The organism is Streptomyces sp. NPDC030840, from assembly GCF_055572015.1.
In genome coordinates, this window is sequence record NZ_JBVIEE010000018.1 from 1 (window position 1) to 57444 (window position 57444).

Consider the following 57444-nt stretch of genomic DNA (forward strand, 5'->3'; position numbering starts at 1 on the left):
ACCCCCCAGGTCATCGGTTCGACAGGGGGGACCAGCCATGCCGGGCCCGGAGGCCAGCGGTCCTCTTGCAGGACCGCGGAAAACATAACGGGGGGGGGACGGTGCGGGGGCGGGGGACCGTGCGCATCGGTGGGGCCCAGGGGTTTTCGCCCCCGCCGCCCCTACCCGTCCCATCCCCAGGGGCTCTGCCCCTTCGGCTCCGCCAAGGGGGCTGCGCCCCCTGGACCCCCATCCTTTCGGGGCTCCGCCCCGGACCCGGTTGCTGGGCCGCCCCCGGGCCCCCGTCCTTTCGGGGCTCCGCCCCGGACCCTGATTCGGGGGCCGGGCCCGCGGGCCTCGTTTTCGGCGTCCCCCCAGACCCGGTTCGGGGGCCGGCTCCCGGACCCCGTTCTCGGGGCCACCCCCAGACCCGATTCGGAGGCCACCCCCCGGACCCCGTTCTCGGGGCCACCCCCAGACCCGATTCGGGGGCCACCCCCCCGGACCCCGTTCTCGGGGCCACCCCCACACCCGATTCGGGGGCCACCCCCCGGACCCCGTTCTCGGGGCCACCCCCACACCCCCGCTCTCAAACGCCGGAGGGGCTGAATCGTTCAGCCCCTCCGGCACCGGATCAGCCCTTGATGATCTCGTCGATGCGGGAAAGGTCCTCCGGCGTGAAGTCCAGGTTCCGGATGGCCACCACGCTGTCCTCCAGTTGCTGGGGGCTGCTCGCGCCGATGAGGGCGGAGGTGACGCGGCCGCCGCGCAGGACCCAGGCGAGGGCCATCTGGGCGAGGGACTGGCCGCGGGAGGCGGCCACGTCGTTCAGGGCCCGGAGCCGGCCCATGAGGTCCTCGGTGACCTTGTCGGCGTTCAGGAACGGGCTGTCGCTCGCGGCCCGGGAGCCCTGCGGGATGCCGTTGAGGTAGCGGCCGGTCAGGAGGCCCTGTTCGAGGGGCGAGTACGCGATGGAGCCGACCTGGAGCTCGTCGAGGGCGTCGAGCAGACCCTCCTCGGGTCGGCGGTCCAGCATCGAGTAGCGCGGCTGGTGGATGAGCAGCGGCGTGCCCAGCTCACCCAGGATGCGGGCGGCCTCACGGGTCTGCTCGGGCGAGTAGTTGGACACGCCGACGTACAGGGCCTTGCCCTGCTGGACCGCCGAGTGCAGGGCACCCATCGTCTCCTCGAGCGGAGTGTCCGGGTCGGGACGGTGCGAGTAGAAGATGTCGACGTAGTCGAGGCCCATGCGGGCGAGGCTCTGGTCGAGCGAGGACAGCAGGTACTTGCGCGAACCCCATTCACCGTACGGGCCGGGCCACATCAGGTAGCCGGCCTTGGTGGAGATGACGAGTTCGTCCCGGTACCGCGCGAAGTCGTCCTTCAGCGCCTCGCCGAAGGCGCTCTCCGCGGCGCCGGGCGGCGGCCCGTAGTTGTTCGCGAGGTCGAAGTGGGTGACGCCCAGGTCGAACGCGCGGCGCAGGATCGCACGCTGCGTCTGCACCGGCCGGTCGGGCCCGAAGTTGTGCCACAGGCCGAGCGAGAGGGCGGGCAGCCGCAGGCCGCTGCGTCCGGTGCGCCGGTAGGGCATGTCCGCGTAACGGTCGGGGTGTGCGGTGTACAACGCGTACTCCTGGAGAGCGGGGAGCGAGGGAAGGACCTGGAAAGCCTCAACAACAGGTCTCCACTCTCACCCGCGCACGCGGTGCCGGTCCAACAGGGGAATCGGATGGCATTCAGCGTCTAGGCTTCTCAATCATGGAACTGCGTCACCTCCAGCATTTCGTCGCGGTCGCCGAGGAGCAGCATTTCACCCGGGCGGCCGAGCGGCTGCTGGTGTCGCAGTCGGGGCTTTCGGCGTCGATCCGCGCGCTGGAGCGGGAGCTGCAGGCACCGTTGTTCGTGCGCACCACGCGCCGGGTCACGCTCACGGAGGCCGGGAAAGCGCTGCTCGGCGAGGCCGAGCGCATCCTCGCTCAGGTCCGTGCGGCCCACGATGCCGTGGCGGCGGTGCGGGGCGTGGTGCGCGGCACGCTGTCACTGGGCACCGAGCAGTGCATCGCCGGGGTGTGCGTGGCCAGACTGCTCGCCGCGTTCCGCCGTCGCCATCCGGACGTGGAGATCCGGCTGCGGCAGGCCGGCTCGGGCGCCCTGGCGGAGGAGGTGGCCGCCGGGCGCCTGGATCTGGCGTTCGCCGTCACGACCCGCGCGGACACCGCGCAACTGCGCTGCGTCCCGCTGGCCAGTGAGCCGATGACCGTGCTGTGCCACCCCACGCACCGGCTGGCGGGCGAGGGCGCGGTCACGCCGGAGGACCTCGGTGGCGAGGCCTTCGTCGACTTCCACCCCGACTGGGGGCCGCGCCGCACCACCGACGCGGCCTTCGCGGTGGCGGACGTCCGGCGGACGGTCACCCTGGAGGTCAATGACGTGCACAGCCTCCTCGACCTCGTCCAGGAGAACCTCGGCATCGCCGTCGTCCCGCGGCACTTCAGCCACAAACGTCAAGCCTCGTCCCTCGCCGCGCTTCCGCTGAAGGGCACCGGGGAGACGTCGTACGACACCGTCGCGATGCTTCCGCCCCCGGAGGCGACCAGCCCGGCGGCCAGGGCACTGATGCGGCTGCTGGACGACCCCGCGGTGGACTGCGGCTAACGGGCGCTCGGCGCCACGTAGAAGTCGAGGTGGCCGAACCGGTGGGCGGGCCACGTCCGGGCGTACCCGGGCGGGGCGGACCCCGGCGGGGTGAGCACGGCGAACGGGATCCGCCGTGCGGTGCGCACGAGCTCCGCCTGGGTGGTGTTGGTGTTGTTGCCGGTGGTGTGCGCCGAGGAGCACCGGGCGTAGAAGCCGATCGGGATCGCCAGGTGACCGGTCAGCAGGCAGGGTGGCCGTACGCCGAGGCGGTGCAGTTCCGCGGCGGTGCGCGACCAGTCGTGGCGGGCCGCGTGCGTGCGGTTCACCGTGCGCGTCAGCACCGCGAACTGCGCCACCAGGTGCCCGGTCAGCGCGAGTGCCACCAGCGTCACGGCGACCGGCCGCCACCTCCCGCTGGGTGCCGTCACCAGGCGCACCAGCGCGTCGGCCACCGGGATGGCGAGCAGGGCGTAGGCCGGGAGCAGGAAGCGCGGGGCCGCGTATCCGATCATGAACAGGTACGGGACGGCCGCCGTGGTGGCGCAGGCCACCAGGACCAGTGTGGGTGCCGGGCGCCGCGCCCTGATCGCGACCAGTGTCCCGAGGGCGGCCAACAGCGGGAGGGCGTACCACCAGGCGGCCACCCCGATGTGGGCCAGTGGTCCGGTGCAGGGGCGGCACAGGGTGCGGCCGTTCAGGCTGCGCAGTTGGTCGTCGACCGCGATGTTCCAGCCCAACCCGCCCTGGGCTCGGGAGCCCTCGGCCAACCGCTGCTCCAGGCCGCCGAAGGCGGCGTACGCCTCGATCACCCAGGGCGCCACACCCACGACGAGCCCCGCCACCAGGGCCGCCAGGAGCCGGGGGCGTCGCATCCACACCGAGAGGGCCAGCAGCGGGAGGGCCACCCACACCGCGTCGGTGGGCCGCATCCACGCCATCAGGGCCGCACTCGCGCCCATGCCCCACAGCGCCCACCGGTCGGCGCGGTCGGCCCGGGCGCGCAGGAAACAGCCGGCGCACGCGAGAGCACCGATCGCCACCCAGTAGTTCGGCATGGCCTGCGGGCCGTAGTAGAGCGTCACCCACAGCGTGGCGAAGAGCGCGCCCCCGAGGGCCACCACCCGGACGGGGAACACCCCGCGCCAGGCACGCAGCGCCAGGAACAGGCCCAGTCCCGACAGCAGCGCGAGGTAGACGCGCAGGAGCGCGGTGGACGACGACCATGTGGCGACCGGCGCGACGAGCCAGGAGACGCCGCGCGCACGCGGTGCGCTGAAGAACGCCGGCGGAGCATGGGAGCTGACCTGGCTCACGTACACCGTCTCGTCCCAGCCGAGACCCATTCCGGGGCGTACGAGGGTGAGTTGGGCCAGCGTGTACGCCCCCGCGACGGCCAGGAGCCAGCCGTCGCCGCGTACGTGCCAGGGCCTCCGGGCGAGCGTGGGCGACCCTGGCTGCGGCGCACCGACCAGCGTGGCGTTCGAGCCGTTGACCATTGCCCACCTTTCATCCCTCATAGGAATAAGAGGAGATACATGGACAAATTAGCCAGATCGGCTCGTGCGTGTGCTCCTGAGGTGGTCCATACGGTGCAGTGGCCCCGTGACACAGCGCGCCGCGCGGCGCCCGGGACTGTGCCCGGCCGCCGCGCGGCGCAAGTGGGACGCGGTCCGGCCTACCGCCGGCGGTCACCCACGGTGACTCCCTTCGTCGTCGCGCCGGTGCGGTTGTCGTAGACGACCTGGCCGGTGGACTTCTTCCAGATCTCGATGCGGAACGTGTCCGGGCGGCCGTCGGTGGCGGTGATCCTGAAGCCGTACCCGCTGGTGCCGTTGACCTTTCCTGAGCCCTGGTACACGGCCTTCGAACCGGTGACCACGAGCCAGTCCGAGCCGCTGGAGCGGAACTTCAGCTTGGCCTTCAGGAAGTCGAAGGTGGCGTGGCCGGACGGCACCGACGCCCCCTTCTTGTAGCGGGCGTCGAAGGAGAACGCCGCGGTCCAGGTCAGCGCCGGCTTGGCGGGGAAGGCACCGGCGGGCGAGGAGAGGAAACCGGCACCGAGCGCGGGACCCGCCGAGCGGTCGTACACGATCACCTCGGGGAGGGTCGTGCGGTCCGAGGCACCGTCGTCGTCGGTGACGGTGATCACCGGACGCCGGATGCCCGCCGTGGTGTAGGTGTGCGCGGCCTCGCAGACGGAACCCTTGACGCTTCCGGTCGTCGGCCCGGTGCCGTCCTTCCAGTCGACGCTGCAGGTGTGCGTGTCGCCGGTGCCCGGGTCGTCGAACTCGGCGGTGACCACCGTGCGCCCGCCGACGGGCGCCGGGGACTTGGGGCCGGTCGCCGTGCCGATGACCGGTGCCGCGTTGCCGACGGTGACCTTGAGCGTGTCGCTGCTGCGGCCGCCGGTGAGGGTGACCGTGTACGTGCCGTCGTCGGCGCAGGTGATCGTGGTCGGGACGGCCCTGGGATCGGAGAAGGCGCAGGGGGCTCCGTCCTCGACCGTCCACTTCGGCCCGCCGGCCCCGGAGACGGTGCCGGTGAGGGTGATCGCGCCGCCCTCCTTGCCGTCGGCGTCCGGACCCGCGTGGACGATGGTGACCGGGTCGATGCTGGTGAGGGTCGGCTCCACGTCCCTGATCAGGCCGTCGGAGCCGAACTCCATCTTGTCTATGGTGGTTTCGCGGTGCGTGCCGTCACCGCCGGGGATGGCGAAGCGGTGGTAGGCGATGTACCAGTCGTCGGTGTTCGGCACGTGGACGACGGAGTGGTGGCCGGGGCCCTTGATACCGAGGCCGAGGCGCTTGCTGAGGATCACTCCGCGCTTGGTCCACGGGCCGGTGGGCGAGGGGCCGGTGGCGTAGGCCACGCGGTAGTTCTCGTCCCGGGTGTCGTTCTCCGACCACATGAAGTAGTAGGTGCCCTTGCGCTTGATGACGAAGGAGCCCTCGTTGTAGCCGCTCGGTGTGATGTCGGTGATCTTCGACGCGTCGAAGGAGATCATGTCGTCGTTGAGCGGGACGACGTAGCCGCGGCCGTTGCCGAAGTACAGGTAGGAGGTGCCGTCGTCGTCGGTGAAGACGGCGGGGTCGATCATCTGGCCGGTCAGCTGTCCGGCCTTCAGCAGCGGCTTGCCCAGGGGGTCCTTGAACGGGCCGGTGGGCGAGTCGGAGACCGCGACGCCGATGTTCGCGTCGGCCGAGAAGTAGAAGTAGTACTTCCCGTCCTTCTCCGCCATCGTCGGCGCCCAGGCCCGGCTGTCCGCCCAGGAGATGTCGGGCCCGAGGTCGAGGATGACTCCGTGGTCCTTCCAGTGGACGAGGTCCTTGGAGGAGTACGCCTTGAACCGGGTGCCGCTCCAGCCCTCGAAGCCGTCGGTGGTCGGGTACAGGTAGAAGGTGTCGCCGAACCGCACGATGTTCGGGTCGGCGTTCAGGCCCGGCAGGACCGGGCTGCGCATCCGCTGTGCCTCGACCGTCCAGGTGCGCTTCTTGCCGTCCGAGCCGGTGACCTCGTAACGGACCGGCTCGGTGAAGTCGTGTACCGACCCGGAGGCGGGGCTGATGGCCGCGCCGTGGGCGAGGGTGAACTCGGGGGCGAGGGAGGTGATGTCGGCGTCCTCGTTCAGCGGCAGGACGATCCTGCTGTCCTTGTCGTCGACGAGCGCGTCGACCTTGAGGTCGGGGTGCGTGGCCGAGGCGATGCCGGTGGTGTTGCCGCTGAGCTCCAGGACCTCGGCGGGCGTGAGGGCCCGGTTGTAGATCCGGAAGTCGTCCACCTCACCGCCGAAGTACGGGTCGGCGGAGTACAGGGACCGCCCGATGTAGCCGGAGTATCCCTTCGAGGAGTCGTACAGCTCGGACGGCTTGGTGGTCACCCCGGTCGCCCGGGCCACCTGGATGCCGTCCACGTAGAGAACCGCGGTCTCGGTGGGGCCGTTGAGGGTGACGGTGACGTGCTTCCACTCACCGACAGGCAACTGAGGTCCCGTCAGCTTCGACTCCGCCGACCAACTGGCCTTGGTGATGGCCGAGTAGAGGCTGGAACCACCGTTGGAGGGGGTGGCGAACAGGTACTTGTCACTGTCGGGTCCGAGTCCGAACAGCCACTGGAAGTGGTCGCCGCCCTTCCACTTGGCGTACGTGGAGACGGTGACGCTGTCGGCGCCCTTCAGCACGCCGTTCGGGATTCTGACGTACGGCGACGTGGTGGAACTGCTCGACCCGCCGGACATCTTGAACGAGCCGTCCTTCACACCGGTGCCGAACTCGGGTGTGCGGACGTAGGTGCCGTGGTAGCCGTGGCCGCTGGAGTCGCGGGCGATGCTGCCGCCGGTCTCGTCGAAGCCGTAGCGCAGGAGAAGGTCGGCCGGTACGTCCGGGCCCTCCTCTGAGACCGTGACCTCCGCGCGGGCCTCGAGCGCCGCGCCGTCCGGCAGGCTGCCCTGCACCGTGAAGGTGCCGGCCTGCGCGTACGCGGACGCCGGTACGTCGTCCCAGGTGACGGAGACGGGGCGCTTCACACCGTCGGTGTACTCGGCGATGACGGTGGCGGGCAGGACCGGCGCGTCACCGATTCCCGTCTTGACCTTGATGTCCTCGACGCTCTCCACCAGTTGGTCCGGCTGGTAGGCGCGCAGCAGGCGGTCGTACTCGGCCTGCGTCACCGGGAGCACGGTGCCGTGGCGGGGCTTGGCGGGGAGGTCGTAGTCGGGGGACGGAGTCCAGTTGCCGGAGGCGAGGTCGGTCGTCTCGAAGGGGATGTAGCCGCGTCCGCCGAACTCGTCGAGGAACGCGTACCACTTGTCCTCGGTGTTGGACTTGAAGACCAGCGGCCCCTCCGCGGCGTTCATCGCGCCCTTGCCGATGCCCTCGGCGACCGCGGTCCAGGAGGTGTCGAGCAGCGAGTCGCTCTTCTCCTCGAAGATGAACTTGCTGTTGGGGGTGGAGGAGGTGTTGTTCCGCTCGTCCTTCGACAGGCGGTAGTACGTCCCGTCGTGCTGGATCACCGTGGAGTCGATGACCGAGTAGCCGCGGTCGATCCAGACCTTGGGCTCGCTGAACGTGTGGAAGTCGCGGGTGGTCGCGTACATCATGCGGTTGTACGTGTCGCCGGAGTGCTCCGGGTTGTCGTACAGCTTCGACGCCCAGAAGACGACGTACTCGCCGCGCTGCTCATCGTAGAACGCCTCCGGCGCCCAGGTGTTGCCGGCGCTGTCGGGCGAGACCCTGACCAGGCGCTGGTCGGTCCAGTGGACGAGGTCGGTGGACTCCCAGACCATGATGGACTTGCTGCCGGTGCGCTGGGAGGCGTCCCAGTTGCCGTTGCCGTAGATCCTGAGGTCGGTGGCGATCTGGTAGAACTTGTCGCCCTCCGGGGAGCGGATGATGAACGGGTCGCGCAGGCCCTTCTCACCGAGCGTGGAGGTCAGGACGGGCTTGCCGTCGTTCAGCTCGCGCCACTTCAGCGGGTCGTCGCCCTTGCTGAGGGCCGCGTAGAGCTGTTCGCCGTCCGCGGTGCCCTCGCCGGTGAAGTAGCTGAACATGTAGCCCTTGAGGGCTTCCTTCTTCGGCAGTTGGGGTACTTCGGCGGTGAACTCGCGGGTCGCCTTCGCCTCGCCCTTGCTGACGGTGGCGGTCAGCTTCGCGGTGGTGTCGCCGTCGCCGTGCGCGGGGCGGTGGACGATGCCGTCGGCGGAGACGATGTCCGGCTCGGCGGAGGACCAGTCGACCTTCGTGCCGTAGGCGCCGCTCGTGGGCAGAGTGAGGTTGCCGCGTGCGTCGTCGAGGTTGTGGACGGTGAGTTCCTCGGCGGCCTTCTCGGTGGCGGTGGCGTCGTCGAAGTCGGGCAGGACCGTGACGTCGAAGGTCTTGGTTGCGGTCACGGTGCCCTTCTTCAGGGTCGCCGTGAGCGTGGCGTGACCGTTCGGTTCGCCGGCCGCGGGGCGGGTGACCTTTCCGGTGGCGGAGACGACGCCGGAGTTGTCCGAGGCCCAGCTGATCTTCGAGCCTCCCGCCGTGCCGGTGGCCGGCAGGGTCAGGTCGTCGGTGACGGCGCTGGTGTCGCCGAGGGTGAGGGCGGCCCTGTCGTCGGCGACGCCCTGGGTGTCGACGGGGAGGGCGAGTTGCTCGACCTCGGAGGAGGCGAGGGCACGGTCGTACACCCGGAAGTCGCGGATGTTGCCCTTGAAGAGCTTGTCCCCGGGGTAGACGGACTTACCGATGTAGTTGGCGGTGGTCGTGCCGGAGCCGATGCCGCCGGGGGTGATGGAGAGCGCCGTGTTGCGGGCGACCTCGACGCCGTCCTCGTACAGCACACCGGTGGTGCCGGTCTGGGTGTAGGCGATGTGCTTCCACACCGAGCGCGTGAGGTTCGGCGAGGTGGACGGCCTGGTGGTCTGTTCCGTCGACCAGTTGCCGGTGGCGATGGAGGTGCGGAAGCCGTCGCCGGTGGTGAAGAGATAGCCGTTGCCCGCGCTGCCGCTGGTGTTGCCGAACCCGTAGATGAAGTACGGCGTGGCCTGCGTGGAGTCGATTCTCACATCCATCGAGACGGTGATCGAGTCCAGGCCGCTCATGATGTTGTTCGGCACCTTGACGTAGGTGTCGGAGCCGTTGAAGGCGAGCCCTTCGCCGCTGCCCGACCAGCCGGCTGTGCCGTTCACGGTGCCGTCACGGCCGTTGCCCGAGGAGTCGGCGGCCACGCTGCCGGCGGAGGCGTCGAGTTTGTAGCGCAGCACCAGGCCGTCAGCGATGTCCGCGGTGTCCGCCGCCTGCGCCACGGGAACGGCGGGGCCCGCCAGACCGAGGAAGAGCGAGGCGACGGCGAGCCCGGCGAGTTTGCCGGCCCGACGTCTCGCGCGGCGAGGTCGTGCGAAGTTCGTCATGTGGAGTTTTCCCTGCTGAGGCGCGGCTGGAGGAAGGCGGGGGCAGGCACGGCGGACAGCGGGACCCCTGCCGTGGGAGGCCCGCCGTTTCGTCGGTGTGACGTCGTGTTGCGAGAGTGTCAACTGGTGTACACGGGGACGTCAAGAGTTTTCGAACGATGTCCGACCCGCCGAACAACTTGTTCTCGGCACACCAACGCACCGGCCGCCGGGGCGCATCGGCGTGGCAGGCGGGCCTCAGCTTTTGACGGCCTCCGCGATCTGCTGAGCGGCCTGGGCGGGCGTGAGGTGTGTGGTGTCGACGACCTCGGCCTCGTCGTGCAGCCACGTGCGGGCCGCCTCGGCGTAGGGCTCGAGGTACTTGAGACGGAACCAGGAGGGGCCGAGAACGGTGTCCCCCTCGATGCGCCCGCGGAGGGTGGCCTGGTCGGCGTGGAGGACGAAGTGCCGTACGGGGATGGCATGGTGGGCGAGGCCCGCGCTGATCTCACGCCAGTACTGCTCGACCAGGACCGTCATGGGCATCACCAGGGTGCCGCCGGTGTAGTCGAGTACGCGGCGGGCGGTCTCGACGACGAGCTGCCGCCACGGCGGCCAGTGCTGGAAGTTGTCCGTCGGGGGCAGCCCCGGCGTGATGTCCATGAGTGTCTCGCCGACCTTCTCGGCGTCGAACACCCGCGAGTCCGGGATCAGTCGCTGGACGAGCGGGCTGGTCGTCGTCTTGCCCGCGCCGTGGGTGCCATTGATCCATACGATCATGGGGCCCGATGCTAGCGTCGTCCGGGACGACGCGGCCTCCTGGGCGGACTGGGCGCGCGTCCGTCGCAGGTCGTACCGGACGCGCGCCCGGACGGTTCAGCAGATGTCCTGGCCGCTGTTGACGAGCCGGTTGTTGCGGAAGGTCGTGTTCTCGCCGCAGGGGCTCTCGCGGATGGACGAGTTGGTCACCGTCAGGTTCTGGATGGTGATGTCGCGGTTGTTCGGGAACTCCGACCGTGCCGCGAGGCGGATCTCCCCACCGCCCGACACGCTGCCGCTCTGGGCGGCGATGTTCACGTTGTAGCAGTTCTCTATCAGAATGGCGTTGTTGCCCGTGTTGGAGAGGGTCACCCGGTCGATGACGGCGCCGCCGCTCTCGGAGACGCAGAAGACGCCGCGTCCACCGCCGCGCGCGACGACCTCGCCCACACGGACGTTGGTGGGATAGCCGCTGCCCACGCGGCCGTTGCGGTTGGCCATGCGGAAGGCCGCGTATCCGGTGCCCGCGCCCGCGCCGTCGGCGTCGACCTTCGTGACGGTGGCGTTGATGGTCTGGTTGAGCAGGAGGCCGGACTCGCCGACGTTGCGGGCGGTGACGGTGCCGATGGTGATGCCGTCGACGCCGTAGGTCTCGACCGCGTGACTGCTCGCACCGGAGACGTACACGTTGTCGATCCGGACGTTGCGCGTCCACTGGCTGGTGTCGCCGCGGTTGTCGATGCGGACGCCGAGGCCGCGCGACAGACGCATGTCGATCTGACCGAGGACGACGTTCTGGACGTTGCGCAGGAAGACACCGTAGAGCGGGGTGCCGGTGAGGTTCAGGTGCTGGACCTCGATGTCCCGGACGCCGCGTGCGTACACCGGCGCCTGGTCGCCCGAGCCCGAGCCGGTGACGTTGATCGTGCCGCACACGTCGAGCACCGTGTAGCTGGGCAGGGAAACCCGGGAGCCGGCCGCGATGGAGCCCGATCCTCGTACGACGACCCGTTCCTTCGACGTCCGGCCCGACGTCAGGCTGTTGATGGCCGCCTGCATCGCGGCGCGCATGTCGCCGCCGGTGTACACGGTGCTGCCGCCGCGCCGGGCGGTCCAGGTGCTGCCGCTGAGCACGGCCTCCGCCTGGTACGAGCCGTCACCGCACGCGGCGATCGCCTCCCGTGGGGCGGCCGGGGCGGCGGCCGGTTCCGGGTCGGCGAGGGCTGCTTCCGGTGCCGCGTTCGCGGGAGCCGTCATTACGGCGGCGCCGGTGAGCAGGGCGGTGGCGCAGGCGGCGGCGAGTGCCGCGCGCCTCGTGCGGGTACGGCGGACCGGTGCGGCCTCGGCGGTGAGGTGAGCTGCGGCTCTGCGTCCCATCTCGTCTTCTCCTATGGGGGGTTGTGCGCTTGCCGCCTCCCGCGTTCCTCGACGTTGTCGAAACCCGTTCGACTGAATCGATTCACGCGAGTGTCGTCAGTGACCTGCGGCAACGCGGCTCCATGGCACCCCAGGGCGTACCGCGACACGACAGCAAGCGATTTCTGTGGGGGCGGCGAGTGTGGCAACGGCCTTGTCCGGGCGTCAAGTTCCGAGACCTGCTCAAGTCCACGGCGGCTGTCACGCAGTGCGCCGACCGCCCCTCAGCCGCGGCCTCCCCAGTCTCCGCCTCCCCAGCCGCCGCCGCCCTGGCCGTAGCCACCTCCGTAGCTGTAACCATCGCCGTAGCCGTAGCCATCGCCATAGGCGTCGTTGGCATATCCGTAGGGCCAGCAGTAGGAGGGCGGGCACGGGTTCGACCCTGGGTACGGCGCAGGCGGTGCGGAGGGCGTCTGGCTCGGGGCGGGGGACGACGCCGGGGGGCGGGGCTTCGAAGGGGGTGCCGGGGCGGGCGGAGGAGCGGGCCGGGACGGTTCCGGGGCCGCCGTCGAGGCGTCCGTCATCCGGGAGACCGCCTCGATCTGCAGGGACTCGACCGAGTTGTCGATGACCCACTGTTGTGACGCGTCACCACCCCTTCGCTTCTTGAGGACCAGGTCGGCGCCCTCCACGGCGGAGGCGGGCGCCAGCGCGAGCCCCAGGCCGCCGCGTGGCGCCAGGGTGCCGTCGCGGGTGAAGTCGTATTGGACGCGCCCCTGCCGTGCCGGGTCCCCGCAGGGGCCGAGCCGGGCGGAGAGGCCGGGGCGGGAGTCGAGGCACAGTTCGGTGTCCGCCAGGCTGCGCAGCGAGCCACCCGTCTCGTACGACCACTGCTGCCGCACCGACGACGTGCACAGGGTGAGCACGACCTCCGCACCCGCCGTCGCCCCCGTACCGTCGACGCCCGCGCACAGGCCGTTGCCCGCGTTGCGCAGGCGGCCCTCCAGCGGGCCGCTCGCCAGGCCACCCGCCCCGATGCCTGACGCACCCGGTGTCCTCGTGGGGGAACTCGCCCCGGCGGAAGGGGCATGGGAGACCGGGGTGCTCCCGCCTCCCGATGTCAGGGCCAGCGGCACCAGGACGCATCCGCTCACCACCAGGGTGGCGAGGGCCACCCGCCGACGGTGGGCGAGGCGCCAGGATCGGGCCCCGCTCACGGCCCCGGCCACCAGCGAGCGGAGGGCGTCCCGGCGACGGAGACCGGGGCGCACCGCGTGACGGGGGCCGGTCGACGGGGCGGGCCGACCGGCTCGCCCGGCCGGAAGGTACCCGTCTTCCCACCCGGCCTGCCGAGCGGGAGGACGCGGAACACCGCCCCTCGGGGCCGCTGCCCCGGTGGGCCCGCCCGAGACACCACCCGCCACCGGCACTCCGGCTCCTGCCTCGGCTCCGGCTCCGGCTTTGGCTCCGGCTTTGGCTCCGGCCGACCATGACCCCGCGCCCCCTGCCGGCGTCGCGGCTCCTGCCGTGCTCGCAGGTCCCCCCGCCCTCGCGGTTCCCCGCCCTCGCCCCGGCCGCGAGTCGACGTAGGCCCGCGCACCCCATCCCAGCACCGCCTCGGCCAGCAGGACGGCCGGCCGGGACCCGGAGTCCAACTGGTCGGCGGTGCGACGGCAGTGCGGACAGCCCGCCAGGTGCTGCCACAGGTCCGGGTCGAGCCGCAGGTCACCGCGCCGGAGCGACACGTCGAGCAGACGGCTGAAGCGACGGCACTCCTCGTCGGGGGCGGTCTCACGGTGCGCGCGCATGCAGGCGTCGCGCAGCAGTGCCCGTGCCTGGGCCGCCTTCACGGCGGCGTCCTCGGGGGTGATCCCGAGGAGGGCGGCCGGAACGGCGGGGTCCTCCGCCTCGACCTCGGCGTGCCACAGGACGCAGCGGGCGCGTTCCGGAAGCCCGTGGAAGGCACGGGAGACGAGTTTCCTGTCGTCCGCGGGGAGGAGTCGTAACGCGGCGCGGCCCGTGGCCTCGGGACCGGTTCTCAGAGAGGGGTGGAGCATCATCCGTCGGCTGCCCCTGTCCCATTCCCCCGCTATACGGCGGACCGTGACCAGCAGATGCGGCCGCCATGCGGCGGTCGGGCCCGATTGCTGATGCGATTCCCCGAATACACGTGTAAATGCGGCAGTGGCGAGCATTCCCGCGTGCTGGGGGCCGCTGGTGCACAGGGTGGCGTACGAGAAGACGGCCACCCAGTGCCGGGACAGCAGTTCCCCGACGGGCTGGCGCGCGGGCCGCCTGCCGGAACTCCGTTTCAGTTCGGCTGCCAGCTCTTCGTCCGTCACCCCGGACGAACGGGCGAGTTGCGGAGCAGTTCGCGGAACAAGCCGCGGCGAATGCGAAAAGCGGGCGTCATTCACGTCCTATGTCCTCCAGGCCGTGCCGCGTACAGCAGCAGGGCACGACCTGCCTGCACACCGACAGGCGTCACCCTTGCACAGAGCGTGGTCCCGCAACAAGTGATCGCACACCTCTTCCTCCCGAAGTCCCGTATGCGATTTATCTGTTCACGCAGCCCAAGAAGAGGAGAATTCAAGGAGATTCGATGACCACGAAGGCGAGTAACTGGAAGTAAGTACCGGTTTGAAATGGTGAACAGGTGCCCATGGGGCGCGGAATCGACGGTTGGGCCACAAGGGCCGGCTTGAAAAGAAACGCATCCGTGACTTCGCAGGCGCACCCGCCTCTCGTGCGGGAGGCTGGATGTCATGCACTCCAAAGACCTTCTGACCGACGCGTTCGGCCGCATCAGCGAAGAGGTCCACGCCGCCGTGGATGGCCTCTCCCCCGACGAGCTCAACACCCCGCCCCAGGACGGCGCCAATTCCCTGGCCTGGCTGGTCTGGCATCTCACGCGCATCCAGGACGACCACGTGGCGGGCGTGGCCGGCCAGGAGCAGGTGTGGCTGGCGGACGGCTGGGCGGACCGCTTCGGCCTGGGGCTGCCCGCTCACGACACCGGATACGGGCACACACCCAAGAAGGTCGCCCGGGTCCGGGTGGACTCGGGCGACCTGCTGCTCGGCTACTACGACGCGGTGCACGAGCGGACCCTGGCCTTCGTGGACTCGCTCCGCGACAAGGACCTCGACCGGGTCGTGGACGAGAGCTGGACCCCCGCCGTCACACTCGGCGTCCGGCTGGTCAGCGTCCTGGCCGACGACCTCCAGCACGTCGGACAGGCCGCGTTCGTGCGCGGGCTGCTTCAGCGCGCGGACGCGTAGCCGGGCTCGTAGCCGGGAAGCACCACGTCCCGGATGAGGGCGTTCCGCTCGTCGAACGGGATGAAGGCGCTCTTGAGGGCGTTCACGGTGACCGCGCGCAGGTCGTCCAGCGTCCAGCCCGCCTCCTCGACCAGCAGGCTCATCTCACGGGTCATGGTCGTGCCCGACACCAGACGGTTGTCGGTGTTGAGGGTGACGCGGAAGCCCAGGTCCTTCAGAGCGGTGATGGGATGCTCCGCCATGGAGCCGGCGGCGCCCGTCTGCAGGTTGGAGGTGGGGCACATCTCCAGGGCGACACGGCGGTCGCGCACCCAGCCCGCGAGGCGGCCGAGCTTGCCGTCGACGATGTCGTCGGTGATGCGGACACCGTGCCCGACGCGCTGGGCACCGCACACCTGCAGGGCCTGGTGGATGCTCGGCAGCCCGTGGGCCTCACCGGCGTGGATCGTGAACGGCACGTTCTGTCCGCGCAGGTGGGCGAAGGCCTCCAGGTGGTCGGCGGGCGGGAAACCGTCCTCGGCGCCGGCGATGTCGAAGCCGACGACGCCCGCTTCCCGGAACGCCACCACCAGGTCGGCGATCTCCCGGCTGCGGTCGAACATGCGCATCCCGCAGAGCAGAGTGCCCACGCGCACGGGCGTGCCCGCGGCCGCCGCCTTCACCATGCCCGCGGCCAGGCCTTCCTGCACGGTCTCCACGACCTCGGGGAGGGTCAGGCCGCCCTTCAGCATCAGCTCGGGGGCGTAGCGGACCTCGCCGTACACGACACCGTCCTCGGCGAGGTCGAGCACGTACTCCTCGGCGGTGCGCAGCAGGCCCTCACGGGTCTGCATCACGGCGAGTGTGTGTTCGAAGGTGCCGATGTAGCGGACCAGGTCGCCGGAGCCCGCCGCCTCGACGTACCAGGCGGCGAGCGCCTCCGGGTCGGTCGTGGGCAGGGTGTGGCCGACCGCGTCCGCGAGTTCCACGAGGGTGGCAGGGCGCAGGGCTCCGTCGAGGTGGTCGTGCAGAACGGCCTTGGGGAGGCGGCGGATGGTGGCGGTGTCGATGCGGTGCGCGGTCATGCGTGTGGTTCCTCAGCGGGTGGTTCGGGGACCGGTGGGTGGTTCCGGCACGTGGGAGATCGGGCTACCGGGAGGGCTGGAGCAGGTCCCAGCGGTTGCCGTACAGGTCCTGGAAGACGGCCACGGTGCCGTAGGCCTCGTGCCGCGGCTCCTCCAGGAAGTGCACGCCGGCGGCACGCATACGAGCGTGGTCGCGGGCGAAGTCGTCGGTGTGCAGGAAGAAGCCCACGCGTCCGCCCGTCTGGTCACCGACCCGGCCGCGCTGTGCCTCGTCCTTCGCCCGGGCCAGCAGCAGTCCGCTGCCGCGCCCCTCCTCCGGACCCGGCTCGACGACGACCCACCGCGATCCGTCGGGCCGTGGCGCGTCCTCGACGAGCCGGAAGCCGAGCGCCTCGGTGTAGAAGCGGATCGCCTCGTCGTAGTCGTCGACGACAAGGGTGACCAGGGCGATGTGTCTCATGGGCCTCTCGCGTGGGTGTCGGAGTGAGGGGTGACGTTATACGTAACACGAGGGTATGGCAACCGGTCGGCGGTCCGGCTCCGCCCGGTCCGCCGACCTAGGGCTCCGGCCCGAGGTGCGCGGGCGCCGACGCCGGTACCGTCCCCGTCATGGAGATCACTGGGACCGTCCGCACCCCCGAGCAGCGCAAGCACGACGTCCTGGCCCGGCTGGAGCGGGAGACGGACGTCTGGGTGGCCACGGCCGACGCCGACGGAGTGCCGTGTCTGGTGGCGCTGTGGTTCGTCTGGGACGGGGAGTTCCTCTGGCTCTCCACCAGGGAGACCAACCCCACCGGCCGCAACCTGCGCGCCGGAGGACGGACCCGGCTGGCCTTCGGCGACACCCGGGACGTCGTCCTCATCGACGGTGACGTGACCGCCTTCACCTTGCGGAACGTCCCGTCGGCCGCGGCCGACGCCTTCTCGGAGAAGTTCGGCTGGGATCCCCGGGCGAGCGAAGCGCCGTACGCGTATTACCGGGTGCGGCCGCGGGCGGTGCAGGCGTGGCACGAGCAGCGCGAGCTGCCCCGGCGGCATCTGATGCGGGACGGAGTCTGGGCCGTGTGAGCCCCGGCTCGCGCTCTCCACCCGCCGTTCGGCGCAGCCCGTTCAGCCGTGCCGCCTCCTCCTCCGGGAGACGGAGCGCGCCCGCGGCCACGTTCTCCACCAGGTTGTCCGGATCGCCCGTGCCGGGGGTGGCGAGACGATGGACGGCCAGATCGCCGAGTGTCCGGGTGCCGGCGGCCCGCGCGATGATCGTCGCGAGGTCATCCACGAAGGGCGCAGGGCCGCGGGCGCCTTCCCGCCCGCTTCACGGAGACATGGACGCCTCCACGTACGGGCCTTACGGATACGTGTAGGTGTTCAGGGTCGCGACCGCGGACGCCGAGTTGCCCAGGTTGTAGTGGTCGACCGCGAGGAAGTTGGGCTTCTTGCGGGCGGCCGGCCGGCAGAACCGCTGGGCCCGGTCGGCGAGTTTGGTGTTGTCCGTGGCCACCGTGGAGGTGACCGCGACATCACGGAAGTGGTTCATGACGAACAGCGGCCGGAAGCGGGACTCGGTGCGGGTCAGCGGGATGTTGGTGCCCGCGTCGTACCAGCGGCTGTAGCAGGACCAGTCGGAGGAGCCGAGGCCCGAGCCCATGGACCAGTAGTTCTCGACCGTCCACTCGCGCTGGTACATCACGCCGAAGGTGTCCCGGGTGAGTCCGGCGGACTGGTCGGCGGAGCGGCTGTGGTCGGTGAAGATCAGCAGCCGGTCGTTCGCGGCGATCAGGTCGGCCACCTTCGGCCAGCCGTTCTGCCGTACGCCGGTCCGGTCCGGCCGGTAGAGCACGTCCGACAGGCCGCTGACGCGGGCGAGTTCGCCGCGCAGGACGCCCGGATCGACGTAGTCCTCCAAGAAGACCGTCACGACGTCGTTCGGGTTCCGCTTGAGGAAGTCCACCATGCGCTGGATGTCGACCCACAGGGCGACCGGGTTGCTGACGAGGGTGCAACTGTTGTGGCACAGGATGGCGCCGTCGGAGGTCTGGTGGGCGTCCAGCATGAACCCTCGTACACCGTCCGCGAGTTGCTGGTTGATGCCCCGGGACTGGTTCGGCGCCAGGTTCACGAAGGGCGGGGCGAAGCCGCCGTCGACGCCGTTGGCGTAGGCGTTGTGGGAGGTGAGGAACGTGACCTGGTCCAGGGTGCGTTCGTTGGCGGGCGGCATGGGGGTGGTCGTCGGGGTGACCGGGGTGAGGTACCAGGCGGCGAGAGCGCTCGCCGGGCCGACGGTGAGCCGCGCGGGGTAGTTGGAGCCGGACGGCTTGGCACCGACGGTCAGATAGCGCTCCGCGCCCGGGACCTTCAGCCGGTACTGGTCGGAGCCGAGTTCGGTGATCTCCCAGGCGGCGTCGGAGTGCGTGCAGGCGACGGTGCGCGCCTGGTCCCCGGAGCGGCCGAGGCAGCTGCCGGCGCTGTCGGTGCTCTCCAGGACGTACGAGGATCCGCTCGCCCTGAGCGTCCACTGCTGGTGGTCCTCGTTCCCCTTGGGCCTGTGCTGCTCCACCGCTCCCCCGTTGTCCGCGGCGTTCAGTCCGGTGGTGGCGCTCTGCACGTAGTAGGCGCCGGTCGCCGGTACGGCCGCGGAGGCGGTGGGCGAGGGGGCGACGACCGCCGCGGCGAGCGCGGCGGTCGCGGTGAGCAGGGCGGTGCGGGGGGTTGGCATCTCGTGCCCTTCATCGGGTCGGCCGGTCGGTGATCAGGTGCATGACATCATGGGCCACCGAGCGCCGTCAGCAGTAGAGGTTGCCGCCGGGTGAAGTCCCGAGGATCCCTGTGAACCGCTGGTAGTTGTTCACGCGGCTCTGCACCTGCGCGGGGTTCTTGCCGTCGCACTCCAGCGAGCCGTTGATGCTGCGGATCGTCTGGCCGAAGCCCGCGCCGTTGACCATCGCGTTGTGGCCGGTCATCGTGCCGGGTCCGGTCTGGGTGTTCCAGTACCACAGGGCGGTCTTCCAGGCGACGGCCGCGTCGTTCTGCACCAGCCAGGGGTTGTTCAGCAGATCGATGCCGAGGGCGTCGCCCGCGGCCTTGTAGTTGAAGTTCCAGCTGAGCTGGATGGGGCCGCGCCCGTAGTAGGCGGCCTGACCGGCCGGGCAGCCGTACGGCCTGTTCCCGTCACAGTAGGTGGGGTAGTTGGAGGTGTTCTGCTCCACGATGTGCACCAGGCCGCCGGTCTCGTGGCTGACGTTGGCGAGGAAGGCGGCCGCCTCCCGCTTCTTGACGGTGTCGCTGCCGGTGTTGGCGAAGGCCGGGTAGGCGCTCATGGCCGCCCTCAGGCCGCTGTACGTGTAGAAGGAGTTCCTGTTCGGGAACATCTGGTTGAACTGGGCCTCGCTGACGACGAAGCCGGAGGGGTTCGACGGTCCGCTGTCGCACGCGTACGGCTCCCAGTACCAGGTGCTGATCGTGGGGTCGTACCCGGGGTTGTCGTGTTCGGCGATGTACGCCTTGCCGTCGGTGTAGCGGACGATGTCGCCGGTGACGTAGGACCTGCCGGCCACCCAGCTCGGGTAGCTCGAACAGGGCGCGGCGGACGCGCTCTGGGCGGGCAGCAGAACGGGAGCGGCGGTTCCGACGACGAGCGCGGCCAGGACCGCTGAGACGCGGCGTCTTGACACGGGATCAACTCCTTTGCGGAGCACGGCCACACCCGTACGAGGGCAGGCTGGAGCAGGGCCTCGTGCACACGTGCCGGCGGGCCGGTCACGGCGTGGGGGCGGCCGTGGTGGGGGGTTGTGGTCGCACACTCAACCGCCTTGGTCTGGACCAGTCAAGGGTGTAGACCAGTCAATCGGCGGTGCCGTTGCGCGAAGGCTCCAGTGGCCGCCGTCGTACGACACGCCCCGGGATCGGCACCCCGCGCCACCTCACCGGGAGAATCGTCCGCATGACCACCGCACCCCACCCGCTCGTCAGCCGCGCCCGCCACCTCGCGGACGATCTCCTCGCACCGCAGGCGGAGCGGGTCGACCAGGAGGGCCTGCCGCAGAGCCACATCGAGGCCGTGAAACGTTCGGGCCTGCTGGGCATGAGCGCTCCGGTGGAGTACGGCGGGGCGGGCGCGCCCGCCCCGGTGGCCCGGGAGATCGCCGAGATCCTGTCCGGGGCGTGCTGCTCCACGTGGTTCGTGCAGACCCAGCACCACACCCCGGTGAAACTGCTGGCGGACTCCCGGCTCCCGGTGCGCGAACGCCTGTTGCGCCCGCTCGCCACCGGCGAACTGCTCTCCGGTGTCGCCTACGCCCACGTTCGCGCCTTCCCCCGTGTACTTGTGCGCGCGAGCCCCGAGCGCGGCGGCTGGCGCTTCGACGGCACCGTGCCGTGGTACACGGGCTGGGGCCTGAACGACGTGATGCTGCTGGCGGGGCTGACCGACGGGGACGAGGTCGTGTTCGCCGCCGCCGAGGCCCGCGAGCAGCCGGGAATGCGCCCCTCGCCGCCGATGCGGCTCGCGGCCCTCACCGCCGGCCGCACGGTGTCCCTGGAACTGGACGGCCTGTGGCTGCCGGATGACGCCCTGGTGCTGCGGGCCCCGCAGAGGAGCTTCGCCGTGATCGACCGGCCCAGGAACACGAACGTCTCACCCGCCGTCTTCGGCGTGGCGTACGCGGCACTGGGACTGCTCGGGTCAGACCCGGACGCGAAGGCCACCGCGCGTTCCCTGCGCACCCGCCTGGACAGCGTCCGGCAGCAGGCCTACGCCCTGGCCGACCACCCCGTACCGCACGAACGCGTCGACGAGCGACTGGCGCTCAAGACGCGGGCCTACGACCTGCTGCGCGCCGCGACCACCGCCGCGATCGTGGCCGGCGGCGGGCGCTCCATGACCCTGGGCAACCGTGCCCAGCGGCTGGCCCGTGAAGGCATGTTCCTCCTGATCCAGGGGCAGACGGCGGAGGTGCGCCGGGCACATCTCGGGGCGCTCGGGGCCTCGTCCCCGGCCCCGGCGACAGGGTGAGTCACCGGGCCCCCACCACTGAGCTCTCGAACCGCACGTGCGCGTGGGCCGAGGAGGCACTCCGCGCGGAAGGAGTGCTGCCGCAGGCCCCGTGCCCGGCGCATCGACCGGATGTCCTCGCCGAATTCGTGGAGAGCGGCATCGCGCACCTCTGACACCGCGTCAACCGCGGATCACGCGCTTGAAGCCGATGAGGGTCCGGTAGCGGTCGCGCGCGGCGAAGTCGGCCATGCTCCACACCGCCGGGCGCCCTGCCTCCGCGCCGAGGTGGAGCACCCGCCCCTCCCCCACGACCACACCGACATGGGCGCCCCAGGCGTCCTCGGTGGCGCCGAAGAGGGCCAGGTCCAGGGGCTCGGCGTCGGTCACGCGGACGGTGCGCGCGGTGTCGTGCCACAGCTCGCTCGACCGCCACGGGGGAACCTCGACCCCGTACAGCCGGAGTACTTCGTACGCGAAGAACTGGCAGTTGGCGCCCTCGGCGAGCCCGGGGTTCTCCGTGACGGACCGCGAGCCGGGGAAGCGCGCGCCGACGTAGGGGGTCGACCACCAGGTCCGGGGAATGCCCGCCAGGAGCGCCGCCTCGTTCACCCGCGCCCTCCACCCCTCACGGAACCCACCCACCACTACACATAAAGAAAAAATAAGAGCAGAATGAGGATACGCGGCGCTTACCGCATACCCGGCGGTCGGACCCGCTGAGAACGAAGGAGACGAGTCATGGCCAACGTCTCACCCAGGGGTGACATCACCAGCCATCCTGACGTGACCGAAATGCGGGAGAGGTACGCCCGCATGCTCGGTGGTCGCGATGTGGCGCTCGTGGACGGACCGGTGTTCCTGCTCGGTCTGTACTGCGCCGTATCCCCGTGGATACTGCACTTCACGGCCAACCAGCCCGCTCTTGTCCCGCACAACCTGATCATCGGCATCGCCATCGGCCTGCTGGCCCTCGGCTTCACCGCCGCCCCCGCGAGGATGTACGGCCTGAGCTGGGCCACGTCCGCCATCGGCGTCTGGATGATCATCTCGCCGTGGGTCGTCGGCACGGACCCGGACGCCGGCGTCATCGTCAACAACGTCATCATCGGCGGCCTGGCCGTCATGCTGGGGCTGCTGTGCGCGGCCACGGCGGCCAGGGCCACATCGCGGAGCGCGGCTCCTCCGATGTGACAGAAACGCCCGCGAGGGGAACCGGCGGCCGGTCCGCCTCGGCGGCCCGGCCGTCGCCGCTCCTCCGCCGGACGAGACCGGACGAGACCGAGTGAGGCCGACTCCAGGGTGCTGCTCAGCGGGCCGGCATCAGCCACGGCTGCTCGGGCAGCGGACTGCCGGTTTCCAGCAGCGACTTGAGGTTGGACAGCACGGCGGGCCAGCCGGACGACACATCGGCTTGCGCCGCCTCGTCGGCCAGGCCCTCCTCGGTGACCGTGAGGCGAACGATGCCTCGGTGCCGCTGGATCTCGAAGGTGATCCGGGAGTGCTTCTCCTCCCGCCCCTCGTCCTCGGGCGCGACCCCGGTCAGTACCAGACGCGTCGGCCGCTCGCTCTCCACCACGGCGCCGACCGCGTCGGCGATGCCCGATCCGTCCGTCCGGCGGTGTTCCCAACGGGAGCCCGGCCTCCAGTCGGAGACATTGCTGTGCCCCCAGTACACGGCCGTCAGATCCGCGTCGGTGAGCGCGTCCCAGACCTTCTCGGGCGTGCTCTCGATGTAGATGACGTACACGAATGCCGGCTTCTCGGCCATCGCTTCCTCCGCTCGTCGCTTCACGGCGCCGAGCGCGCGCAGCCGCGGGCGCTCGAACTTGTCGATCCACCGCTCCTGGATCTCGTGGAGCGGGACGGGATTGAGGTAGTGCAACTTCTCCCGGCCCCGCCGCACCGTGCTGACCAGGTTGGCGGCCTCCAGGACGGCCAGGTGCTGGGTCACCGACTGCCGCGCCATGTCGATGCGGGCGCACAGCTCACCCAGCGTCTGGCCGTTGTGTTCGTGCAGCCGGTCGAGCAGCCGCCGCCGCGTCGGGTCGGCCAGCGCCTTGAACGCCAGGTCCATGGGGGTGTCGCCCTCTGATCGCACACTCAACGTTATGCAGTTGGTTGCCTGCATGTCAATCGAGAGCACGCGCAGCCCCGCCACGGATCCGTGGCGGGGCTGCCCGCGGCCGATGGAAATTCGCTCGCTCCGGCCCATCGCGACCAGCACACTGACACCGTGAGTCGAACCGTCAGCGCGTGGGTGACATCGGGTGGGGAGGTCCTCGGCTCGATCGGCCCCTTTTCCGTGGACGTCCCGTGGTGGGCCGAGGTCGAGCCGGTCGTGGTCCGGTTACGGGACGCGCTCCGGGTACCCGTGGCCGTTCTGCGGCTCCTGACCGTCGACGGGGGCGAGGGCGGGCGCGACGGCCATGTGACGTACCACGTGGAGGCGTTGGAGCATCCCGGGCCGGGCGTCCTCGAACAACGCCCGCCCCCTCAGGGAGTGCTGGACGGGCACGCGCCGCTCCGCTCGCCCTGGGCACGGGCCGACGGGCTGCGGGAGCTGCTCGACTGGGCGTCCCGATCCCTGGCCGCCTCGGGACGTCCGGTGACCGGTCCGGTCGAGCAGCGAAAAACCTGGAACCTGGCCGGGCTGTTCCGGCTGCCCACCGCCCAGGGGACGGTCTGGCTGAAGGCGACACCTCACTTCGCCGCCGACGAGGCCGCCGTGATCGGCGTGTTCGGCGAGGTCGCCCCTGGTCTGGTGCCGACCGTCCTGGGCGCCGGCGAACACCGGGTGCTTCTCGAGCACATTCCCGGCGAGGACTGCTGGGGGGCCTCCCCCGAGACGGCACGGGCCGGTGTGCACCGTTTCGTCGCGGCGCAGGCGGACTTGGCGTCCGGCCGTCCCGTATGGCTGCGGGACGGCCGCGACGAGCTGCTGGCCGCCCGGGTACGGGACCTGCTCGACGGCGCCGTCCCCCTGGACATCACTGCCGAGGAGCGGTCCGCGGCACGGGAGTTGGCGGAGCGCTGGCCCCTGCTCGCCGAGTGCGGCCTGCCGGACACGGTGGTTCACGGCGACTTCCACCCGGGCAACTGGCGCGCCCACGGCGGCTCGACCGTCGTCGTGGACTTCGCCGACACCTACTGGGGCAATCCCGTCCTCGACGGTCTGCGGCTCCTGGACTTCCTCTCCGGACCGGCGCGCTCGGCGGCCGCGGGCGCCTGGGTGGACGCCTGGAGAACGCATGCCCCCGCCAGTGACCCGGCCCGCGCCCTGGCGCTCGCCGAACCACTGGCTCAGCTCGCCTACGCCGTCCGGTACCAGGAGTTCCTGGACGGGATCGAGCCGTCCGAGCGGCCGTACCACGAGGGTGATCCGGCCGCGGTGATCCGTGAGGCGGTGCGGCCCGCGGGGAACCCACGCCTGTACGTGCCCTGACAGGGCGCCGAGCGCATGCCCAGGCCGGGCATCCTTGGCCGCTCACCCGGACCCGCGACAGGATCTCCTCATGGACGCCCAGGAACCTCTGCCCCTCCCGTCACCTCTCCACCTGCGCGGCTTCGGCCTGCGTCTGCGCGAGTGGCGGGACGACGACGCGCAGGCCCTCGTGGCGCTGTACGACGACGCCGAGATGGCCCGCTGGACTCCCGTACCCTCCCCCTTCGACACGGAGGCGGCCGAGGCCTATCTCGCCGCCGCCGCCCAGAAACGGGTCGAGGGCCGGGGAGTCCACCTGGCCATCACCACGGACGGCAGGCATCCCCTGGGCGAGGTCCTGCTGTTCCGCAGCGCCACCGATCCCCGGGACGCCGAACTCGCCTACGGCGTCGGGCCGGCCCACCGTGGCCGGGGTCTGGCCACGAAGGCGGTCCGCCTGGTCACCGAGTACGCCACGCGACAACTGCGCCCGCGTCGCGTGGTGCTGTGCATCGAGGAGGACAACACCGCGAGCGAGGCCGTCGCCAGGGCGACCGGTTTCGCACTCACGGCTGACGAACCGGTCCTGCGCAGGCAGAAGGACCGTGAGATCGCCCTGCGGACGTGGTGCCACCGCGCCGGGTGAAAAAGTTGACCGGACTGCTCCCGCGCCCTGCGGGAACACCCATTGTGCGGGGGATCCTGACGAAATGGGGTGGAGATGGAGATCTCCGGCATCATCAGTGCCATTGTCATCGGCGTCATCATCGGCGTACTGGGACGGCTCGTCGTTCCGGGACGTCAGCGCATCGGCATCCTGCTGACGATCCTCGTCGGCATCGTCGCAGCGCTCATCGGCTCCGCGATCGCCGCCGGCTTCGGCGTGGCCGACACCGACGGCCCCGACTGGATCGAGTGGCTCATCCAGATCGGCCTGGCGGCGCTGGGCGTCGCGGCTCTCGACCGGTCGCGGGCACGACGCTGAGAGCTCGGAGAAGGGCGCCGCACGGGCCTGTGCCTGTCAGGCCCTCGCCACCAGAGCGGCGCATCGCCGGCGACGGCGCGGACGTTACCCGCCGAAGCCCGGCGGCGTGTCGCCCCGCGATGGGCACGCCCGGCGGAAACGCCCACGCTCGACGGCGGCGGCCCGCGCGGGCCGCGTCGGTGAGTTCGGCCCACGGCAGACCCGCCCGTGGTCGCGGCTACGGGGAGCCTGCGGCCGCGGGCCAAGGGTGTCCTCCTCGGTGAGGGCGTGCTCGCCGTGGCAGCCATGGCCGTACCCGAAGACCATCGGCTCGGCGGCGAACCGCCGCGCGCCGGCGGCCTGCTCAGGGCGGTGGCGGCGCGGACGACCACGTCGAAGCGGTGCCGGTGGACGCGGCGCCCTGCCGCGTGGTGGTTCAGCGGGCCGACCCGGATGCCGTTGGCCTGGCCACGGCAGAGCCGGTCGGCCTCACGGCCCCACGGGCGCGGCCGGTGACACGTACGGCGTCGTCGTGGTCAGCGGTTCGAAGCCGAGCCGTTCCAGGATGGGGCGGCTCTGGCTGGTGGCGTCCACCTGGAGGTAGCGGTAGCCGTGCTCGGCGGCGACGCGGGCGCGGTGGGCGACGAGAGCCCGGTAGATGCCGCGTCCGCGCCAGCCCTCCACGGTGCCGCCACCCCACAGGCCGGCGAAGCGCGTGCCGGGCAGCATCTCCATGCGCGCGGCGCTGATCGGGCGGTCCCCGGCGAGGGCGACGACCGCGACGACGGTGTCGGGGTCGGCGGTGAGCTGCGCGAGCAGCTGCTCTCGCATACGGGAGCTGTCCCGGCCGAAGGCCCGCGCGTGGACGTCCGCCACCATGTCGACGCCCGCCTCGTCGGTCACCGGGAGGAGCCGTACGCCCTCCGGCAGCTCGGCGTCGAGGTGAAGCTGCCCGAACTCGGCGATCATCAAGGTCTCCTCGGGCTCGGGCGTGAACCCGGCGGCGCGGAGGCGTTTGCCCAGATCGACGGGGAGGTCGTGTCCGTACAGTTTCCATTCGAACTCGCGGCCGAATCCGGCGAAGTACCGCACCTGTGCGGCGATCGCCTCGTCGGCGGTCGTCTCGTCCAGGTCCGACCAGAGCACCCCGCTCCAGCCGTGCTCGGCACCGACCTGCCGCACCACCCCGTCCGCGCGCTCGATCCGCGCACCGGGCGCGTCGGGGCGCGCCCCTTCCCGCATGTCCCGGTCGAAGAGGGCCAACACCCCAGCGTGACGCATATGGCCACTCCATCACCCCTGGGTCCCCGCGGGCAACGGAATTCACCCGCTTCTCGCGCGAACCCGCGGGTGATGGGCCACTTCAGCGGGGCAGGGTGAGCACGGCGGACTCCCCCGGGGCCACGGAAAGGGTGCGGCCGCCCGTGACGGCCACGGTGATCGGAGCCTCGTCGGAGTCGGGCACGGCGATGTGCAGCCGCCCCCGCCGCAGGTGCAGCCGTACGCCCCAGTGGCCGCGGTAGCGGATCGAGAATCCGTACTCGGACAGCTCCGGCAGCGGGACGGGGTCGAAGCAGAGCTTGCCGTCCCGGGCCTCCAGACCGGTCAGGCCGCGCTGGACGAGGTCGAGGGTCCCGGCCATGGCGCCGAGGTGGATGCCCTCGCCGGTGGTCCCGTCCTGCAGGTCGGCGATGTCCCCGATGAGCGCCTCCTGCACGAAGGCCCAGGCCTGGCCGCGCCGGGCCCTCGCCAGTACCCAGCCGTGGACCAGACTGCTGAGGGTGGAGCCGTGGCTGGTGCGGGCCAGGTAGTGGTCGACGGTGCGCCGCCAGGTCCCGTCGTCCAGGTCGTACCCCAACTGCCCGAACAGCGCCTTGAGTTCGGTCGGCGGGAAGAGGTAACCGAGCATCAGGGCGTCCGCCTGCTTGGACGCCTGGTAGTGGTTGACGGAGTCGTCCTCGGCCTCCAGGATCCGGTCGAGGCGCCGGATGTCGCCGTAGCGCTTCCGGTACCCCTCCCAGTCGAGCTCCGCGAGGTCCCCGTAGCCGGCGAACTGGCTGATGACACCGGCGTGGAAGGGGACGTACAACCTGCGGGAGACGTCCTCCCAGGCCTCGAGTTCGGCGCGGTCCAGGCCGATGCGCTCGAACAGGTCGCGGCGGCGTGTCACGGGCAGGGTCCGCGCCACGTCGAGCGCCCGGGCGAGGACCCAGGCGGCCGTGACATTGGTGTACGCGTTGTCGTCGAGGCCCGGACCGGCCGCGCCGGGGTAGGCCTCGTGGTACTCGTCGGGGCCCACGACGCCGCGGATCCGGTAGCGGCCGAGCGTCTCGTCGTACGAGGCGACGTCGGCCCAGAAGCGGGCGATCTGCATCATCATCTCGGCGCCCTTGGTGTGCAGGAACTCCATGTCCCCGGTCGCCTCGCAGTATCGCCACACGTTGTACGCGACCGCCGAGCCCACGTGGTGCTGGAGCCGGGAATGGTCGGGCAGCCAGCGTCCCGAGCGCGGGTTGAGGTGCAGCCACTGGGTCTCCTCGCGGCCGTCGCTTCCGCTCTGCCAGGGGTACATCGCACCGCGGTGCCCGGCGTCGGCGCCGGCGAAGCAGGCCCGTTCCAGACGCCGGTGCCGGTAGGTCAGCAGGGCCCGGGACACCTCGGGGAAGTGCAGGTTCAGGTACGGCAGCACGAACAGCTCGTCCCAGAAGACGTGCCCGCGGTACGCCTCGCCGTGCAGTCCTCGCGCGGGCACGCCGACGTCGAGTTCGGCGGTGTGCGGGGACAGCGTCTGCAGCACGTGGAAGAGGTGCAGGCGCAGCACCTCGCCCGCGCCGCCCGGCACGTCCGCCTCGGCGTTGCGCCACAGCTGCTGCCAGGCCGTGCGGTGGGAGGCCAGCAGGGTGTCGGCGTCGGGGGCGCGCCGTACGCGGTCGACGGCGGCGTAGAGCGGATCGCTGATCGCCGGGTCGCGGGAGGTGTGCAGGGCGACGGTCTTGTCGACGGTCACCGTGCGGCCGTCGGCCACGGGGAACCGGAACGCGCGGGCGATCCGCCCGTTCTCCTTGACACTGCCCGCCTCGGCCGGGGTGTCGACCGTGGTGCGTGCGGCGAGGCCGATGCGGATGTCGGAGGTACGGGTGCGGCAGCGCAGCCAGACGGCCTTGTGCGGCGCGGTGCCGGTGTGGACGTGTGTGAGGTGCCGGGAGGTCAGCGCGCGGTACCGCTCCACCCCGCTGTTGGTGACCGTGCCGTCGAGACCGGACTCCACCTCCAGCTCCCCCGACCACCCCTCGGGGGTCAACTCGGTGCGCAGGAGCGCGAGATGGGGATCGGCCATGTGGATCAGCCTGAGCTGCCGCACGGCCAGGCGCCGCCCCGCGCTGTCCTCGTAGCGCACCGTGCGCTCCAGGGTCCCCCCTCTCAGGTCCAGGCTCAGCCGGTGACCGAGGACCTTGTCGGTGTCCGGGGACAGCCAGTCGCCGGAGGCGGCGCGGAAACGCAGGGGCAGCCAGTTGGGCAGGTTGACCATGTCCTCGTTCTCGACGCGGCGCCCCCCGACCTGCGAGGTGAGCCGGTTGTAGCAGCCCGCCGCGTACGTGCCCGGGTAGTGCACGTCGTCGGCGGCGCACTCGGGGGCGGCTCCGCGGGTCGCGAAGTAGCCGTTGCCGAGCGTGCACAGTGACTCGCGCAGTCGCTCCTGCGCCGGGTCGTAGCCCTCGTACTCCCAGATCCAGTCGCGCATCCCGACCCTCCGGCACCCGTGGTTCCGCGTCGGCGCGGACCACCGTAACCACGCCGTGATCAGCAGTTCACCATGGGTGAGCGTGCCGCGGGCCCGGCCCACGCCGAGCAGGCGCCTCGCACGTAGGCTGCCGCACGAAGATCGCGGCGCGGGCCGGAGCCGGTCCGCACTGAGGGGAGACCTCACGAGAAAGGTACGTACAACAATGCTGGACGACTCCGAGCTGCGCTACTTACGGCGGTGCGTGGAGCTGGCGACGCAGGCGCTCCAGGCCGGGGACGAGCCGTTCGGGTCGGTGCTCGTCGGCGCCGACGGGACTGTGCTGGCGGAGGACCACAACCGGGTGGCCTCCGGCGACCGCACCCGGCACCCTGAGTTCGAGCTGGCCCGCTGGTCGGCGGCACATCTCACCCCCGGCGAGCGGGCGGCGGCGACCGTGTACACGTCCGGCGAGCACTGTCCGATGTGCGCGGCCGCCCACGCGTGGGTGGGTCTCGGGCGTATCGTCTATGTCGCCTCGTCCGAACAACTCGCCTCCTGGCTGGCCGAGTTGGGGGTGCCCGCGCCCCCGGTGCGGACCCTGCCGGTCAACCAGGTCGCTCCCGGGGTGGCCGTCGAGGGCCCGGTGCCGGAGCTGGCCGGCCAGGTGCGTGCCCTGCACCGCCGGTTCCACCGGGGGGATGGCGGGAAGGAGTGAGCCCCGCGGGACGGGGCAGGCGGTCGGGGTCCGTCCCTCGAGACGCGGAGGATGTCCACCAACGTGACGCAGTACCCCCCGACCGCGACGGCGCCCGCTGCCCGAGGGGCGCCGCCCACCCGCAGGCCCTCGTCGAGGGACCCGTACTTCGACAACGCGAAGTACCTGACGATCGTGCTGGTGGCGTGCGGCCACGCCTGGGAGCCGCTGACCTACGGCAGCCGCGCGGCCACGGCCCTCTACCTGACCGTCTACGCCTTCCACATGCCCGCGTTCGCGCTGATCTCCGGGTACTTCTCGCGGAGCTTCGACATGGCTCCGGGCCGGCTGCGACGGCTGCTGACGGGGGTGGCCCTGCCGTATGTGGTCTTCGAGACGGCGTACACGCTGTTCTACCGGTGGGCGCAGGACGACTGGCGGTACCCGCTGAGCCTGCTGGATCCCTGGTACGTGATGTGGTTCCTGATGGCACTGTTCATCTGGCGGATCACCACTCCCATATGGCTGGCGCTGCGGTATCCGCTGCCGGTCGCGCTCGGTCTCGCCGCGCTGGCCTCGGTGTCACCGGACCTCGGCGGTGACGTCTCGATACAGCGGACCCTGCAGTTCCTGCCGTTCTTCGTGCTGGGACTGACGCTGCGGGCCGAGCACTTCGAACGGCTGCGTACCCGGCGGGTCCGGCTGTGCGCGCTGCCCGTGGGCGCGGGCACGCTGGTGGCGGCCTACTGGGTGGCGCCCTGGTTCGACGCGTCCTGGTTCTACCACCGGAGCGCCGTCACGGGGCAGGGCGCCTCGCGCTGGGTGGGGCTGGTCAGCACACCGGCGCTGTTCGGCCTGGCGCTGCTGCTGACGGCGGCCTTCCTGGCGTGGGTGCCGCGACGGCACACGTGGTTCACGGCGCTGGGCGCGGGGACGATGTACGGCTACCTGCTGCACGGCTTCGTCATCAAGGCGTCCCGCTTCCGGGACTGGTACGCGCCCGCGTGGGTGCACACCCCGTTCGGCGAGCTAGTGGTGACGGCGCTGGCGGTCGGCGGGATCACGCTGCTGTGCTCACCGCCGGTGCGGGCGGTGTTCCGGTACGTCGTGGAGCCGAGGATGGAGTGGGCGTTCCGTTCCCCTGACAAGGATGCCGCGCCTCAGGACAAGGGCGTGCCCCAGGAAGCGGCGCGCACGCGCTGACGGCCTCCTGGGGCACCCGGGTCCCTCAGCCGTAGAAGGCGGGCCGCTCGATCAGCTCCACCTCCACCCGGCCGCCCTGGGCCTGGGCGCGGACGCCCGCCTCGCAGACCGCCGCTGTGGCGTAGCCGTCCCACACGCTCGGGCCGGTGACCTCGCCGCGCCGGGTGGCGTCGACCCAGGCCTGAACCTGGCGGTCGTAGGCACCGGCGAACCGCTCCACGAAGTCCTGGGCGATGGTGCCGCCCCAGCGGCCGGCCGTGTCCGTGACGAGCGACTGCTCCTCGCCGATGCGCGCGGTGCCGCGCTCGCAGACGGCCTCGGCCTTCACCTGGTAGCCGAAGCCGCAGTTCACGTTGATCTCGACGTCGACGATCGCGCCGCCGTCGGTCTCGAAGAGCACGAGCTGAGGGTCCTGCAAACCCTCGGGCGCGTTCTGCGAGGGCGTCGGGCGCAGCACGGTGACCGCCGTGATCTCCTGGTTCAGGAGCCAGCGGGTCACGTCCATCTCGTGCACCACCGAGTCGTTGATGAGCATCTCGGTGGTGAAGCCGGGCGGGCTGGCGGCGTTGCGGTGCCGGTTGTGCACCATCAGCGGCCGGCCCAGCCGCCCGCTGTCGAGCAGCGCCTTGAGCTTCATGTACTCGGCGTCGTAGCGCCGCATGAAGCCCACCTGGACCCGGCGCCGGCCCAGTCTCAGCTCGGCCTCCATCACGCGCAGCGCCGCGGCCGCGTCGGGGGTGAGCGGCTTCTCGCACAGCACCGGCAGGTCGCGCTCGAACGCCGCCAGCAGGGCCGCCTCGTGAGCGGGTCCCGGTGAGGCGATGAGCACGGCGTCGACACCGTCGGCGGCCATGGCGGCGGCCGGGTCGGCGTACGCGGCGCAGCCGTCGATGCCCTCGGCGAGGTTCTGGGCCCGCTCGGCGTCGATGTCCACGACGGCGGACACGTGCGCTCCGCTGATCACCTGGTCGATGCGGCGCACGTGATCGGCGCCCATGCGGCCGGTGCCGATGACGGCGACCCCGAGCGTTCCACGCTGAGTCATGGTGGGGGGTGATCCCTTCGAACGGGTCGCATCGAGTGGGTCGGGCGCCCAGGGAGCGGCGGAACGGAAGCCGGCCCCGGCGGCCTCAGGACTTTCCCTCCGGAGCGGACGCCACGGGTGCGGTGAGGTCCTCCTCCTCGGGGAGCTCCTCGACGTCCACTCCGCTGACCTGCGCCAACTCGTGCTTGAGTGCGGCGAGTTCGGCGCCGCCGGCCATGTGGTTCGTAAGCTCTTCGAGACTGACCTCGCTACGGGAGGCGGACAGCTCCATCGTGCCCAGCCGCAGCACGCTGAAGTGGTCGCCGACCATGTAGGCGTGGTGCGGGTTGTGGGTGATGAAGATGACGCCCAGGCCGCGGTCGCGGGCGGCGGCGATGTACTTCAGCACCACACCCGACTGCTTCACACCGAGGGCGGCCGTCGGCTCGTCCAGGATCAGCACGCGGGCGCCGAAGTAGACCGCGCGGGCGATGGCCACGCACTGGCGCTGACCACCGGAGAGGGTGCCGATGGGCTGCTCCAGGTCGTCGAGGACGATGCCCATGTTGCGCAGTTCCTCGTCGGCGGTCTTCTTCATCTTGTCGATGTCGAGACGGCGCACCGGCCAGGGGCCCTTGGTCATCTCCGAGCCGAGGAAGAAGTTGCGCCACACCGGCATCAGCGGCACGGTGGCCAGGTCCTGGTAGACCGTGGCGATACCGCGGTCCAGGGCCTGGCGCGGGGTGGTGAAGTGCACGCCCTCGCCGTCGACGAGGAACTCGCCCTCGGTGTGCTGGTGCAGCCCAGAGATGATCTTGATGAGGGTGGACTTGCCGGCGCCGTTGTCCCCCAGCACACAGGTCACCTTGCCGGGGTACACCTGAAGGCTGACACCGTGCAGGGCGCGGATGTTGCCGTACGACTTGCCCGCGGCCCTCAGCTCGACGATGGGGGCGTCGCCCTTGGACGGGGCGTCCTTCAGGACGGCCCCCGCGGCCTGGGATTCGTTGGTAGCCATGGGTCACTCACCTCCGGGTCGCCGTGCGGCGGACCCACAGATTGATCAGGGTGGCGCCGAGAAGCATCACGCCGAGGAAGGCCTTGAACCAGTCCGGGTTCCAGCCGGCGTAGACGATGCCCTGGTTCACCATGCCGAACATGAACGCGCCGAATACCGGGCCGATCGCCGAGCCGTAACCACCGGTCAGCAGACAGCCGCCGATCACGGCCGCCGCGATGTAGATCAGCTCCTGGCCGACGCCCTCACCGGACTGCACGGTGGAGAAGGAGAACAGGTTGTGCATGCCGACGAACCAGGCACCGAACCCGACCAGCATGAACAGCGAGATCTTCGTGAACGTCACCGGCACACCCACGGCCCGGGCGCTCTGCTGGTTGCCGCCCACCGCGAAGATCCAGTTGCCGTACTTGGTGCGCAGCAGCACCCACGTCGCGAGCGCCGCGAACACCAGCCAGTACACCACCGTGATCTTGAACGTGACCCCGCCGACCTCGAACGTGGAGGCGAAGACGGCCTTGGCCTGGTCGAAGCCGTCCATGTCACTGATGTTGTCGGTGGCCACGTTCCCGGTGACCAGCTTCGTCACCGCCAGGTTCACGCCCTGCAGGATCAGGAAGGTGCCCAGGGTGACCAGGAAGCTGGGCAGGCCGGTCTTGACCAGCATCCAGCCGTTGAACGCCCCGATCGCCAGCGACACCGCCAGCGCGACGATGACACCCACCCACACGTTCATCGTCAGCTGGTAGCTGACCATGCTCGCGGTCAGCGCCGAGGTGATCACCGCGACACCGGAGGACAGGTCGAACTCCCCGCCGATCATGAGGAGCGCCACCGGCAGCGCCATCAACCCGATCGTCGAGGACTGGTACAGGATGTTGGCCATCGCGCCGGCCTCGCGCACCGGAGGCGCCGCGGCGAGGAAGAAGATGTACACCGCGACCGCGCCGAGGAAGACACCCACCTCGGGGCGGGCCAGCAGCCGCAGCGCCAGCGGGCGCTGCGCGGTGCGCCCGTCGGCCTGCTTCGGGCCGGAGGCCGGCGGTGTGGTCACCGCCGGCGCAGCCTGTTGCGTCATGCTCATCACCGAGTGCCCTTCGCGGCGAACTCAGCCACCGCCTCGACGTTGGACTTGTCCACGAACGCCGGGCCGGTCAGCACCGGCTGCTCGCCGCCGCCCATGTAGTTGCCGTTGTTCTTGTACAGCCACAGCGAGTCGATCGACAGGTAACCCTGCAGGTAGGGCTGCTGGTCCACGGCGAACTCGATGTCACCGTCCTTGATCGCGCTCGTCAGTTCCTTGTTGAGGTCGAACGTGGCGACCTTCGCCTTGCTGCCGGCCTCGTCGACCGACTGGGCGGCGGTCAGGGCGAACGGGGCACCCAGCGCGACGATCTGGTCGATGGAGGAGTCCTGCTTGAGCTTGGCGGTGATCGTGGACTTCACCGACGGCATGTCCGTGCCGTTGACGTTGAGGTTCTCCGTCTTGCCCTCGAACGTCTTCTTCACGCCCGCGCAACGCTGCTCCAGGCCGATGTTGCCCTGCTCCTGGACGACGCAGACGGCGTGCTTGGCACCCTCCTCGTTGAGCTTCTTGCCCAGCGCCTCGCCGGCCACGGTCTCGTCCTGCCCGAAGAACTCCAGGAGGTTCAGCGACTTCCAGTCGCTCAGGCCCGAGTTGAGGCCGACGACGGGGATGCCCGCCTTCTCGGCCTTGGCCACGACGTCCTTCAGGGCGTCCGGCTTGGCGAGGGTGACCGCGATGCCGTCGACCTTCTGGTCGATCGCGTTCTGGACCAGGTTGGCCTGGTTGCCCGCGTTCGGGTCGGCCGAGTAGATGAGCTTGACGTTGTCCTTGTCCGCGGCGGCCTGAGCGCCCTTGCGGACGATGTCCCAGAACGTGTCGCCGGGGGCCTGGTGGGTCACCAGCGCGATCGTCATCCGGGGGGTGTTCGCCTTGCCCGCGGAGGCGCTGTCGCCGCTCTCCTCGGCCTTCTTGCCGCCCGAACTGCTGGAGCAGCCCGCTATGAGCAGCGCGGACGACGCAGCCAACGCGACGAGCGGCGCCACTCGACGAGAGCGGGGGTGAAAACGAACCATCTTTTCTTGCACCTCACTGTGCGACCGGGGGGGGAGGGAACGGGACGGCGTCGGGCGAGCGGCCCGAAGCGGCCCGGGCATTGAAGCCGGGGTCATTGTGCCTGTGGAGCGGCGGTTTCGTTGGGACGGGATACAAGTGCCTGCCCTGCCCAGCTGTCAATACTTTGTTAAGACATCATTTCAGTTGCAGGTCCGAATGTCAGTACAAACTCTTGACATGGGCTCGCCCGGGGACCTACACCTGATGTACGTCCGGGCCAGCGTGCCCGCATCCCCCGCACTCCGGGCCCTCCACGGCCCGCATCCCCGTACGAGGAGTGACGCGCATGCCCGAGTCCGCCGTATCGTTCGACCTCATCACCATGGGCCGCATCGGGGTCGATCTGTACCCGCTGCAGACCGGTGTGCCGCTTCCGCAAGTCGAATCCTTCGGCAAGTTCCTGGGGGGATCGGCGGCCAACGTGGCTGTGGCCGCCGCGCGCCTGGGTCACGCTACCGCTGTGATCACCCGGACCGGCAACGACCCCTTCGGTTCGTATCTTCACGACGCTCTGCGGGAGTTCGGCGTCGACGACCGCTTCGTCACCCCGGTCGACGCGTACCCGACCCCGATCACCTTCTGTGAGATCTTCCCGCCGGACGACTTCCCGCTGTACTTCTACCGTCGGCCCAAGGCTCCGGATCTGGAGATCAACACCGACGAGCTGGACTTCTTCGCCATCCGCGCGGCCCGCATCTTCTGGATCACGGGCACCGGCCTGAGCGAGGAGCCCAGCCGTTCGGCCACCCTCGCTGCCCTCAAGGCACGCGACAAGTCGGGCATCACCGTCTTCGACCTGGACTGGCGCCCGATGTTCTGGGACGACCCCGACTCCGCCCGCCCGTACTACGCCGAGGCCCTGCGCCACGCCACCGTGGCCGTCGGCAACCTCGACGAGTGCGAGATCGCCACCGGCGTCCGCGAACCGCAGGCCTGCGCCGAGGCGCTGCTGGAGGCCGGCGTGGAGCTGGCCGTCGTCAAGCAGGGCCCCAAGGGCGTGCTCGCGGTCCACCGCGACGGCACCACAGCCGAGGTCCCACCGGTGCCCGTGGAGGTCGTCAACGGGCTCGGCGCCGGGGACGCCTTCGGCGGGTCGCTCTGCCACGGCCTGCTCGGCGGCTGGGAGCTGGAGAAGACCATGCGGTACGCCAACGCGGCCGGCGCGCTCGTCGCCTCCCGGCTCGCCTGCTCCTCCGCGATGCCCACCGAGTCGGAGGTCGACGGCCTCCTCGCGCGCGGCTGACCGACGACGACCCCTGAACGGAGCGAAGACTTGAGCATCAGCATCCCCGACCTCGCCACGGTGCGCGCCCGGCACCCGGAGGCCATCGCCGAAGCCGCCGCCCGCCGTGTCCGCCGCCCGCTGATCGGCGACAGCGGACGCCTGATGATCGTGGCCGCCGACCATCCGGCGCGCGGCGCCCTCGGCGTGGGCGATCGCCGCCTGGCCATGGCCAACCGGGCCGACCTGCTGGAGCGCCTGTGCGTCGCCCTGTCCAGGCCGGGCGTGGACGGGGTGCTCGCCACCGCGGACATCCTCGAGGACCTGCTGCTCCTCGGCGTCCTCGACGACAAGGTTGTCATGGGCTCCATGAACCGCGGGGGCCTGGCCGGCGCGTCCTTCGAGATGGACGACCGCTTCACCGGCCACCGCGCCGAGGACATCGAGCGGCTCCGCTTCGACGCCGGAAAGCTGCTGGTGCGCATCGACTACGACGACCCGGGCTCCCTGCGGACCCTGGAGACCACCGCCCGGGCCATCGACGACATGGCGGCGCGACGGCTGCCGCTGTTCGTCGAGCCGTTCCTCTCGCGCCGCGTGGACGGCGCGGTCCGCAACGACCTGAGCTCCGAGGCCGTCACCCGTTCCATCGCGATCGCCTCGGGCCTCGGCGGCACCTCCGCGTACACCTGGCTGAAGCTGCCCGTCACCGAGGACCCCGACGACATGGCGCAGGCGCTGGAGGCGTCCACGCTGCCCGTCGTCCTGCTCGGCGGCGAGGTCGGCGGGGACCAGGAGGGCGCGTACGAGAAGTGGCGCAAGGCGCTCAGGCTGCCCACCGTGCAGGGCATGGTCGTCGGCCGGTCCCTGCTCTACCCCGCCGAGGGCAGTGTCGAGACGGCGGTGGACACCGCGGTCGGTCTGCTCTGAGTCCGGGTAGGTCCTGACAGGCGGGTACGGCCCGCAGGGCGGGTACGGCCCGGAAACCCCCACACACGTCGCGGAACGAGCCGAGGATCACACGATGACCACCACCTACCACCTCCCCGCGGGCAAGGCGACCGGCGACGCCTACTCCGTGAACATCACCCCCGAGTCGGCGGGCTGGGGCTACTCCAGCCTGCGGGTTCTCGAACTGCCGCCGGGCGGCCGGCACACCTTCGACAGCGGCGACAGCGAGTGGATCGTGCTGCCGCTCGCGGGGTCCTGCACGGTCGCCGTCGACGGTGAGACATTCGGGCTGAACGGGCGCGAGAGCGTCTTCAGCGGGGTCAGCGACTTCGCGTACGTACCACGTGACACGCAGGCCTCGATCGCGTCCCGCGACGGCGGGCGGTTCGCCCTGACCGGCGCCCGCTGCGAGCGGCGGCTGCCCGCCCGCTACGGCCCGGCGTCCTCCGTCCCCGTCGAGCTGCGCGGCACGGGCACCTGCTCGCGCCAGGTCAACAACTTCGGGGCGGCAGGCGTCTTCGAGTGCGACAAGCTCATCGCCGTCGAGGTGATCACCCCCGGCGGGAACTGGTCGTCGTTCCCGCCGCACAAGCACGACGAGCACCGGCCCGGTCAGGAGTCGGAGCTGGAGGAGATCTACTACTTCGAGTTCGACGGCCACGACGGCATCCCCGGCCTCGGCTACCAGCGGGTCTCCCCCTCAGGCAAGGGCAGCAACACGGACGTGCTGGCCGAGGTGCGCGGCGGCGACGTCGTCCTGATCCCGGACGGCTGGCACGGGCCCTCCATGGCGCTGCCCGGCCACCACATGTACTACCTCAACGTCATGGCGGGCCCCGACCCGGACCGGGCCTGGCTGATCTGCGACCACCCGGACCACACGTGGATCCGCGACACCTGGCCCCAGCAGCCGGTCGACCCGCGACTGCCCCTCTACACCGCCCCCGCCCAGTGAAGTCCCCCGCAGCCCCCCGCGAAAGCGTCCGTCCCAGTGAGGTCCCGATGAGCCAGCCGAATCCGTCCACGCGACGCCTTACGGTCGCCCAGGCGCTGGTGCAGTTCCTGTCCGCCCAGTACGCCGAGCGCGACGGCGTACGGCACCGGCTGATCGCCGGCACCTGGGGGATCTTCGGCCACGGCAACGTCGCCGGCCTCGGCCAGGCACTGCTGGAGGCCGGCGAGGACACCATGCCGTTCCACCAGGGCCGCAACGAGCAGGCCATGGTGCACGCCGCCGTCGGCTACGCCCGCCAGCTGAACCGGCTCTCCACCCAGGCGGTGACCACGTCCATCGGCCCCGGCGCCACCAACCTGGTCACGGGCGCCGCCCTCGCCACGATCAACCGCCTGCCGGTGCTGCTCCTGCCCGGCGACTACTTCGCCACGCGCCCCGCGGACCCGCTGCTCCAGCAGCTGGAGCACCCCACCGAGGCCGACGTGTCCGTGAACGACACGCTGCGCCCGGTCTCCCGCTACTTCGACCGCGTCACGCGCCCGGAGATGCTGATCCCGTCCGCGCTGAACGCCATGCGGGTGCTGACCGACCCGGCCGAGACCGGCGCGGTCACCCTCGCCCTGCCGCAGGACGTGCAGGCGGAGGCGTTCGACTGGCCGGAGGAGTTCTTCGCCGAGCGCGTGTGGCACGTACGCCGTCCCGCGCCCGACCCGCTGGAGCTCGCCGAGGCCGTACGCGCCATCCGCGCCGCCGAGCGCCCGCTGATCGTCGCGGGCGGCGGCGTCCACCACAGCGAGGCCGAGGAGGCGCTCAAGGCCTTCGTCGAGGCCACCGGCATCCCGGTCGCCTCCACCCAGGCGGGCAAGGGTTCCCTGCGGTACGACCACCCGGCCGACCTCGGCGGTATCGGCCACACCGGCACGGCGGTCTGCGACGCCGTCGCCCGCACCGCGGACCTGGTCATCGGCGTCGGCACGCGCTACAGCGACTTCACGACCGCCTCCAGCACCCTGTTCGAGAAGCCGGACGTCCGGTTCGTCAACCTCAACATCACCGCATTCGACGCCCACAAGCTGGCCGCCCGCGCCCTCGTCGCCGACGCCCGCGCCGGTCTGGAGGCGCTCACCGGCGAGCTCTCCGGCCACCGTGTCCGCGAGGCGTACGAGGCCGAGTACCGCGCCGGCAAGGAGCGCTGGGAGCAGGTCGTGGACGCCGCCTACCACGCGGACGACGAGCACGCGGTACCCACCCAGACGCAGGTGCTGGGCGCCCTGGACTCGGTCGTGGGCGACGACGACGTGGTGATCAACGCGGCCGGTTCGCTCCCCGGCGACCTGCACAAGTTGTGGCGGGCGCGCGGCCCGCGCCAGTACCACCTGGAGTACGGCTACTCCTGCATGGGCTATGAGATCCCGGCCGGCATCGGCGTCCAGCAGGCCGCCCCGGACACCCCCGTGTGGTCACTGGTCGGCGACGGCACCTACCTGATGATGCCGACGGAGATCGTCACCGCGGTCCAGGAGGGCCTGCCGGTCAACCTGGTCCTGATCCAGAACCACGGCTACGCCTCCATCGGCGGCCTCTCCGAGGAGACCGGCGGCGAGCGCTTCGGCACGGCCTACCGGTACCGCGCCGCCGACGGCACCTTCACGGGCGCGCCGCTGCCCGTGGACCTCGCGGCCAACGCCGCCAGCCTCGGCATGGACGTGATCCGCGCCAAGACCGTCCGCGAGCTGCGGGACGCCCTCGCCGCCGCGCGCGCCTCGGACCGGCCGACGTGCGTGTACGTCGAGACCGACCCGACGCCCACCGCTCCCCCGGCCGAGGCCTGGTGGGACGTGCCCGTGGCCGAGGTCGCCTCCCGCGAGGCCGCCGTGGCCGCGCGCGAGAGGTACGACCGCCACGTGGCAGGACAGCGACGGCATCTGTGATCTGACGAGTTCCGCCCTCGACCAACCCAACTCCCCGCTCAGGAAAGGCCCCTCGCACCATGAAGACCATCAGCCACTGGATCGGCGGCAAGCCCGTCGAGGGCACCTCCAGGCGTTTCAGCCCGGTCTACAACCCGGCCACCGGCGCCCAGGAGAAGCAGCTCGCCCTCGCCACGGTCGACGAGGTCGACGCCGCCGTCGCGACCGCCAAGGCCGCCTTCGAGAGCTGGGGCCAGTCCTCGATCGCCAGGCGCACGGCGATCCTGTTCAAGTTCCGCGAGTTGCTCGACGCGCACCGCGACGAGATCGCCGAGCTGATCAGCGCCGAGCACGGCAAGGTCCACTCGGACGCGCTCGGCGAGGTCGCGCGCGGGCTGGAGATCGTGGAGCTGGCCTGCGGGATCAGCGTGCAGCTGAAGGGCGAGCTGTCCACGCAGGTCTCCACCCGTGTCGACGTCGCCTCGATCCGGCAGCCGATCGGCGTGGTCGCCGGCATCACGCCGTTCAACTTCCCCGCCATGGTGCCGATGTGGATGTTCCCGCTCGCGATCGCGTGCGGCAACACCTTCGTGCTCAAGCCGAGCGAGAAGGACCCGTCGGCCTCGTACCGCCTCGCCGAGCTGCTGGCCGAGGCCGGTCTGCCGGACGGTGTGTTCAACATCGTCCAGGGTGACAAGGTGGCGGTGGACCGCCTGCTGGAGCACCCGGACGTCGCGGCGGTGTCCTTCGTGGGCTCGACGCCGATCGCCAAGTACATCCAGCTCAAGGCCGTCGAGCACGACAAGCGCGTACAGGCCCTGGGCGGCGCCAAGAACCACATGCTGGTCCTGCCGGACGCCGACCTGGACTTCGCCGCCGACCAGGCGATCAACGCCGCGTACGGTTCGGCGGGCGAGCGCTGCATGGCCGTGTCGGTCGTGGTCGCGGTCGGCGACACGGGCGACGAGCTCGTGGGCAAGATCGCCGAGCGGGCGAAGAACCTGCGCATCGGCCCCGGCAACGACCCGGCGTCCGAGATGGGCCCGCTGATCACGCGCGAGCACCGCGACAAGGTGGCGTCGTACGTGGCGAGCGCCGCAGAGCAGGGCGCCGAGGTCGTGGTGGACGGCACGGGCTACACGGTCGAGGGACACCCCGAGTGCGCTGACGGCTTCTTCCTGGGCGTCTCCCTGCTGGACAAGGTGCCGGTGACGGCGGACGCGTACAAGGACGAGATCTTCGGCCCCGTGCTGTGCGTGGTGCGCGCCGACACGTACGAGGACGCCATCCAGCTGATCAACAACTCCCGCTGGGGCAACGGCACCGCGATCTTCACGCGGGACGGTGGCGCCGCCCGGCGCTTCCAGCTGGAGGTCCAGGCGGGCATGGTCGGCGTCAACGTGCCGATCCCGGTCCCGGTCGGTTACCACTCGTTCGGCGGCTGGAAGGACTCGCTCTTCGGCGACCTGCACATCTACGGCAATGACGGCGTCGCCTTCTACACGCAGGGCAAGGTGATCACGACCCGCTGGCCCGACCCGGCCGACGGCGGGATCAACCTGGGCTTCCCCAGCAACTCCTGAGCCTCGGGGGCGGCCGGTGCAGGGGCGGATGCGTGGCCGTCCCTGCACCGGCCGTTCGCACGACGCGGGACCAGATCCCGGGTAACGCCCGCCGTCAAGGCCCCCCCAGGGAATCCCCTCATTGTCAGGACAACACGATGACAAGGATTCCTGTCATCCGGACGGAGGGATACGCTCACCTCGTGACCAGCACAGCTCCCGCACAGCTCGACTTCGCCCTCGACCGCAACAGCCCCGTGCCGCTGTACTACCAGCTCGCCCGGCAGCTGGAGTCCGCGATCGAGCACGGCGTGCTGGGCCCCGGCAGCCTGCTCGGCAACGAGATCGAGCTCGCGGGCCGGCTCGGCCTGTCCCGCCCCACGGTGCGCCAGGCCATCCAGTCCCTCGTGGACAAGGGCCTCCTCGTCCGCCGCCGGGGCGTGGGCACGCAGGTGGTGCACAGCCAGGTCAAACGCCCGCTGGAGCTCAGCAGCCTGTACGACGACCTGGAGGCGGCCGGCCAGAGCCCCACGACCCGGGTGCTCGGCAACGAGGTCCTGCCCGCGTCCGCCGAGGTCGCCGGGGCCCTCGGTGTCGCGGAGGGCGCCCAGGTGCACCACGTGCGGCGGCTGCGCCTCGCCCACGGCGAACCGGTGGCGCACCTGTCCAACTACGTACCCGAGGGCCTGCTGTCGCTCGACACGGAGAGGCTGGAGGCAAGCGGCCTCTACCGGCTGATGCGGGCCGCCGGTATCACCCTGCACAGCGCCCGCCAGTCCGTCGGCGCCCGCCGCGCCACCGCCGAGGAGGCCGAGGGCCTCGGCGAGCCCGAGGGGGCCGCGCTGCTGACCATGCAGCGCACGGCGTACGACGACACCGGCCGCGCGGTCGAGTTCGGCACCCACATCTATCGGGCCTCGCGTTACTCGTTCGAGTTCCAGCTCCTCGTGCGGGGCTGACGGACCCGGGGTCAGAGGTTCACCCACGCTCCCGACGCGGCGGAGCGGCTCATGGCGTCGAGGGCGGTCGCGCTGTGCACGGCGTCCTCCAGCGTGGCGCCGTGCGGCGTGCCCTCGGCGATGGAGCGCAGGAAGTTGTGCGCCTCGATGACCTTGAGGTCGTCGTAGCCCATGCTGTTGGCCGAGCCGGGCTGGAAGGCGGCGTACTCGCCGTGGCCCGGGCCGACGTGGAGCGTGGTGACGGACTGGTCCTGGTAGGCCGTGCCGCGGCTGACACCGAGCTCTCCCATGCGGCGGAAGTCCCAGAAGACCGCGCCCTTGGTGCCGTGCACCTCGAAACCGTAGTTGTTCTGCTCGCCGACGGAGACCCGGCAGGCCTCCAGCACGCCGCGGGCACCGGAGGCGAAGCGGACCAGGCAGTTCACGTAGTCCTCGTTCTCCACCGGGCCCAGCTCGCCGCCCGTGGCGCGGGTGTGGCCGGCGGTGGCGCCCGTGGGGCGAGCCCGTTCGGGGATGAAGACGGCGGTGTCGGCGGTCAGCGAGGCGATGTCGCCGAGCAGGAAGCGGGCCAGGTCCGCGCCGTGCGAGGCCAGGTCGCCCAGCACGCCGCTGCCGCCGCGCTCCCGCTCGTAACGCCAGGTCAGGGCACCCTCGGGATGGGCCGCGTAATCGCTGAACAGGCGGATGCGCACGTGTGTGACGGTGCCGATCCCGCCCGAGGCGATGAGCTCGCGGGCCGCCGCGACGGCGGGCGCGTTGCGGTAGTTGAAGCCGACGGTGCCCTGGACGCCCGCCTTGGCGACCGCGTCGGCCACCGCCCGGGCGTCGTCCGCGGTGAGGCCGACCGGCTTCTCGATCCAGATGTGCTTTCCGGCCTCGGCCATCGCGACGCCGATCTCGCGGTGCAGGAAGTTCGGGGCGGTGATGCTGACCGCCTGGACTCGGGGGTCGGCAGCCACCTCACGCCAGTCGCGGGCCGTCGCGGCGAAGCCGAACCGCTCGGCGGCCTCCTCGGCCCGGCCCGGCACCTCCTCGGCGACGGTCACCAGCTCGGGGCGCAGGGCCGGCTGGGGAAAGTGGTGCGGGACCCGCGCGTACGCCTGGGTGTGCACCCGTCCCATCCAGCCGAACCCCACGACGGCGACGCCGAGCGTACTCACCATTGGCTGCCCCTCTGCCCTTCCTCCGACCGCTTTGGAACGGTCCACAACGTGCATACCCCACCTTGATTTCCATGTCTGCAGCTGTCAACCCCTTTGACAAGCCCTCCCGCCCTATGGAACGGTCCACAGCATGAGACCTCCGACGATCCGCGACGTCGCCGAACGAGCCGGCGTGTCGAAGTCCCTGGTCTCCCTCGTGCTGCGCGGCTCCGAGCAGGTGCGCCCGGAGAAGCGGCAGGCGGTGCTCGCCGCGGTCGAGGAACTCGGCTACCGCCCGAACGCCGCCGCCCGCAGCCTCAGCGAGCGCCGCACACGCACCATCGGCGTGCTGCTGAACGACCTGCGCAACCCCTGGTTCGTCGAGCTGCTCGACGGCCTGGGCTCCCGTCTCCACGACAGCGGCCTGCACATGCTGCTCGCCGACGGCCACCTCAACCGGCGCCTCGGCGAAGAGCTCACCCACACGTTCACGGACCTCCGTGTCGACGGCCTCGTCGCCGTGGGCACGCTCCCGCCCTCCGAGGCGCTCCGCGCGGCGGCGGGGCGGATCCCGACCGTGGTCGCGGGCGCCCGCGAACCCGTCCTGCCCCACGTGGACGTCGTCGCGGGCGACGACGAGCACGGCGCACGGCTGGCCACCGAGCACCTCATCGGCCTCGGGCACCGCCGCATCGCCCACATCGCCGGACAGGGGGTTGTGGGTGAACTGCGCCGCCGCAGCTTCGAGGCGGTCATGCGCGAGCACGGGCTGGCGGACACGGCGGTCGTGGAACAGGGCGATCTCACCGAGGAGGGCGGCTACCGCGCCACGGTCCGCATCCTGAGCTCGGCCCGACGTCCCACCGCCGTCTTCGCGTTCAACGACATCGCCTGTGTCGGCGCCCTCTCCGCCGCCGAGGAACTCGGCCTCCAGGTGCCGCGCGATCTGTCCCTGGTCGGGTACGACAACACGTACCTCTCCCGCCTGCGGCACCTGTGGCTCACCACCGTGGACAACGCCGGCCACGATGTCGGCCGCCGCGCCGCCCAGCGCCTCCTCGACCGCATCGACAGCCCGGACCGCCCGTCGGAAACCGTCCTCGCGGCGCCGGCGCTGGAGGTGCGGGGGACGACGGCGCCGCCCGGGGCGGGCGGGCACAGGTCGTAGCCGGCGTGGCCGCCGGGCAGTACGTCGAGCGTGGCCCGCTCTGGGCGATCAGGGTGGGCTCCCGCGGTGTGACCGGGGAGACGCTGGGCCCTGAGCGGATCCGGTGGGTCTGGCCGACGGCCGAGGCGAGCGACTCCTGCAGCGGGTGGTCGGGAAGCATCGCGTGGCTGAACTTCACCGGTGACACCTTCCGTTGCGTAACTGGTCCGCGGTGCGGGAGAGGCGCGCCCCGGCTTTCGAGGGGGTCCGGCCGGTCGTCAGCCGTCCAGGGCTGCCGCCGGCCGGCGAGCGACGAAGACGAACTCCTTGCCCGGCCGGTCGGGGGCGTCGAGCACCTCGCGCAGGGTGTATCCCTGTGTGCTCAGGTCCGCTTCGACTTCCTCTCGTTCACGGAACCTCAGAGTGGACTCGGACGTCAGGGTGCGGCCGTCGGCGGCGAAGACGTAGTGACTACGGAAGGTCACCAACGGCCCGGCGACGTCGAGCAGTTCCACCCAGTGCTCGACCGCGCCCCCGCCCGGTATCTCCGTGACCTGGTAGGTGGCGTGGCGGTTCCATTCCTCCCAGGCACGCCTGGACGGATCCCGGGTCTCGAAGACGAAGTGCCCACCTGGGCGCAGTGCTTCGTACACGCCCTTGAGCGTCTCCTGCCATGCGTGCGGGTCGACGATCTGCTGGGCGGCGTTGCCTGTCATCGTGGCGAGGTCGGCTCGCAGCGGGGGAAGTGCCGTGGCATCGCCGCAGATCCAGCGGACCCGGTCGCCGCCCGGCTTGGCCCGGGCCACGTCGAGGGAGGCCCGGGCGGGATCGACGCCGACGACCTCGACACCGCGCTCGGCCAGTTGGAGGGCGAGGACGCCGGTACCGCAGCCGATGTCCAGCACTCGCCTCGCACCGAACCGCTCGGCGAGACGCAGGTAGGTGTCCAGGTCGTCACGGTGGGGATCGAGCGGGTCGTAGACGGCAGCCAGCCGCGGGTCCCGGAAGAGTTCGTCGGCCATACGGACGACGGTAGTGCGCGCGGGCGCCGCAGAATACGGCACGACCGGCCGTCCCGCTCGCCCGGAGGCGGGGCGGGACCTGCCCGCTTATCGTGATCCAGGGGGTATCCCCGGCCCACGGCCGGGCGTCCCTGGAGGCATGCATGCGTTTCACGCACAGACGCTGCGCTGCCGGAGCCGCGGCCGTGGCACTGGTCCTGCTCGGGGCCTGCCTGCCGTCGATCGCGTCGGTGGCGTCGGTGCAGACCGACGAGCCCGACCTGTCCCGCTTCTACGAGCAGCGGATCAAGTGGTCCAGGTGCGAGGGCATGGAGATGCCGAAGGACCTGCGGTGCGGGAAGGTGACCGTGCCGCTGGACTACGAGCGGCCCGAGCAGGGGACGCTCGACCTGGCGATGGCGCGTTACCGGGCCACGGGAAGGGAGACGCGCGGGTCCGTCCTGCTCAACCTCGGTGGGCCCGGCATCCCCGGCGTTCCCCAACTCGCTTACGGCGGCAAGGACTTCATGGGTCTGACGAACGGCTACGACGTGGTGACCTTCGATCCGCGCGGCGTCGGCCGGTCCTCCCCCGTCAGCTGCGGCGAGGGCACCGGAGAAGCCGTGGAGGCCACGGACGACGGCGACGACGTGAAGGATCCGGCTGCCGCGCTGCGGCAGTTGAAGCGGGCCGCCGCCGCCTGCGCCGAGCACTCCGGACCGGTACTGCCGCACATCGGCACGGTCAACGCCGCCAAGGACATGGACGTGATGCGCGCGGCGCTCGGCGACAAGAAGCTCAACTACCTCGGTTTCTCCTACGGAACCCGGCTGGGTGCGGTGTACGCGGCCGAGTTCCCCGAGAAGGTCGGGCGGATGGCGTTCGACGGCGTGGACACGCTCACCGAACCCCTCACCGAGCAGGGCCTGGTGGGCGCCGAGGGCCAGCAGACCGCGCTGGAGAACTACCTCGACGCCTGCGCCGAGCAGTGGACGTGCCCGTTCGGCCAGGACCCGCGTTCGGCCAGGGAGCAGGTCGTCGACCTCGTCGACTCGCTGGACGAGACCCCCCTGAGGACGGCCTTCGGGCAGGAGTTCACCGGACAGGACCTCGTGGGCGCCATCGGCCAGGCGCTGTACAGCGAGCAGCTGTGGCCCGCGCTCACCCAGGCGCTGACCGTGCTGCTCCGGGACGGCGACCCGCAGGCCCTGATGGAGCTCGCGAGCGGGGGCATCGCGGCACCCGGCACACCGAGTCCCGACGACACCGGGGGCGGAGGCCTCGTGGACGCGGAGGACATCCCGCTCGACAACCTGCCGGCCGCGCTGATGGCGATCAACTGCGCGGACGACCCCGATCGCCCCTCCGCGGCCCGCATGACCGAAAACCTCGCCCGGCTGCGCTCCCGGTACGAGGACGCGTCGCCGGTCTTCGGGCAGTACCGGCTCAACCAGGTGCTGATGTGCTACGGCCGTCCCAAGGGCACCGACTACATCCGCGAGAAGGTGCGGGACGTCGACACCCCGAAGATGCTGCTCGTCGGCACCCGGGGGGACCCGGCGACCCCGTACCGCTGGACCGTGCAGACCGCCGAGCGGCTCGGCTCCTCGGCCGTCGTGCTCGACAACAAGGGTGAGGGGCACACCGGGTACGGGTCCTCCGCGTGCGTGCACCAGAAGATCGACGACTTCCTGCTGTACGGGTCGCTGCCGGCGGACGGGAGTTCGTGCGGACCGGACGACGACGACTGAGAGCGGCAGCTCACTCCCCTGGGCGTGCGGGCGGCCCCGGCTACGACCTCGGGGGCGGGCCGCGCGTCACACAGGGCAGGTTCACCGCCGCGCCCCAGGCCCCGGCGGCCGTCCGGCGCGGCGTGCGGCCGCGTCCCGGCCGTCACGTTCGGTGACCTGTCCGGCGCGGCCCGGCCGGCTCCCGGGGGGGGGGGCGAGCGGGCCGTACAGGGCCGGGGCCGGGAAGCCCGTGTACGCGGCCTTCCGCACGCGGTCGGCCGACGGCTCGCGCCGGCGTACGACCAGGCAGGCCGGCCGCCCCTCCGGCCGGCCTGCCACTCCGCCGGTCCGGGTACGGCCCCAGGGCACCCACCCCCGCTAGATCCGGATTACCCCAAATGCCCGAGTCGCGAATCAGTCCTATGGTGCTGGTATGGAGCACACCCTCAGTCCCGCGACCCTGACCGAGCTACGCCGTCCGCGGCCGTATCCGGCGGTGTCCGTGCTGACGCCCACGCACCGCCGCGAACCCGACAACGCCCAGGACCCGGTCCGGCTGCGCAACGTGCTGGCCGAGGCCAAGAGGCAGCTGGAGACCGATCCGGCGGTCACCCGGGAGCGGCGCAACGACGTCGCCGCGCAGCTCGACCGGGCCCTGGCGGAGGTCGACCTGGCGCACGCCGAGGACGGTCTGGTGATCTTCGCGGCACCCGGTGAGCACCAGGTGTGGTCGCTGGCCCGCACGGTCCCCGAGCGCGTGGTGCTCTCGGACACCTTCCTGACCCGCAACCTGGTGGCCGCGCAGGCCGCCGAACGGCCGTTCTGGGTGCTCTCGGTCTCCGCCGACCGGGCGTCCCTGTGGAACGGTGCCGGTGATCACGTCACCGCGGAACGCACCGGGGGCTTTCCGCTGGCCCGCAGCCTCGTGGAGAACCCGGACACGGAGAGGCAGGAACGCATCGGCGACGTGCCCAGCACGTTCCGGGACGAGGGGACCCGCCGCTTCCTGCGCGACGCCGACACGGCCATGGCCGCCGTGCTCCGCGAGAACCCCCGGCCGCTGTACGTCACCGGCGAGCAGGCCGCGCTGTCCGCCCTGGACGAGGTCGGCACGGTCACCAAGGACGCCATCCACGTTCCGCACGGCGGGCTCGCTCACGCCTCACACGAGGCCGTGTGGCAGGCCGTACGGCCGCTGATCGCCGCCGAGGACCGCAAGAACGTCGACTCCGTGGAGCGCGAGCTCGAACTGGCCCGTGGCCGCAAGGAGTTCGCCGCCGGGGTCGACGAGGTCTGGCAGAACGCCGAGGAGGGGCGCGTCCGGCTCCTCGCCGTCGAGGAGAACTACCGCGTGACGGTCCGGGACGACCAGGGGGAGCACCTCGTCCCGGCCGAGAGCGGCGACCTCGACGCCCGCGAGGACATCGTGGACGAGATCGTCGAGCAGTGCCTGGAGACCGGGGCGGAGGTCCGCTTCGTACCGGACGGCACCCTCCGGGACGCCCAGGGGATCGCGGGGGTGCTGCGCTACTGACACGTCAGACCCCGTCGAAGAGGGTGCTCAGGCCCCGGTCGAGGACGGGGCCCATGTCCTCTCCGCCCGCCTCGACGACGGCGTACGAACAGAGCAGGAAGCGGCGCAGGGCGGGAGTGTCGAACTGGACGAGGGCCAGGCCGTACGGCGAGTGGAACTCCACGACCGTGCGGGACGCTCCACACGGCCGTATGTGCACGTCGCCGGTTCCGACGGGGACGCACAACCCCTCGTCCAGGAGTGCGCGGGCGAAGGTCCAGGTGACCGTCTCTCCTCCGAGCGCGACGTCGGCCGGGAAGTCGATGTTCACGGCCAGGGGATCACCGGAGGTGTAGCGCAGCGTGGCGGGCACCGGAAGCTCCCGGTCGTCGTCGGTGACCAGGCAGGCACGGGCGGGCTGTTGCAGGGTGATGTCCATGATCGTCCTCCGTTGACGGTGAGGAGCCGGCTGCTGCGCCGACGTACCTTCGCGACCTCGCGGAGGATTCGCACGATGCCGTTTCCCCGGATGCCTTCGGATGCCCACTGTGACTCGCGTCACCCACTGTGGCGGCTGAGAGAACCTTCCGCGCGAGCCGCCCGGAGGGCGGGAACAAACGGCCGTCGAACGCGAGCGCGAGAGCGACCGCCCACCCAGCCGACAACCCTTCAACTCGCGTACGCCACCTACGCCTTGAACCCCTCGGCGCGTACCGCAGTCATGCCACCTGACCTCTCCGCGAGGACGGCGGCATATGCCAGAAGCACCACCGTATCGTGTGTTGCCAAATCCCTTACAGCGAGTCGCAGGCTGTGCAAGAGTCGTAACGGTCCTTCCGTCACCCTGGTCGAACCGACGCCGTATCGGAGTACGTCATGCCGCCCCACCTCTCTGCGGACCGCCCGGCCGCCCAGCCCCCCGGGCGCGGCACGGTCGAGGCACTCATCTCGCAGACGCGGCGGCTGCGGGGTGACGTGGACGCGGTTCGGCGGGACGCGCAGGGCCACGCTTCCGACGCCGAGGGACGCTGGCAGCGCGCGCTGTACGACCTGGCGGTGCATCAGCTCAGCGACCTGGGCGAGCACTTGACGCAGTTGCGGGACGGTCCTGAGCCGGTGTCCGTCGAGCCCCCGGCCGAATCGGTCCTGCCGGTCGCGCCTGCCGCGCCCCGGCGCGACTCACTGCTCAGCCGGGTCGGCAGCGCCGAGTGGAACCTGCTGACGGACGAGGCGAGCTGGTCCGGTGAGCTGTACCGGATCCTCGGCCGTGACCCCGCCGCCCCGCCGCTCACCCTCGACGAACTGCCGTCGCTGGTCCTCGACGAGGACCGGTCCCGCCTGACGGCGATGGTCACCGACTGCCTGGTCGACGCCAGACGCATCGACGGGGAGTTCCGGATCGTGCTCGCGGACGGCGGTGTGCGCACCGTGCACATGATGGGCGAACCCGTGCTCGACGCCGACGGCAGCACCGCCTCGATGTGGGCCGTGCTGCGGGATGTCAGCGAACTGCGGCGCAGTGAGCGGACGGTGAGCGAGACCCGTGACTCGCTGCAACGTCAGCGGCACATCGCGCAGACCGAGCACCGGCTCGCGGTCGAGTTGCAGGAAGCCGTGCTGCCTCCGTGGCGCGGCTCCCTGCGGCTCCCGCACCAGGGCCCGCAGACACTCGACCTGGCCGCCCGCTACCTGCCGTCGTCGACCAGCGCGCTGATCGGCGGCGACTGGTACGACGCTCTCGAACTGCCCGACGGGCAGACCCTGTTGAGCGTCGGTGACCTCACCGGGCACGGCGTCACCGTCACCTCGGGCATGGCGATGCTGATCGGCGCCCTGCGCGGCATGGCCGTGACGGGCGCCGAACCGGGCCACATCATGGCCTGGCTCAACCAGTTACTCGACGCCACCCTCCAGCCCGCCCTGGGCAGCGCCGTCTGCTGCCGCTACCAGCCTCGGACCCGCACCCTCACCTGGGCACAGGCAGGGCACCCCGCCCCGTTGCTGTTCCGCGACGGGACGGGGCGCGCGCTTTCGGCCCCGGACGGCGTGCTGCTCGGGGCGACCTCGGGGGCTGCCTACGGGCAGGCCGAAGTGGCCCTCGAACAAGGCGACTTACTGCTCCTCCACACCGACGGGCTGGTCCCGCGGCACGGCGGCGCGGAAGGCACCCAAAGGCTCCTCGCCCTGGCCCCGCGCTTGGACGGGGCCCGCACGGCACAGGACTGTGTACGGATGGTGGTCGAGGAGTTCGGCGAGACCGGGCGCGAGGACGACGCCTGCGTGCTGGTGGCCAGGGTCGTCTCCTGAGAACCGCCCTCGCCACGGCGCACGCTGCCTGCTACTGCGCACAGCGCCCTTCCTAGGTCCGGGCGCGGTTGCCGCCCGCGGACTTCAGCGATCCCTTCGGGAGCGCCAGTTTGATCTCCTCCCGCAGGTCCTGGATCTTCGGATAGCTGGAGTACTGCCCGGTGAGCCGGTACATCTCGCGCAACCGGTCCCAGGTGCGGTGGGAGGAGTTCGTTCCCATCGACGTCAGGGCCAGGCGGGCGTAGGTGTCCGCCTGTTCGGGGTCGTCGGCGATGAAGCAGGCCGACGCCAGCGAGAGGTGGTCGAAGATCTTCGACCGGTCCCGTCCCGCCTCGCGCAGCTCGAGCGCCTGTCTGGCATGGCGCTGCGCGATGGCCGCGGCGGCCGGCTCGTGCTCGGCGAGGGTGCGGTAGGCCAGGGCCTGCATGCCGTGCAGATCCGCCTCGTCGAACATCTGCATCCAGCTCGGCGGCGGCACGTCCCCCTTGTCGGAGACGAACAGCTCCTCCGCCTCGCCCAGGGTGCGCCGCATGGCCTGCCCCTTGCCCAGGGACGCCTGTGCCCAGGCCTCGATGGTGTAGAGCATGGCCTGGGTGCGCGGCAGCACCTGGTCGCCGGAGCCGGACTTGGCGAGCTTCATGAGGTCGAGTGCGTCGTCGGGCCGGCCCAGGTGCACCATCTGGCGGGCCGCCCGGGAGAGCGCCTCGCCCGCGCGGGGCCGGTCACCGCCTTCTCTGGCCGCGTGGGCGGCGATGATGAAGTACTTCTGCGCCGTGGGTTCCAGACCGATGTCGTGGGACATCCAGCCCGCGAGGACGGCGAGGTTGGCGGCGACGCCCCACAGGCGCCGCTGGAGGTGTTCGGGGTGACGGTAGGAGAGCATGCCTCCCACCTCGTTGAGCTGTCCCACGACAGCCTTGCGCTGCAACCCGCCGCCGCGGGCCGCGTCCCAGGCCCGGAACACCTCGACCGAGCGCTCCAGTTCCTCGATCTCCTGCGACCCGATGGGGGCTGCCTCGTACCGGTCGAATCCGGCGGGGTCGGCATGCAGGGGGTTGTCGGTCCGGGGAGCGTCGGCCGCGAGGGCCGGGTCGGTGTGGAGCCAGTCGTGCATGGCGCTGTTGAGTGCGGATCCCGCGGCGAGCGCGGCACCCGCGCCCACCAAACCGCGTCGGTTGAGCATGAGGTCCATTCCCGTGAATTCGGTGAGGACCGCGGCGGTCCGTTCGGGCGCCCACGGCACTCCGTCGGGATGTTCCGCACTCCCGCCGCCCTGCCGTCTTCCCGTACGCCCGTGCCGGACCAGACCGAGGTCCTCGATGGTCACGACACGGCCGAGACGCTCGGTGAACAGGGCCGCCAGCACCCGCGGCACCGGATCGCGCGGGATCTCTCCCATGTCGATCCACCGCCGCACCCGCGAGGTGTCGGTCGCCAGCTGGGGGTGGCCCATGGCCGCCGCCTGCCGGTTGACCAGCCTCGCGAGCTCGCCCTTGGACCAGCCGGCCAGGCCGAACAGGTCCGCCAGACGGGTGTTGGGTTGTCCGCTCACGTCAAGCCCCCAGGTTCTCGGCTGACTTGACAGTAGCCCTCTGTCAGTTGCTGCGGGACTATTCGCCAGGGTTCGCCAGGGCACGCCAGATGGTGTGCCACGGGACATCTGGTGTCAGGTAGGAACGCGCCACCCCGACCCGGTCGCCGGTACCTGTGACCGGTGCACTCCCCAGGGTGCACCTGTGCGGCCGGGCCGGGCGGCGCGACGAACTCTCAGGCACACGAAGGGATCTGTCTCCCCCATGTACGCAGCATCATCCTCCGTGTCCGCCCCTCCCCGGTCGCTGCGTTCCCGCCCGGGGAGCGGCGGCCCCTACCTCGACCCCGCGCGTCCGGCGGCTCCCGCACTCGGCGCCGGCAGGACGCGGCGCGTGCCGGGGGCCGGCACCCAGGCGCTCAGCGGGAGACTCGACCTGTCCGGCCCCCAGGGCGCACAACTGCGCACGGCGATCGCCTCGGTGCATCGCATCTGTCCGGAGTTCGCTCCGGTCCAGGTGCTGCGCCGCAGCGGGCGCTCCGTACTCCTCGTCGGCACGACGGGACGCAGCACGGCGGTCGCGAAGGTCCTGCTGGACCACTCCCCCATGTGGACCGAACGCATCCGGCACGAAATAGCCACGTACCGCTCGTTCGTCCGGCACCGGCCGCCGGTGCGGGTGCCGCGGCTGGTCGCGGCGGATCCGGACAACTGCACGCTGGTGGTCGAGCGGATGCCGGGCCGGGCGGCCGCGCTCCAGCGACACCCGGCGGAGGCGCCGCCGCGCTCGGACATCCGGACGGTGCTGGGCGCGATCTGCCGGCTGAACGCGTGGCGGCCGCCGGCGGGCACGTTCGACGCACCGCTGGACTACGCGGAGCGGATCTCGCGCTTCCACGAGCTGGGTCTGCTCACGGACCGGGACATGGGCGACCTGCAGAAGCTGATGCACAGCATCGCGCAGACGGCGGGCCGCCAGGGCCTCGGCCAGTTCTGTCACGGCGACGCCCTGCTGTCGAACATCCTGCTCTCACCAGCCGGTCCAGTGCTGGTGGACTGGGAGCACGCGGGCTGGTACCTGCCGGGCTACGACCTGGCGACGCTGTGGGCGGTGCTCGGGGACGCGCCGGTCGCACGCCGCCAGATCAGCCAGATGGCGCAGTCGGCCGGCCAGGCCTCGCGCGACGCGTTCCTGGTGAACCTGATGCTCGTCCTCACCCGTGAGATCCGTACGTACGAGACGGCCGTGCAGCGGTCGATGCACGACCCGGCCCCGACGGCACCGGGGCAGGCCCACCCGGGCCCCGCGTCGTCCGGCGAGGAACAGCGGCTGCTGCTGAGGCGGCTGCACGACGACTGCCAGCTTGCCCGCAAGGCGGTGCGCGCGGCGGTCGGCACACGCTGACGGGGGGGATGCCGGTCCGCGGTGCGCCTGGGACGGTGGCGCGCCGCGGACCTTCGCCATGTGCCCGGCCGTGGGGCGCCACGAAACCGCTCGTCCCTCGACTGGCATGGGAAATGGTATCCGCCTGGGCATGATTGACGGATAGTCGGACCGCCGATGGCACTGACACACCCGGCGCCGCGCGTCCCGTCCCGCTCGACCGTCCCAGGAGGCTGCTTTGCGAGGATCCCCCACCGACCGCAGGCCCACCGCAGGGCGCAGACGCGTCCAGCGGACGGCGCTGGCCACCGCCTCGGCGGCGTTGCTGCTGCCGCTGCTCGGCGCGGCCCCGCCCGGCACCGCCGAGCAGCCCTCCGCCACCCGGCTGCAGAGCGCCTTCGCGTCCGCGGCCGCCGAGTACGACGTCCCGCAGAGCGTGCTGCTCGGCGTATCGTACCTGCAGTCCCGCTGGGACGCGCACGGCGGGGCGCCCAGTGTCTCGGGCGGTTACGGGCCGATGCACCTCACCGACGCCCGGACGGCCCTCGCCGAGGCCCCGCACCACAGCGAGGGCACGGAGGACGCCCGCGGCGACGACTCCCGGGCGGCGCTGCCGGCCGGGACCGGTCTCCCGAAGGAGTCCGAGCTGCCTGCCCGCCTGCGGACCCTGACCAGGGCGGCCGAGCTGACCGGACTCCCCGCCGGGGAACTGCGCACCGACGCCGCGGCCAACGTCGCCGGCGGCGCCGCGCTCCTCGCGGCCGCGCAGCGCGAGCTCGGCGAGCCGCTGAGCGACGACCCGGCCGACTGGTACGGGGCGGTCGCGAGATTCTCCGGCGCCGACGACAGCGCCACGGCCGCGGCGTACGCGAACGACGTCTTCGCGGTGATCCGGGAGGGGGAGCGGCGCACCACGGACGCCGGCCAGCGGGTCGCGCTCGCCGCCGAGCCCGGCGTGAGCCCCGACACCGGGCAGCTCGCGCGGGCCGGGCTGCGCCCCGCTGCGGCCGACGGCACGGAATGTCCCCGGACCGTGGCCTGCGAGTGGATCCCGGCGCCGTACGAGGAGTTCGGCGACGGTGACTACGGCAACCACGACCTGGCCGACCGCCCCACGTCGCAGAGCGTCAAGTACATCGTCATCCACGACACCGAGGCCACCTGGGACACCACGCTCAAGCTGGTCCAGGACCCGACCTACGTCTCGTGGCACTACTCGCTGCGCTCGACCGACGGTCACATCGCTCAGCATGTGAAGACGAAGGACGTGGCCTGGCACGCGGGCAACTGGTACGTCAACGCCAAGTCGGTCGGTCTGGAGCACGAGGGCTTCCTCGCCTCGCCCGACGCCTGGTACACCGAGGCCATGTACCGGACGTCGGCGCGCCTGGTGACGTACCTCGCCAAGAAGTACCGCATCCCGCTGGACCGGCAGCACATCCTCGGCCACGACACGGTGCCCGGCCCCACCTCCGCGACGATCCCGGGCATGCACACCGACCCGGGCCCGTACTGGGACTGGCAGCACTACTTCACCCTGCTGGGCCGGCCGTTCAGGGCGACGGCGGGCCCGAAGGGCGGCCTGGTCACGATCGCCCCCGACTTCGCGGAGAACCGGCCGGAGTTCACGGGGTGCGTCAAGAAGGGCGAGCCGTGCGCGGTCCACGGCTCCAGCACCGTACGCCTCCGCACGCAGCCCGACGAGAGCGCGCCCCTGGTCCAGGACATCGGTCTGCGGCCGGACGGCAGTCCCTCGACGATCGACGTGAACGACGTCGGCTCGCGCGTCTCCACCGGCCAGCAGTACGCCGTGGCGGACCGCGCGGGTGACTGGACGGCGATCTGGTACCTGGGCCAGAAGGCCTGGTTCAGGAACCCCAAGGCGCAGCCGACGGCCGTCAGCGCCTCCGGGCTGGTCGTGACGCCGAGGAAGGACCTCTCCGAGATCCCGGTGTACGGCCGCGCGTACCCGGAGGCCGAGGCCTATCCCGCGGGCGTACCGGTCCAGTCGGTGTCGCCGCTGCCGTACAAGCTGCTCAAGGGCCAGCGGTACGTGATCGGCGACAAGGTGCCCGGCGAGTACTTCTACGCACCGACCTTCGACACGACTCCGCACCGGGTCGTCACCGGCAAGGACCAGTACTTCGAGATCCAGTTCGGTCACCGGGTGGCGTACGTGAGGGCCGCCGACGTGGCGGTGCTGCCTGCGGGCGCTTGAGGCAACCAGGTGGTGCCGGGTCCGGGCATCGGCCCGGACCCGGCACCCCTGCGGCAGCGCGGCGGTCGGACGGCACCGGCCCGCACGCTCGCGGCGGTCACGAGCCGCCGCCCGTCATCCGGCCGGAGACCGTCAGCCCCCGGCTGCCCACTCGTACCTTCGCCCTGCGACCGCCTTGAAGGTGGTCCTTCCGTCCGGCAACAGGTCGCTGCGCACGGTGAGTTGTCTCGTCCGGGACGCGGTGAGTCCGATACGGGTGGCCTTGCCGCCGGCCCAGTCGATGCCGACCGTGGCGCCGCCCCGGGCGCGCAGACCGCGGACCGAGCCGTCGGGCCAAACGGCGGGGAGCGCGGGGAGGATCTCGATCGCGTCGTGGTGGCTCTGCAGGAGCATCTCCACGACTCCCGCGGTGGCGCCGAAGTTGCCGTCGATCTGGAACGGCGGATGGGTGTCCCAGAGGTTCGGCAGGGTGGAGGACCTGAGCTGTTCGCGGAGCATCTTGTGGGCGTGGTCGCCGTCGCGGAGCCGGGCCCAGAAATTGATCTTCCAGGCCTTGGACCAGCCGGTCCCGCCGTCACCACGCGCGGTGAGCGAGACCTTCGCCGCCTCGGCCCACTCGCTGCCCGGCTCGATCTGACGGCCGGGGTGCAGGGCGAACAGGTGGGAGACATGGCGATGGTCGTCGTTCGGGTCGTCCAGGTCGGCCTTCCACTCCTGCAGTTGCCCCCATGAGCCGATACGCAGGCCCGGGTCCAGCTTGTCGAGCGCGGCGGTGAGCTGCTCGCGGAAGGAG

At 71.3% G+C, this 57444-nt stretch carries 45 protein-coding genes (1 of these 45 only partly in view); 22 read left to right on the forward strand and 23 right to left on the reverse strand.

Annotation, left to right across the window (positions count from 1 at the left end):
• Positions 1-613 precede the first annotated feature (613 nt).
• Positions 614-1603: an L-glyceraldehyde 3-phosphate reductase gene (gene mgrA / locus ACZ49J_RS31215; RefSeq protein ID WP_467454077.1), complete on the reverse strand. Its 990-nt coding sequence runs from the start codon at positions 1601-1603 to the stop codon at positions 614-616.
• A gap of 134 nt (positions 1604-1737) precedes the next feature.
• Here mgrA and ACZ49J_RS31220 point away from each other — a divergent pair, with 134 nt between their 5' ends.
• Positions 1738-2634, forward strand: coding sequence for a LysR family transcriptional regulator (locus ACZ49J_RS31220; protein ID WP_467454076.1), 897 nt, complete (start codon positions 1738-1740; stop codon positions 2632-2634).
• Here the strand turns inward: ACZ49J_RS31220 and ACZ49J_RS31225 are convergent.
• From ACZ49J_RS31225 to ACZ49J_RS31245, 5 genes are all read right to left on the reverse strand, one after another.
• Positions 2631-4112, reverse strand: a complete 1482-nt coding sequence (locus ACZ49J_RS31225) for a hypothetical protein (protein ID WP_467454075.1) — start codon at positions 4110-4112, stop codon at positions 2631-2633. The two genes, ACZ49J_RS31220 and ACZ49J_RS31225, sit on opposite strands and share 4 nt — an antisense overlap.
• A gap of 179 nt (positions 4113-4291) precedes the next feature.
• Entirely contained in the window at positions 4292-9502 is a 5211-nt protein-coding gene (locus tag ACZ49J_RS31230) for a family 43 glycosylhydrolase (RefSeq protein WP_467454074.1), read from the reverse strand.
• 237 nt (positions 9503-9739) lie between these two features.
• Positions 9740-10261, reverse strand: a complete 522-nt coding sequence (locus ACZ49J_RS31235; RefSeq protein ID WP_467454073.1) for a P-loop nucleotide/nucleoside kinase family protein — start codon at positions 10259-10261, stop codon at positions 9740-9742.
• A 96-nt stretch (positions 10262-10357) separates the two neighbouring features.
• Complete coding sequence (locus ACZ49J_RS31240; protein ID WP_467454072.1) at positions 10358-11617, reverse strand: hypothetical protein; 1260 nt, start codon at positions 11615-11617, stop codon at positions 10358-10360.
• A gap of 263 nt (positions 11618-11880) precedes the next feature.
• Entirely contained in the window at positions 11881-13938 is a 2058-nt protein-coding gene (locus tag ACZ49J_RS31245; RefSeq protein ID WP_467454071.1) for a ricin-type beta-trefoil lectin domain protein, read from the reverse strand.
• 423 nt (positions 13939-14361) lie between these two features.
• Between ACZ49J_RS31245 and ACZ49J_RS31250 the strand changes: the two genes are divergently transcribed.
• Complete coding sequence (locus ACZ49J_RS31250; RefSeq protein ID WP_467454070.1) at positions 14362-14877, forward strand: mycothiol transferase; 516 nt, start codon at positions 14362-14364, stop codon at positions 14875-14877.
• On the opposite strand, the gene ACZ49J_RS31255 is transcribed toward ACZ49J_RS31250, so the two are convergent.
• Complete coding sequence (locus ACZ49J_RS31255) at positions 14859-15941, reverse strand: adenosine deaminase (RefSeq protein ID WP_467454068.1); 1083 nt, start codon at positions 15939-15941, stop codon at positions 14859-14861. The two genes, ACZ49J_RS31250 and ACZ49J_RS31255, sit on opposite strands and share 19 nt — an antisense overlap.
• 64 nt (positions 15942-16005) lie before the next feature.
• On the reverse strand, positions 16006-16401 hold the full coding sequence (locus ACZ49J_RS31260) for a VOC family protein (protein ID WP_467454067.1): 396 nt from the start codon (positions 16399-16401) through the stop codon (positions 16006-16008).
• Positions 16402-16550: 149 nt separating this feature from the next.
• Here ACZ49J_RS31260 and ACZ49J_RS31265 point away from each other — a divergent pair, with 149 nt between their 5' ends.
• Entirely contained in the window at positions 16551-17009 is a 459-nt protein-coding gene (locus ACZ49J_RS31265; RefSeq protein ID WP_467454066.1) for a pyridoxamine 5'-phosphate oxidase family protein, read from the forward strand.
• A gap of 277 nt (positions 17010-17286) precedes the next feature.
• On the opposite strand, the gene ACZ49J_RS31270 is transcribed toward ACZ49J_RS31265, so the two are convergent.
• Together ACZ49J_RS31270 and ACZ49J_RS31275 are read right to left on the reverse strand one after the other, a co-directional pair.
• Positions 17287-18654, reverse strand: a complete 1368-nt coding sequence (locus ACZ49J_RS31270) for a phospholipase (RefSeq protein WP_467454064.1) — start codon at positions 18652-18654, stop codon at positions 17287-17289.
• 67 nt (positions 18655-18721) lie between these two features.
• Positions 18722-19609, reverse strand: a complete 888-nt coding sequence (locus ACZ49J_RS31275; RefSeq protein ID WP_467454063.1) for a glycoside hydrolase family 19 protein — start codon at positions 19607-19609, stop codon at positions 18722-18724.
• Positions 19610-19878: 269 nt separating this feature from the next.
• Between ACZ49J_RS31275 and ACZ49J_RS31280 the strand changes: the two genes are divergently transcribed.
• Positions 19879-20949 (forward strand): acyl-CoA dehydrogenase family protein, encoded by a 1071-nt coding sequence (locus tag ACZ49J_RS31280; RefSeq protein WP_467454062.1) that lies wholly within the window; start codon positions 19879-19881, stop codon positions 20947-20949.
• Positions 20950-21111: 162 nt separating this feature from the next.
• On the opposite strand, the gene ACZ49J_RS31285 is transcribed toward ACZ49J_RS31280, so the two are convergent.
• A complete protein-coding gene (locus ACZ49J_RS31285; RefSeq protein WP_467454061.1) occupies positions 21112-21540 on the reverse strand; it encodes a hydrolase in 429 nt (142 codons plus the stop codon).
• 129 nt (positions 21541-21669) lie between these two features.
• Here ACZ49J_RS31285 and ACZ49J_RS31290 point away from each other — a divergent pair, with 129 nt between their 5' ends.
• Positions 21670-22122 carry an SPW repeat protein gene (locus tag ACZ49J_RS31290; RefSeq protein ID WP_467454060.1) on the forward strand — a complete coding sequence of 151 codons (453 nt, stop codon included), beginning with the start codon at positions 21670-21672 and terminating at the stop codon, positions 22120-22122.
• A gap of 115 nt (positions 22123-22237) precedes the next feature.
• Here the strand turns inward: ACZ49J_RS31290 and ACZ49J_RS31295 are convergent, their stop codons facing one another.
• Positions 22238-23005 (reverse strand): ArsR/SmtB family transcription factor, encoded by a 768-nt coding sequence (locus tag ACZ49J_RS31295; protein ID WP_467454085.1) that lies wholly within the window; start codon positions 23003-23005, stop codon positions 22238-22240.
• Between the two features lie 159 nt (positions 23006-23164).
• Here ACZ49J_RS31295 and ACZ49J_RS31300 point away from each other — a divergent pair, with 159 nt between their 5' ends.
• From ACZ49J_RS31300 to ACZ49J_RS31310, 3 genes are all read left to right on the forward strand, one after another.
• The gene (locus ACZ49J_RS31300) at positions 23165-24373 is read left to right on the forward strand and encodes an aminoglycoside phosphotransferase family protein (protein ID WP_467454059.1); all 1209 of its coding nucleotides are present in this window, start codon (positions 23165-23167) and stop codon (positions 24371-24373) included.
• Positions 24374-24443: 70 nt separating this feature from the next.
• Positions 24444-24998 carry a GNAT family N-acetyltransferase gene (locus tag ACZ49J_RS31305; RefSeq protein WP_467454057.1) on the forward strand — a complete coding sequence of 185 codons (555 nt, stop codon included), beginning with the start codon at positions 24444-24446 and terminating at the stop codon, positions 24996-24998.
• Positions 24999-25073: 75 nt separating this feature from the next.
• Entirely contained in the window at positions 25074-25337 is a 264-nt protein-coding gene (locus ACZ49J_RS31310; protein WP_467454055.1) for a GlsB/YeaQ/YmgE family stress response membrane protein, read from the forward strand.
• A 468-nt stretch (positions 25338-25805) separates the two neighbouring features.
• Here the strand turns inward: ACZ49J_RS31310 and ACZ49J_RS31315 are convergent, their stop codons facing one another.
• The gene (locus ACZ49J_RS31315; RefSeq protein ID WP_467454054.1) at positions 25806-26597 is read right to left on the reverse strand and encodes a GNAT family N-acetyltransferase; all 792 of its coding nucleotides are present in this window, start codon (positions 26595-26597) and stop codon (positions 25806-25808) included.
• Between the two features lie 82 nt (positions 26598-26679).
• Complete coding sequence (locus ACZ49J_RS31320) at positions 26680-29058, reverse strand: glycoside hydrolase family 65 protein (RefSeq protein WP_467454052.1); 2379 nt, start codon at positions 29056-29058, stop codon at positions 26680-26682.
• Positions 29059-29263: 205 nt separating this feature from the next.
• Here ACZ49J_RS31320 and ACZ49J_RS31325 point away from each other — a divergent pair, with 205 nt between their 5' ends.
• Together ACZ49J_RS31325 and ACZ49J_RS31330 are read left to right on the forward strand one after the other, a co-directional pair.
• Positions 29264-29755, forward strand: a complete 492-nt coding sequence (locus tag ACZ49J_RS31325; RefSeq protein ID WP_467454051.1) for a nucleoside deaminase — start codon at positions 29264-29266, stop codon at positions 29753-29755.
• A gap of 51 nt (positions 29756-29806) precedes the next feature.
• Positions 29807-30937 (forward strand): acyltransferase family protein, encoded by a 1131-nt coding sequence (locus tag ACZ49J_RS31330; protein WP_467454050.1) that lies wholly within the window; start codon positions 29807-29809, stop codon positions 30935-30937.
• A gap of 25 nt (positions 30938-30962) precedes the next feature.
• On the opposite strand, the gene ACZ49J_RS31335 is transcribed toward ACZ49J_RS31330, so the two are convergent.
• From ACZ49J_RS31335 to ACZ49J_RS31350, 4 genes are all read right to left on the reverse strand, one after another.
• Positions 30963-31982: a Gfo/Idh/MocA family protein gene (locus tag ACZ49J_RS31335; RefSeq protein WP_467454049.1), complete on the reverse strand. Its 1020-nt coding sequence runs from the start codon at positions 31980-31982 to the stop codon at positions 30963-30965.
• Positions 31983-32067: 85 nt separating this feature from the next.
• A complete protein-coding gene (locus ACZ49J_RS31340; protein WP_467454048.1) occupies positions 32068-32979 on the reverse strand; it encodes an ATP-binding cassette domain-containing protein in 912 nt (303 codons plus the stop codon).
• 7 nt (positions 32980-32986) lie between these two features.
• Positions 32987-34063, reverse strand: a complete 1077-nt coding sequence (locus ACZ49J_RS31345; protein ID WP_467454046.1) for an ABC transporter permease — start codon at positions 34061-34063, stop codon at positions 32987-32989.
• The gene (locus ACZ49J_RS31350) at positions 34063-35079 is read right to left on the reverse strand and encodes a sugar ABC transporter substrate-binding protein (RefSeq protein ID WP_467454045.1); all 1017 of its coding nucleotides are present in this window, start codon (positions 35077-35079) and stop codon (positions 34063-34065) included. Before ACZ49J_RS31350 ends, ACZ49J_RS31345 begins: the two co-directional genes overlap by 1 nt.
• 326 nt (positions 35080-35405) lie before the next feature.
• On the opposite strand from ACZ49J_RS31350, the gene iolC reads away from it, so the two are divergent.
• The 6 genes from iolC (at position 35406) to ACZ49J_RS31380 (ending at position 42678) form a co-directional block, all read left to right on the forward strand.
• Entirely contained in the window at positions 35406-36362 is a 957-nt protein-coding gene (gene iolC, locus ACZ49J_RS31355) for a 5-dehydro-2-deoxygluconokinase (RefSeq protein WP_467454044.1), read from the forward strand.
• A 30-nt stretch (positions 36363-36392) separates the two neighbouring features.
• On the forward strand, positions 36393-37271 hold the full coding sequence (locus ACZ49J_RS31360; protein WP_467454043.1) for a Cgl0159 family (beta/alpha)8-fold protein: 879 nt from the start codon (positions 36393-36395) through the stop codon (positions 37269-37271).
• Positions 37272-37365: 94 nt separating this feature from the next.
• Complete coding sequence (iolB, locus tag ACZ49J_RS31365; protein ID WP_467454042.1) at positions 37366-38247, forward strand: 5-deoxy-glucuronate isomerase; 882 nt, start codon at positions 37366-37368, stop codon at positions 38245-38247.
• A 47-nt stretch (positions 38248-38294) separates the two neighbouring features.
• The gene (gene iolD / locus ACZ49J_RS31370) at positions 38295-40178 is read left to right on the forward strand and encodes a 3D-(3,5/4)-trihydroxycyclohexane-1,2-dione acylhydrolase (decyclizing) (protein ID WP_467454041.1); all 1884 of its coding nucleotides are present in this window, start codon (positions 38295-38297) and stop codon (positions 40176-40178) included.
• Between the two features lie 59 nt (positions 40179-40237).
• A complete protein-coding gene (locus ACZ49J_RS31375) occupies positions 40238-41740 on the forward strand; it encodes a CoA-acylating methylmalonate-semialdehyde dehydrogenase (RefSeq protein WP_467454040.1) in 1503 nt (500 codons plus the stop codon).
• 137 nt (positions 41741-41877) lie between these two features.
• Positions 41878-42678: a GntR family transcriptional regulator gene (locus ACZ49J_RS31380; RefSeq protein ID WP_467454039.1), complete on the forward strand. Its 801-nt coding sequence runs from the start codon at positions 41878-41880 to the stop codon at positions 42676-42678.
• A gap of 11 nt (positions 42679-42689) precedes the next feature.
• Here the strand turns inward: ACZ49J_RS31380 and ACZ49J_RS31385 are convergent, their stop codons facing one another.
• Positions 42690-43841: a Gfo/Idh/MocA family protein gene (locus ACZ49J_RS31385; RefSeq protein ID WP_467454038.1), complete on the reverse strand. Its 1152-nt coding sequence runs from the start codon at positions 43839-43841 to the stop codon at positions 42690-42692.
• Positions 43842-43971: 130 nt separating this feature from the next.
• Here ACZ49J_RS31385 and ACZ49J_RS31390 point away from each other — a divergent pair, with 130 nt between their 5' ends.
• Positions 43972-44988, forward strand: coding sequence for a LacI family DNA-binding transcriptional regulator (locus ACZ49J_RS31390; protein ID WP_467454037.1), 1017 nt, complete (start codon positions 43972-43974; stop codon positions 44986-44988).
• A gap of 257 nt (positions 44989-45245) precedes the next feature.
• On the opposite strand, the gene ACZ49J_RS31395 is transcribed toward ACZ49J_RS31390, so the two are convergent.
• The gene (locus ACZ49J_RS31395) at positions 45246-45989 is read right to left on the reverse strand and encodes a class I SAM-dependent methyltransferase (RefSeq protein ID WP_467454036.1); all 744 of its coding nucleotides are present in this window, start codon (positions 45987-45989) and stop codon (positions 45246-45248) included.
• Positions 45990-46132: 143 nt separating this feature from the next.
• On the opposite strand from ACZ49J_RS31395, the gene ACZ49J_RS31400 reads away from it, so the two are divergent.
• Together ACZ49J_RS31400 and ACZ49J_RS31405 are read left to right on the forward strand one after the other, a co-directional pair.
• Complete coding sequence (locus tag ACZ49J_RS31400; RefSeq protein WP_467454035.1) at positions 46133-47719, forward strand: alpha/beta hydrolase; 1587 nt, start codon at positions 46133-46135, stop codon at positions 47717-47719.
• A gap of 412 nt (positions 47720-48131) precedes the next feature.
• Positions 48132-49232 (forward strand): baeRF3 domain-containing protein, encoded by a 1101-nt coding sequence (locus ACZ49J_RS31405; protein WP_467454034.1) that lies wholly within the window; start codon positions 48132-48134, stop codon positions 49230-49232.
• A 4-nt stretch (positions 49233-49236) separates the two neighbouring features.
• On the opposite strand, the gene ACZ49J_RS31410 is transcribed toward ACZ49J_RS31405, so the two are convergent.
• A complete protein-coding gene (locus ACZ49J_RS31410) occupies positions 49237-49650 on the reverse strand; it encodes an SsgA family sporulation/cell division regulator (protein WP_467454033.1) in 414 nt (137 codons plus the stop codon).
• Positions 49651-50087: 437 nt separating this feature from the next.
• On the opposite strand from ACZ49J_RS31410, the gene ACZ49J_RS31415 reads away from it, so the two are divergent.
• Entirely contained in the window at positions 50088-51518 is a 1431-nt protein-coding gene (locus tag ACZ49J_RS31415) for a PP2C family protein-serine/threonine phosphatase (protein ID WP_467454032.1), read from the forward strand.
• A 52-nt stretch (positions 51519-51570) separates the two neighbouring features.
• Here the strand turns inward: ACZ49J_RS31415 and ACZ49J_RS31420 are convergent, their stop codons facing one another.
• Entirely contained in the window at positions 51571-53070 is a 1500-nt protein-coding gene (locus ACZ49J_RS31420) for a DNA-binding protein NsdB (RefSeq protein ID WP_467454031.1), read from the reverse strand.
• A 244-nt stretch (positions 53071-53314) separates the two neighbouring features.
• On the opposite strand from ACZ49J_RS31420, the gene ACZ49J_RS31425 reads away from it, so the two are divergent.
• Complete coding sequence (locus ACZ49J_RS31425) at positions 53315-54454, forward strand: aminoglycoside phosphotransferase family protein (RefSeq protein WP_467454030.1); 1140 nt, start codon at positions 53315-53317, stop codon at positions 54452-54454.
• A gap of 217 nt (positions 54455-54671) precedes the next feature.
• The gene (locus tag ACZ49J_RS31430) at positions 54672-56651 is read left to right on the forward strand and encodes an N-acetylmuramoyl-L-alanine amidase (protein WP_467454029.1); all 1980 of its coding nucleotides are present in this window, start codon (positions 54672-54674) and stop codon (positions 56649-56651) included.
• A 132-nt stretch (positions 56652-56783) separates the two neighbouring features.
• Here the strand turns inward: ACZ49J_RS31430 and ACZ49J_RS31435 are convergent, their stop codons facing one another.
• On the reverse strand, positions 56784-57444 hold the final stretch of the coding sequence (locus ACZ49J_RS31435) for a glycoside hydrolase family 95 protein (RefSeq protein WP_467454028.1). Its footprint extends 1676 nt past the window's final position; 661 of the gene's 2337 nt are visible here — the last part of the coding sequence; its start codon lies off the right edge, out of view; the stop codon is at positions 56784-56786.

Bases quoted from the DNA above. Each gene is read 5' to 3' on its own strand.
- ACZ49J_RS31220 (WP_467454076.1), top strand. From the start codon at position 1,738: ATGGAACTGCGTCACCTCCAGCATTTCGTCGCGGTCGCCGAGGAGCAG.
- ACZ49J_RS31225 (WP_467454075.1), bottom strand. From the start codon at position 4,112: ATGGTCAACGGCTCGAACGCCACGCTGGTCGGTGCGCCGCAGCCAGGG.
- ACZ49J_RS31230 (WP_467454074.1), bottom strand. From the start codon at position 9,502: ATGACGAACTTCGCACGACCTCGCCGCGCGAGACGTCGGGCCGGCAAA.
- ACZ49J_RS31235 (WP_467454073.1), bottom strand. From the start codon at position 10,261: ATGATCGTATGGATCAATGGCACCCACGGCGCGGGCAAGACGACGACC.
- ACZ49J_RS31240 (WP_467454072.1), bottom strand. From the start codon at position 11,617: ATGGGACGCAGAGCCGCAGCTCACCTCACCGCCGAGGCCGCACCGGTC.
- ACZ49J_RS31250 (WP_467454070.1), top strand. From the start codon at position 14,362: ATGCACTCCAAAGACCTTCTGACCGACGCGTTCGGCCGCATCAGCGAA.
- ACZ49J_RS31255 (WP_467454068.1), bottom strand. From the start codon at position 15,941: ATGACCGCGCACCGCATCGACACCGCCACCATCCGCCGCCTCCCCAAG.
- ACZ49J_RS31260 (WP_467454067.1), bottom strand. From the start codon at position 16,401: ATGAGACACATCGCCCTGGTCACCCTTGTCGTCGACGACTACGACGAG.
- ACZ49J_RS31265 (WP_467454066.1), top strand. From the start codon at position 16,551: ATGGAGATCACTGGGACCGTCCGCACCCCCGAGCAGCGCAAGCACGAC.
- ACZ49J_RS31270 (WP_467454064.1), bottom strand. From the start codon at position 18,654: ATGCCAACCCCCCGCACCGCCCTGCTCACCGCGACCGCCGCGCTCGCC.
- ACZ49J_RS31280 (WP_467454062.1), top strand. From the start codon at position 19,879: ATGACCACCGCACCCCACCCGCTCGTCAGCCGCGCCCGCCACCTCGCG.
- ACZ49J_RS31290 (WP_467454060.1), top strand. From the start codon at position 21,670: ATGGCCAACGTCTCACCCAGGGGTGACATCACCAGCCATCCTGACGTG.
- ACZ49J_RS31295 (WP_467454085.1), bottom strand. From the start codon at position 23,005: ATGGACCTGGCGTTCAAGGCGCTGGCCGACCCGACGCGGCGGCGGCTG.
- ACZ49J_RS31305 (WP_467454057.1), top strand. From the start codon at position 24,444: ATGGACGCCCAGGAACCTCTGCCCCTCCCGTCACCTCTCCACCTGCGC.
- ACZ49J_RS31310 (WP_467454055.1), top strand. From the start codon at position 25,074: ATGGAGATCTCCGGCATCATCAGTGCCATTGTCATCGGCGTCATCATC.
- ACZ49J_RS31315 (WP_467454054.1), bottom strand. From the start codon at position 26,597: ATGCGTCACGCTGGGGTGTTGGCCCTCTTCGACCGGGACATGCGGGAA.
- ACZ49J_RS31320 (WP_467454052.1), bottom strand. From the start codon at position 29,058: ATGCGCGACTGGATCTGGGAGTACGAGGGCTACGACCCGGCGCAGGAG.
- ACZ49J_RS31325 (WP_467454051.1), top strand. From the start codon at position 29,264: ATGCTGGACGACTCCGAGCTGCGCTACTTACGGCGGTGCGTGGAGCTG.
- ACZ49J_RS31330 (WP_467454050.1), top strand. From the start codon at position 29,807: ATGTCCACCAACGTGACGCAGTACCCCCCGACCGCGACGGCGCCCGCT.
- ACZ49J_RS31335 (WP_467454049.1), bottom strand. From the start codon at position 31,982: ATGACTCAGCGTGGAACGCTCGGGGTCGCCGTCATCGGCACCGGCCGC.
- ACZ49J_RS31340 (WP_467454048.1), bottom strand. From the start codon at position 32,979: ATGGCTACCAACGAATCCCAGGCCGCGGGGGCCGTCCTGAAGGACGCC.
- ACZ49J_RS31345 (WP_467454046.1), bottom strand. From the start codon at position 34,063: ATGAGCATGACGCAACAGGCTGCGCCGGCGGTGACCACACCGCCGGCC.
- ACZ49J_RS31350 (WP_467454045.1), bottom strand. From the start codon at position 35,079: ATGGTTCGTTTTCACCCCCGCTCTCGTCGAGTGGCGCCGCTCGTCGCG.
- iolC (WP_467454044.1), top strand. From the start codon at position 35,406: ATGCCCGAGTCCGCCGTATCGTTCGACCTCATCACCATGGGCCGCATC.
- iolB (WP_467454042.1), top strand. From the start codon at position 37,366: ATGACCACCACCTACCACCTCCCCGCGGGCAAGGCGACCGGCGACGCC.
- iolD (WP_467454041.1), top strand. From the start codon at position 38,295: ATGAGCCAGCCGAATCCGTCCACGCGACGCCTTACGGTCGCCCAGGCG.
- ACZ49J_RS31375 (WP_467454040.1), top strand. From the start codon at position 40,238: ATGAAGACCATCAGCCACTGGATCGGCGGCAAGCCCGTCGAGGGCACC.
- ACZ49J_RS31380 (WP_467454039.1), top strand. From the start codon at position 41,878: ATGACAAGGATTCCTGTCATCCGGACGGAGGGATACGCTCACCTCGTG.
- ACZ49J_RS31385 (WP_467454038.1), bottom strand. From the start codon at position 43,841: ATGGTGAGTACGCTCGGCGTCGCCGTCGTGGGGTTCGGCTGGATGGGA.
- ACZ49J_RS31390 (WP_467454037.1), top strand. From the start codon at position 43,972: ATGAGACCTCCGACGATCCGCGACGTCGCCGAACGAGCCGGCGTGTCG.
- ACZ49J_RS31395 (WP_467454036.1), bottom strand. From the start codon at position 45,989: ATGGCCGACGAACTCTTCCGGGACCCGCGGCTGGCTGCCGTCTACGAC.
- ACZ49J_RS31400 (WP_467454035.1), top strand. From the start codon at position 46,133: ATGCGTTTCACGCACAGACGCTGCGCTGCCGGAGCCGCGGCCGTGGCA.
- ACZ49J_RS31405 (WP_467454034.1), top strand. From the start codon at position 48,132: ATGGAGCACACCCTCAGTCCCGCGACCCTGACCGAGCTACGCCGTCCG.
- ACZ49J_RS31410 (WP_467454033.1), bottom strand. From the start codon at position 49,650: ATGGACATCACCCTGCAACAGCCCGCCCGTGCCTGCCTGGTCACCGAC.
- ACZ49J_RS31415 (WP_467454032.1), top strand. From the start codon at position 50,088: ATGCCGCCCCACCTCTCTGCGGACCGCCCGGCCGCCCAGCCCCCCGGG.
- ACZ49J_RS31425 (WP_467454030.1), top strand. From the start codon at position 53,315: ATGTACGCAGCATCATCCTCCGTGTCCGCCCCTCCCCGGTCGCTGCGT.